Here is a 56,148-nt window from a genome sequence, read left to right as displayed (position 1 = left end):
TCCCGGGCCGCGCCGCCCACCGCCCTCGTCACCGCCAACAACGCGATGACCATCGGCGCGCTGCGCGCCCTGCGCGACCGCGGCCTGCGTGTGCCCGAGGACATCGCGCTGTGCTGTTTCGACGACTTCGCCTGGGCGGACGTGTTCTCCCCGCGGCTCACCGCGATCGCCCAGCCCAGCCGGGACCTCGGCGCCCTGGCCGTCCGGGTGCTCCTCGAACGCCTCGCCGCGCCCGACCGCCCGGCCCTGACCGTGCGGCTCCCCTGCACGTTCGTCCACCGCCTGTCGTGCGGCTGTCCGGACGGCACAAACACCGTCGGCTCGCCTAGCTCCCACGACTCCCATGACTCCGATAGCTCCGATAGCTCCGATAGCTCCGATAGCTCCGATAGCTCCGATAGCTCCGAGGAAGGATCCGCCCTGTGATCGTCGTTGCCGGTGAGGCCCTGATCGACCTGGTCCCGCAGGGCACGAGTGCCCTCGCGGTGCTGCAGCCGGCCCTCGGCGGCGGCCCGTACAACACGGCGGTCGCGCTCGGCCGCCTCGGCTCCCCCACGGCCTTCTGCTCGCGCACCTCCCTGGACGCCTTCGGCGAGGCGCTGCTCACCAGGCTGCGGGAATCGGGCGTGGACGTGTCCGCCGTGCAGCGCGGCGCCGAGCCGACCACCCTCGCGGTCGCCACCGTCGACGGCGACGGTTCGGCCGCGTACTCCTTCTACGTCGACGGCACCGCCGACCGGCTGTTCACGGCCCCGGCCACGCTGCCCGCCGGGACGCGCGCGGTGTCCTTCGGTACCTGCTCACTCGTCCTGGAGCCGGGTGCGAGCGCGTACGAGGAGCTGATGCGGGCCTCCGCCGCGCAGGGCCTGTTCACCGCGCTCGACCCGAACATCCGGCCCGGGCTGATCCCGGACGCCGACGCGTACCGGGCCCGCTTCAAGAGCTGGCTGCCCTCGGTGTCCCTGCTCAAGCTCTCCGAGGAGGACGCCAGGTGGCTGGGCGGCACCCCGCAGGAGTGGCTGTCCGCCGGGCCCTCGGCCGTGGTGGTCACGCACGGCGGCGCCGGACTGAGCGTCTTCACCCGCGACGGCTCGATCCACCCCGTGCCCGGCGACGAGGTCGAGGTCGTGGACACCATCGGCGCCGGGGACACGGTGAACGCGGCGCTGCTGCACGGCCTCGCGCTGCGCGACGCCCTGTCCCCCACCGCCGTCGAGTCCCTCGGCGCCGACGACTGGACGCGGTTGCTGCGGTTCGCCGCGCGCGCGGCGGCGATCACGTGTTCCCGGGCCGGTGCGGAACCGCCGTACGCCTCCGAGGTGGGCGAGCCGTAGGAAGAACGGACGGCGCCCCGCGGGGAGTTCCCGCGGGACGCCGTCCTTTCGCGTGCTTCCGCGCGCCTTCGCGCGTGGTGTCAGGCCTTGGCCGCCCGCGTCGACTTCGTCGCCTTCTTCGCGGGCGTCGCCTTCGTCGTCGCCCCGGCGGCCTTCTTCGTCGCCGTGCTGTTCGCGGCGGCGGACTTGGCCGCGGTGGTCTTGGCGGTCGCCGTCTTGGCAGTGGCCGTCTTGGCGGTCGCCGTCTTGCGGGCCGTCGCAGTCCTTGCCGCGACCGTCTTCTTCGCCGCCGCCTTGCGCGGGGCCTTCACCGCGGTCGCGTCGCTGATGCGCTCGGCGCCGAGGACCTCCCGGAGGAACTTGCCGGTGTGGCTGGTCGACACCGCGGCCACCTCCTCCGGCGTGCCCTCGGCGACGACTAGGCCGCCGCCGGCGCCGCCCTCGGGGCCCATGTCCACGACCCAGTCGGCGGTCTTGATCACGTCGAGGTTGTGCTCGATGACGATGACCGTGTTGCCCTTGTCGACCAGGCCGGCGAGGACCGTCAGGAGCTTGCTGATGTCCTCGAAGTGCAGGCCCGTCGTCGGCTCGTCCAGGACGTAGACCGTGCGGCCGGTGGAGCGGCGCTGCAGCTCGCTGGCGAGCTTGACGCGCTGGGCCTCACCGCCGGACAGGGTGGTCGCGGACTGGCCGAGCCGGACGTAGCCGAGGCCGACGTCCTTCAGGGTGTTGAGGTGGCGGGCGATCGAGGGGACGGCCTCGAAGAACTCCGTCGCCTCCTCGATCGGCATGTTCAGGACGTCGGCGATGGACTTGCCCTTGTAGTGGACCTCCAGGGTCTCCCGGTTGTACCGGGCGCCGTGGCAGACCTCGCACGGGACGTAGACGTCCGGGAGGAAGTTCATCTCGATCTTGATCGTGCCGTCGCCCGCGCAGTTCTCGCAGCGGCCGCCCTTGACGTTGAAGGAGAAGCGGCCGGGCAGATAGCCGCGGACCTTCGCCTCGGTCGTCTCCGCGAACAGCTTGCGGACGTGGTCGAAGACGCCGGTGTACGTGGCCGGGTTGGAGCGCGGGGTGCGGCCGATGGGCGACTGGTCGACGTGCACGACCTTGTCGACGAGGTCGTCGCCGTCCACGCGTGTGTGGCGCCCGGGAACGTTCCGGGCGCCGTTCAGCTCGCGGGCCAGGTGTGTGTACAGGATGTCGTTGACCAGCGTCGACTTGCCGGAGCCGGACACCCCGGTGACCGCCGTGAACACGCCCAGCGGGAAGGACACGTCGATGTCCTGAAGGTTGTTCTCGCGGGCGCCGTGCACGGTGAGCCGGCGGGACGGGTCCTGCGGGCGGCGGATCTCGGGCAGCGGGATCGCCTTCTTGCCGGACAGGTACTGCCCGGTCTGCGACTCGGCGTTGTCGAGCAGCTCCTTGTAGGAACCGCTGTGCACGACCTTGCCGCCGTGCTCGCCGGCGCCGGGGCCGATGTCCACGATCCAGTCGGCGACCTTGATGGTGTCCTCGTCGTGCTCGACGACGATGAGCGTGTTGCCCATGTCCCGCAGCCGGACGAGGGTCTCGATCAGCCGGTGGTTGTCGCGCTGGTGCAGACCGATGGACGGCTCGTCGAGCACGTACAGGACGCCGACGAGACCGGAGCCGATCTGGGTGGCCAGGCGGATGCGCTGGGCCTCGCCGCCGGAGAGCGTGCCGGCCGCGCGGTTGAGCGAGAGGTAGTCCAGGCCGACGTCGACCAGGAACCGCAGCCGCTCGTTGACCTCCTTCAGGACCCGCTCGGCGATCTTCTTGTCGCGGGCGTTGAGCTTCAGCTCGCCCAGGAAGTCCGCGCAGTCGCTGATGGACATGCCGGAGACCTCGGCGATGGACTTGCCCATGACCGTGACCGCGAGGACGAGCGGCTTCAGGCGCGTGCCCTGACAGGTGGGGCAGGGCACCTCGCGCATATAGCCCTCGAAGCGCTCACGGCTGGCGTCGCTCTCGGACTCGCTGTGCCGGCGCTTCACGAACGGGACGGCGCCCTCGAAGGGCGTCGTGTAGACGCGCTCGCGGCCGTACCGGTTGCGGTAGCGGACCTCGATCTGCGTCTTGTGGCCGTACAGCAGGGCCTTCCTGGCCCGCTGCGGCAGGCCCGCGAAGGGGATGTCGGTGCGGAAGCCGAGCGCGTCGGCCAGGGCGCCGATCAGCCGGCCGAAGTAGTCCTTGGTGTGCCCGTGCGACCAGGGGTGGATGGCGCCCTCGTCGAGGGACTTGTCCTCGTCCGGGACGATCAGCTCGGGGTCGACCTCCATGCGCGTGCCGATGCCGGTGCACTCGGGGCAGGCGCCGAAGGGCGAGTTGAAGGAGAACGAGCGGGGCTCGAGCTCCTCGAAGGACAGGTCGTCGTACGGGCAGTACAGGTGCTCCGAGTACATCCGCTCGCGCTCGGGGTCGTCCTCGGGGAGGTCGACGAAGTCGAGCACGACCATCCCGCCGGACAGCCCGAGGGCGGTCTCCACCGAGTCGGTGAGCCGGCGCTTGGCGGACTCCTTCACCGTGAGGCGGTCGATGACCACCTCGATGGTGTGCTTCTCCTGCTTCTTCAGGGTGGGCGGGGTGGAGAGCTGGATCGTCTCGCCGTCCACCCGCGCGCGGCTGTAGCCCTTGGTCTGGAGATCGGCGAACAGGTCGACGAACTCGCCCTTGCGCTCGCGCACCAGCGGCGACAGGACCTGGAAGCGGCTGCCCTCCGGCAGCTCCAGCACCTTGTCGACGATGGCCTGGGGCGACTGGCGCGAGATCGGCCGGGCGCATTCGGGGCAGTGCGGCTTGCCGATGCGCGCGAAGAGCAGCCGCAGGTAGTCGTAGACCTCGGTGATGGTGCCGACCGTGGAGCGCGGGTTGCGCGAGGTCGACTTCTGGTCGATGGAGACGGCCGGGGAGAGGCCCTCGATGAAGTCGACGTCCGGCTTGTCCATCTGGCCGAGGAACTGGCGGGCGTAGGAGGACAGGGACTCGACGTAGCGCCGCTGTCCCTCGGCGAAGATGGTGTCGAAGGCCAGCGAGGACTTGCCCGACCCCGACAGGCCCGTGAAGACGATGAGCGAGTCGCGTGGCAGATCGAGCGAGACATTCTTGAGGTTGTGCTCGCGCGCGCCACGGACGATGAGACGGTCGGCCACGCCGGTCCGCACCTTTCTTGAGAGAAGTGACAGGGGCGGGGCCCCCGTCTTCCTCAGACTAGGGGGAGCCACTGACAACGCCGGTCGGGAGTCACCGGTTCACAACAATCCCCGGCCTTCCAGCATGCCCGACGCCGCCACCGACCATATAGCACGTGCATTCGATTTGCGGGCCTGGGCGACCACCTTCACCCGAAGGGGTGGCGGGGCTAGGGTCAGCAGCATGATTGATCACGCTCATGACCTGGAGTCTGTACGTGCCGCGACCGAGCGACTGCTCACCGAAGTCGGCGCACTGGACAACGCGTCTGTGGCCGAGCCGTCACGACTGCCCGGCTGGAGCCGTGGCCATGTGCTCGCCCACCTCGCCCGCAACGCGGACGCCCTCGTGAACGTCCTCGAAGGCCGCCCCATGTACGCCGACGCACACGTGCGTGACGCCGACATCGAGCGGGACGCCCCGCGCCCCCTGGACGTCCAGCTCGCCGACGTGCGGGAGAGCGGGGTCCGCCTCCAGGAGGCGGCAGCGGCGCCCGCGGACCGGTCGCGCACGGTGCAGCTGCGCAACGGGGTGGTCGACACGGCGGCCCGCGTGCCCTTCCGCCGGTGGGTGGAGGTCGAGCTGCACCACGTGGACCTCGGCATCGGCTACGAGCTGGAGGACCTGCCGGAGGAATTCGTCGTCCGGGAGATCGACTTCCTCGCGGAACGCTTCGCCGGACACAAGGACGTGCCGTCCACGGGCCTGCGGAGCGACGACGGCAGGACCTGGACCACGGGCGGCGGCGCTCCCGGCGGCCCCGTCGGCGTCAGGGGCCCGGCCCCGGACCTCCTGGGCTGGCTGGCCGGACGCCGGGACGGCTCGGGCCTGACGGCGGACGGCGGGCCGCTCCCGGCCCTTCCCCCGCTATAGGCTGCCGCCATGACGTACAGCGGAGAGGTGACGGTCGGCGGCCCGGCCGACGTGCACGAGCTCAAGGACCTCATGATCACCAAGATCGCGGTCGGCCCGATGAACAACAACGCCTATCTGCTGCGCTGTCGGGCCACGGACGAGCAGTTGCTGATCGACGCGGCCAACGACGCGGAGGCCCTGCTCGGCATGATCGGTGACGACGGCATCGCGTCCGTCGTCACCACGCATCAGCACGGCGACCACTGGCAGGCGCTCGCCGAGGTGGTGGCCGGCACGCGCGCGCGTACCTACGCCGGCCGCGAGGACGCCGAGGGCATCCCGGTGCCCACCGACGTCCCGTTGGACGACGGCGACGTCATCCGGGTGGGGAACGTGAGCCTGACCGCACGCCACCTGGTCGGGCACACGCCCGGCTCGATCGCCCTGGTCTACGACGACCCGCACGGCCACCCGCACGTCTTCACCGGCGACTGCCTCTTCCCCGGGGGCGTGGGCAACACCCGTAAGGACCCGGAGGCGTTCGCCAGCCTGATCCACGACGTCGAGACGAAGATCTTCGGCCCGCTGCCGGACGAGACCTGGGTCTATCCGGGGCACGGCAACGACACCACGCTGGGCGCGGAGCGGCCGCACCTTCCGGAGTGGCACGCGCGCGGGTGGTGAGCTGAGTCATCCGCACAGGGGCGCGCGTTACCGAACGCGCGCCCCGTGTGAATCACGCGCACGCGCCGACCCGCCGCACGCGCTCCCCCGTATGCGTGGTTGCGCGGTCAACTGGTGGCAGCCCCGCGCGGGATGACGGCTCCGGCGCGGATCGGGCCGCCGGTCTACGATCCCCGCCCTCGGCCGGCGGCCCAGGCTTCCAGCGCCTGCCGGGCGACCTGTTCACGAGACTGCAACACCCGTTCCCACCATGCGAACAGCTGATGGTGTGACCTCGACAAGCAGGGATTTGGCTGCCACTCTCCGGCCATGCCTCTCGCCCCTCGTGTTCTGCGCCGCGCCGTGGCCGGCGCCACCGTAGCCCTCCTCACGACCGCCGTCGGCTGCGCTCCGCAGCCGGAGGACAAGGCGGCCACCAAGCCTTCCGGTTCGAGCACGAGCACCTGTGCCCAGGGCAAGCTGGCCACCGAGACCTCCGGCAAGCTGACCGTCGCCACCGACGAGCCCGCGTACGAGCCCTGGTTCAAGGACGACGAGCCGGCCAACGGCGAGGGCTTCGAGTCCGCGGTGGCGTACGCCGTCGCGGAGCGGCTCGGCTACGACAAGAGCGCGGTGGTCTGGCAGAGCGTGCCGTTCAACAAGGCGTTCGCGCCGGGTGTGAAGACCTTCGACTTCGACATCAACCAGGTGTCGATCAGCGACGAGCGCAAGAAGGCCGTCGACTTCTCGTCCGGCTACTACGACGTGCGTCAGGCCGTCGTCGCCCTCAAGGGCACCAAGGCCGCGAGCGCGACGACCGTCGCCGGCCTCAAGGGCCTCAAGCTGGGCGCCCAGGTCGGCACGACCAGCCTCGACTACATCGACGACGTGGTGCGGCCGTCCCGCCAGGCCGCCGTCTACGCCAAGAACGACCAGGCCAAGTCCGCGCTGAAGAACGGCCAGGTCGACGCCATCGTCGTCGATCTGCCGACCGCCTTCTACATCACCGGCGCGGAGGTGACGAACGCCGAGATCGTCGGCCAGTTCGAGAACCAGGGCGCCGCGCCGGAGCAGTTCGGGCTGGTGCTCGACAAGGGCAGTGCGCTCACGTCCTGCGTGACCGCCGCCGTGGACGCCCTCCGCGAGGACGGCAGCCTGGCGAAAATGGAGCAGCAGTGGCTCGCCGACGCCGTCGACGCCCCGGTGCTCAAGTGACGCTCACCAAGGACGAGTCCGGCCGGGAGGGCGCGGACGACGAGGGCGCCATGTCCGGGGGCGCTGACGGCCCCGACGGCGGCACCGGTGACGGCTCCGGTGGCAGCCCCGGTGACGGGTACGCCCCGTCGCGGCGGCGGCTGGAGCGTGAGCGCTACCGACGCGCGCGTGCCCGCCGCGCCACGGCGATCGCGGCCCTCTCGACCCTGGTCACGGGTGTCGCCCTCTACTTCGTCGTCGTGGGCGCGCCCGGCTGGCCGCGTACCAAGGAGACCTTCTTCAACGGGCAGTACGCGCGCGAGGCGCTGCCCAAGGTCCTCGACGGGCTGTGGCTGAACGTCCGGCTGCTGCTGGTCTGCGGCGCCGCGGTGCTGGTGCTCGGCATGCTCATCGCCGTGGCCCGCACGCTGCGCGGCCCGGTGTTCTTCCCGCTGCGGGTACTGGCGGCGGCGTACACGGACTTCTTCCGCGGTCTGCCGCTGATCATCAACCTGATGATCGTGGTCCTGGGCGTCCCGGCGCTGCGGCTGCAGGGCGTGACCGTGGACCCCGTGCTGCTGGGCGGTACGGCGCTGACGCTGACGTACTCGGCGTACGTCGCCGAGGTGTTCCGGGCCGGCATCGAGTCCGTGCACCCCTCGCAGCGCGCCGCGGCCCGCTCGCTGGGCCTGTCCAACCGGCAGGCGCTGCGGTACGTCGTGCTTCCGCAGGCGGTGCGCCGGCAGGTGCCGCCGCTGCTGAACGACCTGGTGTCGCTGCAGAAGGACACGGGGCTCGTCTCGATCGGTGGCGCGGTCGACGCGGTGCGCGCGGCGGACATCATCGTGGGCCGGAGCCTGAACTACACGCCGTACATCGTCGCGGGGCTGGTCTTCGTGGCCCTGACCATCCCGATGACCCGCTTCACGGACTGGGTGACGGCCCGGATGGACCGGCAGCGGGCGCAAGGAGGAACGACATGAGCGACGCTCCGGTGCTGCGGATGGAGTCCGTCCGCAAGGCCTTCGGCGACTCCGTCGTCCTGCGGGACGTGGACCTGGAGGTCGCCCCGCACACGGTGACCGCGCTGATCGGGGCGTCCGGCTCCGGCAAGTCCACGCTGCTGCGCTGCGCCAACCTGCTGGAGGACGTCGGCGACGGCGCGATCTGGCTGGACGGCGAGGAGATCACCGACCCGCGCGTCGACCAGGACGCGGTACGGCGCCGGATCGGCGTGGTCTTCCAGGCGTACAACCTGTTCCCGCACATGACGGTGCTGGAGAACATCACGCTCGCCCCGCGCCGTGTGCACGGCGTCGCCCGCGCGCGGGCCGAGGAGTACGCCGGGGAGCTCCTGGAGCGGCTCGGTCTGGCCGGCAAGGCGGGCGAGTATCCCGACCGGCTCAGCGGCGGCCAGCAGCAGCGGGTCGCGATCGTGCGCGCCCTGGCCGTGCGTCCCCGGCTGCTGCTGCTCGACGAGATCACGGCGGCGCTGGACCCGGAGCTGGTGGGCGAGGTCCTCGACGTCGTCCGCGACCTCAAGGGCGACGGCATGACGATGGTGCTGGCCACCCACGAGATGGGCTTCGCGCGCGAAGTGGCCGACCAGGTCTGCTTCCTGGACGGCGGGGTCGTGCTGGAACGCGGCACCGCCGAGCAGGTCTTCGCCGACCCGCAGCAGGAGCGCACGCGACAGTTCCTGCGGCGGATCGTCGAAGCCGGCCGCCTATAAGGCGATGCGAGTAGGGCGCGGCGAGGCTCCTATAGGGGCCGCGGTAGGGGGCGTGCGCCTGGAGGCCGGTCGTTACGCGTCGGTCTTCCCGGCGCCCGCGAGTGCGGCGACGCGCTCCACGCCGAACACATATCCCTGCACCCCGCAGCCGGCGATGACGCCGTCGGCGCGCAGCGAGACGTACGAGTGGTGACGGAAGGCCTCCCGCCGGTGGATGTTGGAGATGTGGACCTCCAGCACCGGCAGTCCGTCGCAGGTGTTGAGGGCGTCCAGGATCGCGACCGAGGTGTGCGAGTAGGCCCCTGGGTTGATCACGATGCCGCAGTGGTGCAGCCGCGCCTCGTGGATCCAGTCGACCAGTTCGCCCTCGTGGTTGGACTGGCGGAAGTCCACCGTGCCGCCGTGCGCGGCCGCGGCCTTGACGCACAACGCCTCGACGTCGGCGAGCGTCTCGGAACCGTAGATCTCCGGCTGACGCTGGCCCAGGAGGTTCAGGTTGGGGCCGTTCAGGATCATGATCGGCGCGTTGGCCAGGGTGCGGGGCACGGTTCCTCCGGTCCGTTCGGGAGCGATCCGTCGGGGACCGCCGCTCGGACCGGTTTATCACGGTGAAACCGCAGCGCAGCAGGCCGTACCCTCCCGGCATGACGACGCCCTCGTATCCCCCCAAGCCCTCGCCCGGCGACCGTGTAGCCGTCGTCTCGCCCTCCGCGGGCCTGCCGCAGCTCTTTCCGCGCCCCTTCGAACTGGGCCTGGAGCGGCTGCGTGCGGAGTTCGGCCTGGAGCCGGTCGAGTACCCGACGACGCGCAGCATGGGGGCTACGCCGCAGGAGCGCGCCGACGACATCCACGCCGCGTTCGCGGACCCGGACGTCAGGGCGGTCGTCGCGTCGATCGGCGGCGAGGACCAGATCACCGTCCTGCCGCTGCTGGACCGGGAGTTGCTGCGGGCGAACCCGAAGCCGTTCTTCGGGACGAGCGACAACACCAACCTGCTGGCGTTCCTGTACAACGCCGGTGTCGTCGGCTACCACGGCGGGAGCGTGATGTGCGAGTTCGGACGGCCCGGGGCCCTGCACCCGCGGACCGCCGACTCGCTGCGGGCCGCGCTGTTCACCCCGGGCCCCTACGAGCTGCGGCCCGCCGAGCGCTGGAACGACGTCGACCGCGACTGGGCCGACCCGGCCACCTTCGAGGCGGAGCCGGGAAGCCGGCCGGGCGCGGGTTGGAGCTGGGTCAACGCCGATCGCGTGGTGGAGGGCCGCAGTTGGGGCGGCAACCTGGAGATCCTGTCCTGGCTGCTGATGGCCGACCGCGAGATCGCGCGCGACCCGTCGGCGTACGAAGGCGGCGTGCTGTTCCTGGAGACCTCGGAGGAGCTGCCGAGCGCCACGGAGGTCTTCCGGATCCTGCGCAACATGGGCGAGCGCGGCCTGCTGCGGCGCTTCCCGGCGCTGCTGATGGGCCGCGCCAAGACATGGTCCTTCGAGCATCCCAACAGCCCGCAGGAGGGCGCTCGTTATGCCGCCGAGCAGCGCGAGGCGGTGGAGCGGGCGCTGAAGGCGTACGCCCCGGACACCCTGGTCGTCTTCGACGTGGACTTCGGGCACACCGACCCGCAACTCGTCATCCCCTATGGGGGCACGGTCCGTGTCGACTGTCCCGCGCGGCGCGTCACCGTCGTCTACTGAGGCCCCCGGAGGCGGGCCGCGCTCCCGCGCGCCCCCGTAACCCGTGGTCACCGTGGGTAGTTGACGCGGCATGCATGACGTACACACCGTGAAGACGCCCTCCATGCCGCGGCTCGCGGCCGCCTCGCTCGCCGGGACCGCCATCGAGTTCTACGACTTCTTCGTCTACGGGACGGCGGCCGCGCTGGTCCTGGGTCCGCTGTTCTTCCCGACGTTCTCGCCGCTCGCGGGGACGCTGGCCGCGTTCGCGACGTTCGGCGTGGGGTTCGTGGCACGGCCGCTGGGGTCGGTGCTGTTCGGTCATGTCGGGGACCGGCACGGACGCCGGCCGGTGCTCGTCGTCTCCCTGCTGCTGACCGGCGCGTCGACGGTCGCGGTCGGCTGCGTGCCGACGTACGACACGATCGGGGTGGCCGCTCCTCTGCTGCTGCTCGTCCTGCGCTTTCTGCAGGGGCTGGGGCTCGGCGGGGAGTGGGGCGGCGCGGTGCTGCTGACCGCCGAGCACGCGCCCGCCGAGCGGCGCGCCCTGTGGTCGAGCTTCCCGCAGGTCGGGCCCGCGGTGGGCTTCGTGCTCGCCAACGGGGTCGTGCTGGCCCTGTCGGCGACGCTGACGGAGGCGCAGTTCACGCAGTGGGGCTGGCGGGTGCCGTTCTGGGCGGCCGGGGCGCTGGCGGTGCTCGGGCTGTGGCTCAGGTCGTCGTTGCCCGAGAGCCCTCGGTTCCTGGAGATCGACGACCACGCGCGCGTGCCGCTCGTCGAGGTCGTGCGCGACCACTGGCGGCTCGTTCTGCTGACCGCCGGCGCGCTGTCCGTCGGGTACGCGATCTTCTATGCCGTGACGACCTGGTCGCTGGCGTACGCGACGGAGCGGCTCGGGGTGAGCCGTACGGTCATGCTGGCCTGCATCCTGGCCGCGGTGGTGGTGAAGGGGGCGCTGACGCCCGCGATGGCGTTGCTCGGCGACCGCTACGGCCGCCGGCCGCTGTGCCTGGCCGGATGCGCGGCCGCCGCGCTGTGGATGTTCCCGATGGTCGCGCTGCTCTCGACCGGCGAGCCGCTGCCGATGTTCCTCGGCATCCTGGGGGCGCTGATCGCGTTCGTCACGATGTTCTCGGTGATCGCGGCGTATCTGCCGGAGCTGTACGCGCCGCGCGTCCGCTGCACCGGTGCGGCGGTCGGCTACAACCTCGGCGGCGTCCTCGGGGGCGCGCTCACACCGATCGTGGCGACGGCCCTCGCGGAGCACTCGGGACGGGTCCCATGGGGCGTGGGCGCGTATCTGACGGCGGTCGCACTGCTCAGCCTGGGCTGCTTCGCACTGCTGCCGGAGACCCGGCCGGTGCCGAGGGAGGTGACGGAATCGGTGTCAGGCGAGGTGGCAGGACCGGTGCCGGGCCAGGCGGCGGGGCCGGGACCGGCCGCGGGGCCTGGGCAGGTGGCGGCGAGCGAGTCGGCTGCCGGGGACTGCGCGTAAACGCTTGCGCAAGCGCCTACGCAAAGGCTTGCGCAAGCGTTTACGCAAACGACTGCGCAAGCGTTTACGCGCCGCTACGGGTTGATCGCCAGTTCCAGGTACGCGGCGAACACCACGAGATGGACGCCGCCCTGCAACGGCGTGGCCCGTCCCGGGACCACGGTCAGCGAGCTGACCACGATGGTCAGCGCGAGCAGCACCAGATGGGTGGGGCCGAGGCCGAGGATGAGCGGCCCGGAGAGCCAGACGGAGGCCAGGGCGACCGCGGGGATCGTCAGGCCGATGCTGGCCATCGCGGAGCCGAGCGCGAGGTTGAGGCTGGTCTGCACCCGGTCGCGGCGGGCGGAGCGCAGCGCGGCGATGGTCTCGGGGAGCAGCACGAGCAGCGCGATGATCACTCCGACGACCGCTTGGTGGAGACCGGCGGCCTCGACCGCGGACTCGATGGTGGGCGAGACGCCCTTGGCGAGGCCGACGACGCCGATCAGGGCCAGGCCGAGCAGTCCGAGGCTGATCAGGGCGGTCCGGGCGCTCGGGACGCCCGCGTGGTCGTCGACGCTGATGACGTCTCCCTGCCGGGTGACGGGCAGGAAGTAGTCGCGGTGCCGGACGGTCTGGGTCGCCACGAACAGGCCGTACAGGATCAGCGAGGACAGTGCGGCGAAGGTGAGCTGGACGCTGGAGAACTCCGGGCCCGGCTTACTGGTGGTGAAGGTCGGCAGGACGAGGCTGAGCGTGGCCAGGGTCGCGACGGTCGCCAGGGCGGCGCCGGTGCCCTCCGGGTTGAAGATCGCCGTGCCGTGGCGCAGGGAGGCGACCAGGAGGCACAGGCCGACGATGCCGTTGCAGGTGATCATCACGGCCGCGAAGACCGTGTCCCTGGCCAGCGTCGCACTCTTGTCGCCGCCGTCCGCCATCAGCGTGACGATCAGGGCGACCTCGATGATCGTCACGGCGACCGCGAGGACGAGGGAGCCGAAGGGTTCGCCGACCCGGTGGGCGACGACCTCCGCATGATGCACGGCGGCCAGGACGGCTCCGGCGAGGACCAGGGTGACCAGTGCGACGACCGCGCCGGCCAGGTCGCGCCCCCAGGTCAGGGCCAGCAGGACGACCGCGAGCGCCGGCACGAGGGACGTCCACCGGGTCGTGACCGGCCTGAGCCGAGCGATCATGCAGCGATCGTCGCAGAGCCGTACGGGCTTCGCATTCCGGCCCGTACGGCCCCTGTGGCTGCTACAGCCCCTGCGGCGACCGTCGTTGCGTGAACTCGGCTATCACCTGGATTCGGCCATCACCTGGGTTCGGCCGTCACCGGAACTCGGTCGTGTCCTCGACGTCGCAGTCGGTGAAGGACGGGGGCCTGGTGCACAGTGCGGCCATCCGCTCCGCGAACTTGTCCGTCTCCGGGTCGTCGCTGTTGCGCATGGCCTCGTCGTAGGAGTCGAACTCGATCACCACGAGGTAGCGGTCGGGACGGCTGCGGTCCTTGAGGACGAGCCGTCGGGTCGGGCCGTCGGCCCGGCCGGTGAGGCGTTGCTCCCCTTCCTCGGCCAGCGCCCGCATCTCGTCGATGCTGTCGGTCTCGAACTCGACGATCTGCACGAACCGCTGCGATGTGCTCATGGTGCCTCCACCCGTATCCGGCGTCTTCGCATGAAAACGCCCAGCTCCCAACGAAGCACCGGAAACGGTGCTCGGCAATGCGCCGCGCACCGCTCCCGGGGGTGGTTGTTCCTACGTCGTCCGTGGTCAGGCCTGGATGCTGTCCTTCGGAGCGCCTTCGTCCTCCGTCTGCGCCGCCTCGGCCGCCGCCTGCTTCTTCGAGGCTCGCAGGCTGGTGAGCGTGGTGACGATCAGGACGGAGCAGATGACGCCGAGCGAGACCGGGATGCTGATCTCGGGCACGTGCACCCCGGACTCGTGCAGGGCGTGCAGCACCAGCTTCACGCCGATGAAGCCCAGGATGACCGAGAGGCCGTAGCTGAGGTGGACCAGCTTCCTCAGCAGGCCGCCGATGAGGAAGTACAGCTGCCTGAGGCCCATCAGGGCGAAGGCGTTGGCCGTGAAGACGATGTACGGGTCCTGCGTCAGGCCGAAGATCGCCGGGATGGAGTCGAGGGCGAAGAGCACGTCGGTGGAGCCGATCGCGAGCATGACGACCAGCATCGGGGTCATGACCCGCTTGCCGTTCTCCTCGATCCACAGCTTGGTGCCGTGGTAGCGGTCGGCGACGCCGAAGCGCTTCTCCACCGACTTGAGCAGCTTGTTCTCCTCGAACTCCTCTTCCTCCTCGTCGGACCGGGCTTCCTGGATGAGCTTCCAGGCGGTCCAGATCAGGAAGGCGCCGAAGAGGTAGAACACCCAGGCGAAGCTGGCGAGGATCGCGGCGCCGGCGGCGATGAAGATCGCCCGCAGGACCAGGGCTATGAGGACGCCGACGAGCAGGACCCGCTGCTGGTACTGCGAGGGGACCGCGAACTTCGCCATGATCAGGACGAAGACGAAGAGGTTGTCGACGCTGAGCGACTTCTCGGTGATGAAGCCCGCGAAGAACTCGCCGGCGGGCTCACCGCCGCCGAAGATCAGCAGACCGAGTCCGAAGAGCCCGGCCAGGGCGATCCAGACGACCGTCCAGATCCCGGCTTCCTTGATGGACACGTCGTGCGGCTTGCGGCCGATGAAGAAATCGACCGCGATGAGGGCGGCAAGGCCCGCGATGGTCAGGACCCATAGGGCCAGGGAAACATCCACTGCGCCTCCGGCAGTACGTAACGGCAGGTAATCAGCGTCGTTGCGCTGCCGGAGGTCTCTTCCACCCGGTCCATCCAAGGACGGGCCGACGCCCCGGGATCGACTCTGATCCGTATTGACGGGTACGCCGCAGCAGGGAGTACTCCCCTCCGTGAGGAAAACAGTACCCCAACCACCAAGAAAAGGTAAAGCGATTGGCAAAAGAAAGACCAAGTCCCCAGGTCAGGGGCCTTTACGTGTTCTTGGGGTGAGCCCTCGCCAGCTGGGTGAGGACCTGCTGGAGCACCCGGCTGCCGGGCGGCACCAGGGCCGGTTCGTACGTCCAGGCGTGTCCCACCCAGGGGTCCGCGAGATGATCGTCGGGTACCGGCGTCAGCCGTAGCAGCCCGCGCCACAGCGGGTCCAGCAACGGACCGTAACCGTCGGCGTCCTCCCGGTCGGCGACCATCATCAGGTGCACGCCGACCGCCGGGCCCTCGTCCGCCAGGTAGCGCAGCTGGGTCACGGCGCGGTCGTCGAAGCCGTGCGGGAAGTCGTTGACGACCAGGAGCTGCTGAGAGGTGTCGAAGCCGGGCGGCAGCGAGTCGGCCGCACCGCCGCGCACCGCCATCTGCACGAGGTCGACGCGCTCGGTGAGCCGGCCCAGGACCGCGGCGACGCCTGCCGCGCCGACCGCGGGCGGACCCGCGAGCACCCCGTGCTGCACCAGCGGCGCGAGTTCCCGGGCGCCCGAGCCGGCCGGGTCGATGACGTGCACGGTGAACTCGCCCGCCGGATGCACGGCCAGCAGCCGGGCCGTGTGCGCCACCGCCGACTCCATGGCGAGGCGCCGCAGATCGTGGGAGTCGGCGAACGAGCCGTCGGACGCCGACATGCGCCCGCTGTCGATCCACAGGCCGCGCTCCAGCGGGAGCCGGATCAGCATCGGGACGCGCAGCGGTTCGCTCTCGGGCAGGTGAAGATCGCCCAGGCGCACGGCCATGGGCATCTCCATGGGGACGCGGTAGGCGTGCCAGACGGGGCTGTCCCAGCGCGCGAACGCCGCGGGCAGCGCCGGTTCGACGACCTCGGACTCGGCGGCGAGCTGGGCGAGATCCCGGTCCAGCGCCTCCCGGGCCTGGTCGACGAGCCGACTGTGCTTCGCCTGCGCGGCCTCGCGGGCGGCGTCGCCCTGGCCGCCGATCCTGCTGCGCGGGTCGGACAGGACCTCGTCGAGCTCCCTCTCCATCCGCGTGTCCGCGAAGTCGACCGCGCTGCGGAACGCGGCGGCGGCGCGGGCCAGGTCCTCGAACATGCCCCAGGCTTGGTTGTAGAGCCGCTCTTCCATGGACCAGCCGGTCGCGTCGCCCGCCACGGGCCGGGCGGGCTGTCCGGGCTGGGCCGGGGGCGCGGTGGGCGGCGGGGGCGGAGCCGTGTTCCGCCGACGGGGGTGGCTGTAGTCGATGGGACCGCCGGTGGCGGGGGTCGGCGTCGGCTGGGTGGCCGCCGGGTCCGCCGGGCCGCCCGGCGCGGAGCCCTGCGGGTAGGCCGGTCCCGAGGGCACCTGCGGGTTCTGGGCGGCCCCGTACGGACCGGCGCCGCCCTGGGTGTTCTGGGCGCCTTGAGCGCCCTGTGTCCCGTACGGTGAGCCGCTCTGGTCCGGGCCGAGCGCCGACGCGGCCGCCTGCCGGGAGCGGTCGGCGTCCGCCGGACGCGGCAGCGGAGCCGGCACCGAGCGGGCCAGTCCCTGGGCCACGGCGTCGTTGATACCGGCCGCGAGCTGGTGCGCCTGCGACAGGCCCTGGTCGGTGAGGAGTTCGGCGAGACCGCCCGCGTAGCCCTGGCCGACGGCGCGCACCTTCCACGCGCCCTGCCGCCGGTACAGCTCCAGCGCGACGACCGCCGACTCCGCCTCCAGGCCGGTGATGGTGTAGGTGGCGATCTCGGCGCCGTCGAGGCCGGTGACCGCGACGAACGGGGAGGCGAGGGAGCCGAAACTGGCCGGTCCCCCGACCCCCGTGGGCAGCGCGAGCAGGATGTTGACGCGATGCACGGCCGGCGGCATGGCGTCCAGGTCCACCGCGAGCCGGTGGTCGGCTGCCGCCTGCCGGGAGACCTCCAGCCCCGGCAGTGCGGGCACGCCCGGGTGCACCACCCACTCGACGCCGTGGACCTTGCCGGTCTCGTCGCCGAGTGTGGCCACCGCCGCGACGGGCTTGCCGGCCGAGACCCGGATCTCGAGCCGGACCTGGGAGAGCGGGTGGTTCTGCCCCCGCGCCAGCTCGGCCGTCATCGCCTGTCGTCCCCCTGCGTCGCGTGTGTCGGTGTCGTCGTGTGCCGCTGGTGCGCCTTACAGTGCCGGCAGGATGGCGGGCATCAGGTCCTGGAAGGTGCGGCCGTTGGCCGGGGCGCCGAGGGCCGTCATGTTCCAGCCGCTGCCCACCCGGTGCACCTTCGCCATGATCTGGGCCGTGTAGGCGCCGCCGCCCGCGAGCGTGTAGCGCGCGAGCTCCTGGCCGTTGGTCTCGTCGACCAGACGGCAGAAGGCGTTCTGCACCTCCTGGAACGTCTGGCCCGTGAAGGAGTTCACGGTGAAGATGATCTGGTCGATGTGGACCGGCACGCGCGAGAGGTCGACGAGGATCGCCTCGTCGTCGCCGCCCTGGCCGACACCGCCGACGAGGTTGTCACCGGTGTGACGGACCGAGCCGTCGTCGCTCACCAGGTGACGGAAGAAGACGACGTCGACCGGCTGCTTGTCCGCGAACAGAACGGCGGAGGCGTCGAGGTCGATCTCCCGGGTCCGGGAGCCGAACAGGCCGCGCCGCGGGGCCGCCTGCCAGCCGAGACCCATGCGCACCGCAGTCAGGCTGCCCCCGTCGTTCTTCTGCAGACTGATGGCCTGACCCTTGGTCATGTTGACGGTCACGCGCTGATTCCCCTCTCGAACTGTCCCCTGTTGCCGCGGCGCCCGCGGTTGACGGAAACCCTACGCAAAAGCACTGACAGTGCCGTACCCAGGCCCGCACTTTGTGTCGGTCTTGCAACACAGCGCGAGCGTGGCCCGGGCACAGCAATCGCACGAGCCCGTCAGGCCAGACCCGCCTCTCTCATCTGCCGCAGTTCCTTCTTCATTTCGGAGACTTCGTCGCGGATCCGGGCGGCGACCTCGAACTGGAGGTCCGCGGCGGCGGCCCGCATCCGCGCGGTCATCTCCTCGATCTGCTCGGCGAGTTCGGCCGCGGGGCGGTCGGTCGGCACCGTCGCCTTGTCCTTGGCCGCCTTGGACTTGGCGCCCTTGGCCGCCTTGTCGCCGAGGGAGGGCACCGGGGCCTTGGTGCCCCGTCCGTCCTTCTTCGCGCGGTAGCCGGAGCCGAGCAGCTGCTCCGTGTCGACCTCCTCGCGGGAGATCTGCGCGACGATGTCGTTGATCTTCTTGCGGAGCGGTTGCGGGTCGATGCCGTTCGCCGTGTTGTAGGCGACCTGCTTCTCCCGGCGGCGGTTGGTCTCCTCGATGGCCCGCTCCATGCCCGGGGTGATCTTGTCGGCGTACATATGGACCTGGCCGGAGACATTGCGGGCCGCGCGGCCGATGGTCTGGATCAGCGAGGTGCCGGAGCGCAGGAAGCCCTCCTTGTCGGCGTCCAGGATCGCCACCAGGGACACCTCGGGCAGGTCGAGGCCCTCGCGCAGCAGGTTGATGCCGACCAGGACGTCGAACTCGCCGGCCCGCAGCTCGCGCAGCAGCTCGATCCGGCGCAGCGTGTCGACGTCGCTGTGCAGATAGCGCACCTGGATGCCGAGTTCCAGGAAGTAGTCCGTGAGGTCCTCGGCCATCTTCTTGGTGAGCGTGGTGACCAGGACGCGTTCGTCCTTCTCCACGCGCGTGCGGATCTCGTGCACCAGGTCGTCGATCTGGCCCTCGGTGGGCTTGACGACGACCTCCGGGTCGATGAGGCCGGTGGGGCGGATGATCTGCTCGACGACGCCGTCCCCGCGCGAGAGCTCGTACTTGCCGGGGGTCGCCGACAGATAGACGGTCTGCCCGATGCGCTCCTGGAACTCCTCCCACTTCAGCGGGCGGTTGTCGAGGGCGGAGGGCAGCCGGAAGCCGTGGTCGACGAGGGTGCGCTTGCGGGAGGCGTCTCCCTCGTACATGGCGCCGATCTGCGGGACGGTGACATGGGACTCGTCGATGACGAGCAGGAAGTCGTCCGGGAAGTAGTCCAGCAGGGTGTTCGGCGGGGAGCCGGGCAGACGGCCGTCGAAGTGCATCGAGTAGTTCTCCACGCCGGAGCAGGAGCCGATCTGGCGGAGCATCTCGAGGTCGTAGGTGGTGCGCATCCGCAGGCGCTGGGCCTCCAGGAGCTTGCCCTGCTTCTCCAGTTCGGCGAGGCGCTCGCCCAGTTCCTTCTCGATGTCGTTGGCGGCCCGTTCGAGGCGCTCGGGTCCGGCGACGTAGTGGGTGGCCGGGAAGACGTACAGCTGGTCGTCGTCGCTGATGATCTCGCCGGTGAGCGGGTGCAGGGTGGACAGGGCCTCGATCTCGTCGCCGAACATCTCGATGCGGACGGCGAGCTCCTCGTAGACCGGGAAGATCTCGATGGTGTCGCCGCGCACCCGGAAGGTGCCGCGCGTGAACGCCAGGTCGTTGCGGGTGTACTGGATGTCGACGAAGCGGCGCAGCAGCTGGTCCCGGTCGAGTTCGTCACCCACCTTGAGGGGGACCATCCGGTCCACGTACTCCTGCGGGGTGCCGAGGCCGTAGATGCAGGAGACGGAGGCGACCACCACGACGTCCCGCCGGGTGAGCAGGGAGTTGGTCGCGGAGTGGCGCAGCCGCTCGACCTCCTCGTTGATCGAGGAGTCCTTCTCGATGTAGGTGTCCGACTGCGGGACGTACGCCTCGGGCTGGTAGTAGTCGTAGTACGAGACGAAGTATTCGACCGCGTTGTTCGGCAGCAGTTCGCGGAATTCGTTCGCCAGCTGGGCGGCCAGGGTCTTGTTCGGGGCCATCACCAGGGTGGGGCGCTGGAGCTTCTCGATCATCCACGCGGTAGTAGCGGACTTTCCGGTGCCGGTCGCGCCGAGCAGGACGACGTCCTTCTCACCTGCCTCGACGCGCTTGGCCAGCTCGGCGATGGCCGCCGGCTGGTCACCGCTGGGCTGGTAGGAACTGACGACCTCGAAGGGCGCCACCGTGCGTTCGATCTGAGAAACAGGCCGCATGACATCCACCGTACGGCCCCCCACTGACAACAGGGCCCGATCAGGCGTTCCACGGCCCCGGCCCCGGGGTTTGCGCGCGTCGGCCGGGGGCTGTGGGGGTCAGCGGTTCTGGGGGGTCCGGGAGTCTCGCTGGGTGACCTTGCGGCGGCTGTGGAGCTGGGAGCGGCCGGACGGGTCCGTGGCCGGCGGGTGCGCCGGGACGCCGGGCTTGTGCTCGGCGGGGGTCCAGTCGGGCTTGCCCATGACCATCAGCGGGTCGAACATCACGACGACGCCCGCGAGGCAGAGGAAGGCGAGGGGGCCGATCAGCATCGGTGCGAGGAGCTCGGCGGGCGAGTCGCCCGCGGTCGGGGCCTCGGCGGTGTGCAGATGGACGCTGAGGGCGGCCATGCCGGTGTAGTGCATGCCGGTGACGGCCAGCCCCATGACCAGACTGGCGCCCACGCTCCACAGGAAGCCCCTGACCTGCCCCGCGGCCCAGAGGGCGGCGGTGGCGGCGGCCATGGCTATGGCGACCGAGGCGGCGACGGTGAGTGTGTTGTATTCGAACTTGCCGTCGAATCGCATTCCGGCCATGCCCAGATAGTGCATCGACGCGATGCCCAGGCCGGTGATGGTGCCTCCGGTGAAGAGCGCGGATCCGGTCGCGCCCTTGTAGCCGACGATGAAGATCCCGATGCCCACCATCAGCATGGCGACGCCCAGACTCGCGAAGGTCAGGGGCTTGTCGTAATGGATCGGGGCGCCTTCGACGGTGAAGCCGATCATCGCCACGAAGTGCATGGTCCAGATGCCGGAGCCGATGGCCGCCGAGCCGAGGGCGAGCCACCCGGGGCGCCAGGTATGGGCGACGAGCAAGGCTCTGGTGGTGCAGCGCAGACCAAGAGCACCGCCGAGGCAGGCCATGAGGTAGGCCACCAGCGGTGTGACGAGTCCGTAGCTGAAACCGTCGACCGTGCCTTGCATGCGCGGTTGCCCTTCGCCTGTTGCTCGATTTCCCTGAAACGCGCCCTCCCAGGACCGCTGAGCGCGGTCAAGGCTGAGAGAGAGTATGACTCCCACCGGAATGGTCGAACGATTTTCCGGCAAAGAAACACGCCCTTACCCCACATGTGCGGCACCGGTGAGCGGCGTCGGGCGTCCCCTTCCATTCTGTGGTCATCCTGCACTCCGCCGTCGCCGACCCTCTGCTGCCACAGTTGAGCTGTATGTGATCGCCCCGACGCGAGGAGTACGCATGCACGCACGCGTGGCCGCCGCCCTGGCCACCGCCGTCACCGCCGGCCTCGGCACCGTCGCCCTCCTGCTGCCCGTCCTCGACGCGCGGGCGGGCAGCGCCGTGCGGCCCTCGGTGGTCGCCCACCGGGGCGCTTCCGCGCTGGCTCCCGAGAACACCCTGGAGGCCGTCGACGAGGCCGCCGCGCTGGGCATCCGGTGGGTGGAGAACGACGTCCAGCGCACCAAGGACGGCGAGCTCGTGGTGATCCACGACGACAGCCTCCGCCGGACGACCGACGCCGAGGAGGTGTTTCCCGGCCGTGCGCCCTGGAAGGTGAGGGACTTCACTGCGGCCGAGATCGCACGGCTCGACGCGGGAAGCTGGTTCGGCGCCGCGTACGCGGGCGCGCGCGTGCCGACGCTCGAGGAGTACGTCGACCGGGTGGAGCGCAACCACCAGAAGCTGCTCCTGGAGATCAAGAACCCCGAGCTGTATCCGGGGATCGAGCAGCAGACGCTGAAGCTGCTCGGCAACGAGGGCTGGCTGGACGGAAGGCACCTCGCCGACCGGCTGATCGTGCAGAGCTTCAGCGCCGACTGTCTGCGGATCGTGCACGAGTGGAAGCCGGGGGTGCGGACCGGGCTGCTCGGTGTGCCGGCCGTCGCGGACCTGCCCCGGTACACGGACTTCGCCGACATGATCAATCCGTCGTACGCCTCCTTGTCCGAGGCGTACGTGTCGGCCGTGCACGCGTTGCCGGGACCGCACGGCAGGCCGATGGAGGTCTTCGCCTGGACCGTCGACGACGCCACGACCGCACGGGCCGTCGCCGGGTACGGCGTCGACGGCATCATCACCAACAGGCCCGACGTGGTGCGGCGGGCCCTGTACCGGTACTGACGTCCGGGGCGTGGCGGCGGCCCCGGGGCGTTGTCAGTGGCAGGTCGTACGGTGGGCGCATGGACAGCCATGGGCAGTACGAACAGCAGGTCGTGTGGACCGTCGTCGGCACCGACATCGGTCCGCTGCTGTTGGCGGCGACCCCCGAGGGTCTGCTCAACGTCGTGTTCCACGCCACCGACAGCGTGCGCGACCAGACGCTCGGCCGACTCGCGAGCCGACTGGGCACGGAGCCCGTCGAAGCGCCCGACTCCCCCTTGCTGGCCGAGGCGATACAGCAGGTCAAGGCCTACTTCGCGGGTGAGCGTCGCGACTTCGAGCTGCCGCTGGACTGGTCCCTGAGCTCGGGTTTCAACCGGCAGGTGCTGCGCGAGCTCGCGTCCGGCGTCCCCTACGGGGCGGTCGTCGGCTACGGCGATCTCGCCGGCCGGGTGGGGCAGCCGGGGGCGGCGCAGGCCGTGGGCGTGGCCATGGGTTCCAATCCCCTGCCGGTCGTCGTGCCCTGCCACCGGGTGGTCGAACGCGACGGCGGCATCGGCGGGTTCGGCGGCGGTCTGGAGACCAAGCGCAAGCTGCTGGCCCTCGAAGGGGTCCTGCCCGAGCCGCTGTTCTGAATCCCGGACGACGGTCCTGATCGGCCTGCGCAGGCAGGTCCGGCACGGGGTCTGGGCGGCGTGGACCGCAGGGGGGACACTGCGCCGGTGACCACATTCTCCGCGCCCCGGTTCGGCCGCACAGCGGTCGGGCACGTGCCGTGACCGGCGTCCGGCGCCCCGCCGTGGAGCCCGTCGACGCCGATCGTCTGCCCGCGCTGCGGCGGCGCACCACCGCGGTGCTGGTCGCGAGCCAGATCCTCGGCGGGCTCGGCGTCGCCACCGGCATCGCGCTGTCCACCGTGCTGGCCCGGCAGGTCAGCGGCACCGAGGCGCTGTCCGGGCTCGCGCCCACCGCGACCGTCACCGGCACGGCCGTGCTGTCGATGCCGATGGCCGCGCTGATGACCGCGCGCGGGCGGCGGCCGGGGCTGGTACTCGCCTACCTGATGGGCGCCCTCGGCGCCGGTGTCGTCGTGGTGGCGGCGCGGGTCGGCAGCTTTCCGCTGCTGCTGGGCGGCCTGGCCGCCTTCGGCGCGGCCTCCTCGGCGAACCTCCAGGCCCGGTTCGCCGCCGCCGACCTGGCCGAGCCGCACCGCCGTGCCCGGGCCATCTCGAACGTGGTGTGGGCGACGACCCTGGGCGCGGTCCTGGGCCCGAACATCGCCGCGCCCGCCGGCCGCAGCGTCGCCGGGCTCGGGATACCCGCCACGGCGGGGCCCTTCCTGTGGGCGGCCGGGATCTTCGTGGTGTCGGCGGTCGTGGTGGGCGTGCTGCTGCGCCCTGACCCGCTGCTGACGGCCCGCGCGCTGGCGCCGGAGGAGGAGTGGTCCCCGCAAGCCCGTTCCCTGCGCGCCGGGCTGACGGCCGTCGCCGCGTCGCCCCGCGCGCGGCTGGCGCTCGTGACGGTGACCGTGTCGCACACGGCGATGGTCTCGGTGATGTCGATGACCCCGATCGACCTCGCCCACCACGGCGCGGACATCGAGCTGATCGGGCTGGTCATCAGTGGGCACATCGCGGGCATGTACGCGTTCGCGCCGCTGATGGGCCGGCTGGCGGACCGGGTGGGGCGGCTCTCGGTGACGGGGCTCGCGGCGGGGCTGCTGGCCGTCGCGCTGTTCCTCGCGGGGACCGCCGGCGACAGCCACGGGCAGATCGCGGCCGGGCTGTTCGTGCTCGGCCTGGGCTGGTCGGCCGGGCTGGTGTCCGGTTCCGCGCTGCTCACGGACGCGGTGCCGCAGTCCGCGCGGGCTGCCGCCCAGGGGCTCTCGGACCTGGCCATGAACACCTCGGCGGGCGTCGGCGGAGCGGTCGCCGGGCTCGTGGTCGCGCAGGCGAGCTACGCGTGGCTCAACCTCGCCGCGGCGGGTCTGCTCGTCCCGCTCGCCGCCCTGGCCCTGCTCACCCGCGGCAGCAGCAGCCGGAGCGGAAAGGGGAGCGGGGCAGGGAGCGGGACCGCCGCGGCCGACAGCCCGACCGGCGTGCGTCAGTCGTAGCGGCGACGTACGTCAGTACTAGCGGCGTGCGTCAGTAGTAGCGGGTTGCCTCAGCCGCAATGGTGTACGTCAGTCGTAGTGGCGTGCCTCGACGACGTTGCCGTCCGGGTCACGGAAGTAGAAGCTGCGCTCGGCCTCGCCGCGGGCGCCGAAGGAGCCGTGCGAGATGTCCGAGACCGGCACCGCGCGCTCCTCCAGGCGGGTGCGGAGGGCGTCGAAGTCGCCCTGTGGGAGGGCGAGGCAGACGTGGTTCACGGGGTGTCCGGCGCTCTCTGCGGAGCCGGGGAGCATCTTCATGCGCTCCGCCATCGACAACGGCATGAGGTCGAGCAGGGCTTCCTCGTTGACGCGCACGGAGGGGAAGGGTTCTTCGCCGGCGGCGAACTCCGCGAGTCTCACCGGCTCCAGGCCGACGGCCTTCTCGTAGAAGTCGACGGCGGCGATCGGGTCGCGCACCCAGAGGACGATGTGGTCGAGTCGGGTCGTGCCGGGTGTCGTGTTGTCGGTCATGCCTCCCAGGCTGGTGTCGTCCCCCACAGGTCGCAAGGGTTTGACCGGGTGCGTCGGCTGCCAGAGATGAGAGAAGACCGACGGACAGGAGGCGGGCGCGTGGTGCTGGTGGTGTCGGAAGAGGTGCGGGACGCGGTCGACGCGCGTCGACCCGTGGTGGCCCTGGAGTCCACGATCATCTCGCACGGGCTGCCCCGCCCGCGCAACCTCCAGGTGGCGCTGGAGCTGGAGGCGGTCGTACGCGCGCAGGGCGCCGTGCCGGCGACGATCGCCGTGCTGGACGGACGGCCCCATGTGGGCCTGGACAAGCAGCAGCTGGAGCGGGTCGCCAACGAGGACGGGTTCCGCAAGCTCGGCCATCGCGACCTGCCGCTCGCGGTGGCCTCGGGGGCGAGCGGAGCGACCACGGTGTCGGCGACGGCGCTGCTCGCGGCGCTGGCGGGCATACGCGTCTTCGCGACGGGCGGGCTCGGCGGGGTGCACCGGGAGTGGACGCTCACCCAGGACGAATCGGCCGACCTGGGGCTGCTGGCGAGCACCCGGATCACGGTGGTGTGCGCGGGGGTCAAGTCGATCCTGGACGTGCCGGCGACCCTGCAGCGGCTGGAGACGCTGGGCGTCGCGGTCGCCGGTTACGGCACCGACCGCTTCCCCGGGTTCTATCTGTCCGACTCGGGTCATCCGGTGGACTGGACGCTGCGCACCCCGCAGCAGGTGGCCGAGGTGATGCGGGCTCAGGACGCGCTCGGGGCGCGCGAGTCGGCGCTGATCGTCGCCAACCCGGTTCCCGAGGCGGAGCAGCTGGATCCGGAGCTGCACACGCGTGTGCTCGCCGACGCCTTGCACGCGTGCGCGGAGGCCGGGGTCAGCGGCCAGGGCGTCACCCCGTTCCTGCTCGACCATCTGGTCCGGCACACCGAGGGCGCGTCCCTGAGCGCCAATCTGGCGGCGGTGCGCGGCAACGTACGGCTGGCGGCGGGGATCGCGACGGCGTGGGCCCAGGCATGACCGGGCAGCCCGACGGCGCCGGGCGATCCGACGGCTGGGGCTCGCCGGGCGGTGGGAGCTCGCCGGGCGGTGGGAGCTCGCCGGGCGGCGGGGCGCTGCTGGTCGTCGGGGACGTCGTGACGGACGTCATCGCCCGGCATCGGGGGCCGTTGGCCTCGGGGACGGACACGGCGTCGGTGATCCGGACCCTGCCGGGCGGCGCGGGCGCCAACGTGGCCTGCTGGGCGGCCCACTGGGGCTGTGCGGACGTACGGCTGCTCGGGCGGGTGGGCGCGGACTCCGCGGTCTGGCACGAACGGGAGCTGACCGCCTGCGGGGTGCGGCCCCGTCTCGTCGTCGACCCGCAGGCGGCGACCGGGACGGTGATCTGCCTGGTGGACGCGGATGCCGCGGGCGAGCGGACGTTCCTCACGGACAGCGGCGCGGCCCTGCGGCTCGGACCCGACGACTGGTCGGACGCGCTCCTGGACGGCGTCGGCCGACTGCATCTGTCGGGCTATCTGCTGTTCTCGGAGTCCGGGCGGGCGCTCGTGCGGACGGCGTCGGCGTCGGCACGCGCGCGCGGTGTGCCCGTGAGCCTGGATCCGGCGTCGGCGGGCTTTCTGGTGGAACTGGGCGTCGAGCGTTTCCTGACCCTGGTGGAGGGGGTGGAGGTGCTGCTGCCCAGCCGCGACGAGGCCTGTCTGCTCACCGGGCTGCTCGACGGGGCGGAGGCGGCGGCCGAGTTGAGCCGGCATGTCCCGCTGGTGGTGTCCAAGCAGGGGGCCGACGGCGCCCTGGTGGCCCGCGACGGCGCCGTGCTCGCCCAGGTGCCCGCTGCTCCGGCGGTGCCCCGGGACACCACGGGTGCGGGCGACGCCTTCACGGGAGCGTTCCTCGCCGCGCTGCTCGCGGGCGCCGATGCCCGGGCCGCGGCGGCGCAGGGGTGCCGGGCGGGGGCTCGGGCGGTGGAGCGCGTGGGCGGCAGACCGGCGGCGTCGGGCGACGTCGGCACGGCGTCAAGGGACGTCGGCACAGCGTCGGGGGACGTCGGCACGGCGTCAGGCGACGGCACGGCGTCGACGGCTCACCCTGACCATCACCCTGCTCACACCGGCTGAGGGCGCGGAGTCGGCCCCTCCCACCCCTTCTCCCCCTCCTACCCCTCCTACCCCTTTCGCCCCCACGCCGAGATCAGCGGCGCCGTCGCCAGGTCCATGCCGCCGGAGGCGACGTTCGCGAGGTGGCGGTCGATGTCCTCGTCGGTCGCAAGGCCGGCCCTGACGAGTTCCTCGCGGATCTGACGGATCGTCGCGGACTCCAGAGCGGCGCAGGCGGGCGAGGTGACGGGGAAGTAGGCGTCGGCCTCGACCCGGCGCAGCCCGGCCTCGCGGAGCAGCCGCGGGAGCTTGCGGCCGTAGGAGAGGTCGGCGCCCCGGCCGGCGAGGAGCTTGCGGAAGCCGTGCCGCAGACGGTTCGCCAGCTGCTGTTCGGGGCCGTGCTCGTCGGGGCAGAGCAGGGGCTGCAGGGCGGGGTCGCCGTCCTCGACGAGGAGCCGTCCGCCGGGGCGCAGGGCCTTGACCATGGACCTCAACGCCCGCTCCCGGTCCGGCACATGGACCAGGACGAGTCGGGCGTGGATCAGGTCGAAGCCCTCCAGCGGCGGCTCGTCGGCGCCGAGGTCGTGGACGCGTACGTCGACCGGTGGGCGGGCGACCGAGGTCAGCCGGGAGGTGTCGATGTCGGTCGCGAGGACCTTGCCCGTCGGGCCGACCTTCTTCGCCAGCCAGGACACCACGGAGGTGCCGCCGGCGCCGGCCTCCCAGCAGCGCCAGCCGGGTCCGATCCCGAGCCCTTCGAGGTGGCGGAAGGTCGTGGGGTCGAAGAGAGCGGCGAAGGCGTCGAAGCGTTCCCCCGCCTCCGGCTGCCGGTTGTCGAGGAGGTACCCGTCGGATCGCGTCATGCGGCGATCATCCCAGCAGTCCCGCTTGCCGGACGTGGTCGACGCGGCCGGGATCAGTGCCGTGACAGGCGTGCGGCCGGTCTGACGAGCGGTCCGAAGTCCCGTCGTCCACAGGCGGGAACAAAACGGAATCTCCCGTTTCCACAGGCTTACCCAGGGCATACGCGGGCCTGGCAGACTGGCGCGCCGGGGCGCAAAAATTGCGGCGCGAGGAGATCCACACAAGGAGTCCCAGATGACCATGGCAGGGAATCTGCGGAAGGTCACCGGCCTGGGAAGGGTCGGCGGCCTGCGCAGGGTGGCTCGGTTGTCGCGGCGGCTGCCGCGGGTCGACCTGAGTCATCACGCACGATCCCCGCTGGGGTCCTCGGTCGTGAACTGCGTGACGTACCAGGACGGTGTCCGGGCCCCGCGCGGCGGGGATCTGATCGACACCGTGGAGCGGATGCGCAAGAACAGCCACGGTTTCGTGTGGCTCGGTCTGCACGAGCCGACGAACGACGAGTTCGCGGGCATCGCCGAGCTCTTCGAACTGCATCCGCTGGCGGTGGAGGACGCCGTCGAGGCCCATCAGCGGCCGAAGGTCGAGCGGTACGGCGAGACGTTGTTCGCGGTGTTCAAAACGGTCTGCTACGTGGAGCACGAGGAGCTCACGGCGACGAGCGAGGTGGTCCACACCGGCGAGATCATGGTGTTCGTCGGCCCGGACTTCGTGATCACGGTGCGGCACGGACGGCACGGCTCGCTCGGTCCGTTGCGCGAGGAGCTGGAGTCCGACTCCTCACAGCTGGCGAAGGGCCCGTCGGCGGTCCTGCACGCGATCGCGGACCACGTGGTGGACGACTACCTCAACGTCATCGACTCGGTGCAGGCGGACATCGACCAGGTCGAGACGGATGTGTTCGCGGCGAACGGCGCACGGGCGGACCCCGGGCGCATCTACCAGCTCAAGCGTGAACTCCTGGAGCTGAAGCGGGCGGTGGTGCCGCTCGGCCGTCCGCTGCTGGACCTGGCGGACCGGCCGGTCCGGGTGATCGATCCGGAGATACAGGCCTACTTCCGGGACGTCTCCGACCATCTGCTGCGGGCCACGGAGCAGATCGCCGCGTTCGACGAAATGCTCAACTCGATATTGCAGGCGCATCTGGCGCAGGTCACGGTCGCGCAGAACGAGGACATGCGGAAGATCACGGCCTGGGCCGCGGTGATCGCCGTGCCGACGATGGTCTGCGGGATCTACGGCATGAACTTCGACCACATGCCGGAACTGCGCTGGAGATTCGGCTACCCCCTGGTCCTCGGCGTGATGTGCGTCGCCTGCTCGGTCCTGTACCGCGGCTTCCGGCGCAACGGCTGGCTCTGAGCGGCCCCGCCCGGGTTCAGGTGGTCAGTGGCGGGCCGGGCCGGTCCTGGCGTAGACGTTCTCGGCCCAGGTGGCGATCTGGTCCTCGGTCAGGTGCCGGGCGAGGTCGGCTTCGCTGATCATGCCCACGAGGCGCTTGTCCTCGATGACGGGCAGCCGGCGGATCTGGTGGTCCTGCATCTCCTGGAGCACCTCGCCGACGTCGGCGCCCGCGTCGATCCAGCGTGGTGTGCCCTGGGCCATCTCGCCGGCGGTGACCTTGGCGGGGTCGTGGCCCATGGCCACACAGCCGACGACGATGTCCCGGTCGGTGAGGATGCCGCAGAGCCGCTCGTCCTGGTCGCTGATGGGCAGCGCGCCGACGTTCAGTTCGCGCATCAGCTGGGCGGCTCGGTCGAGGGTCTGGTGAGCGGGGATCCACTGGGCGCCCCGGTGCATGATGTCTCCGGCGGTGGTCATGAAGTACCTCCTGGTGCCGGACGGCCGGCGCGGCGCGGGCGGGCGCTAAGCGCTCCGCTTGGACGTGCCGCGAGGTGCCGTCGTTCCGCCGCGGCGCCATCGTGGCTGGTCGCGCAGTTCCCCGCGCCCCTTCAGGGCGCGCTGCCGAACGGCAGCCGACTTCGCCCGACGCGCCTGGTCTCGGTGTCTACATTCTCGCCGCGCCACCGGACGCCCGCACCCGGAGGTCCCCGCCGGGAGCCGTCTGTCCGGGTCCCGGCCGACATCAGCCGGTCCAGGCCGGGTGGCGAGGGTCGTCCGCGCGGACGACGACATCGGCCGTGCCGGCCGGATCGGTCTCCTGGGCGTAGCGCTCGAAGGCGGGCAGCGTCCAGTGGTCGGCTTCGGGGGTGCGCCGGCGCAGGGCGGCCGGAGAGAGGAGGACATGGACGGTGAGGTCGAACGGGAACCAGTGCCGCAGGAGCAGCGGTCCGTGCAGCAACAGGAAGCCGCCGGGCGGGAGTTGGACGTAGGGGCTGCGGGTGGCGCGGTCGGTGACGGGGTCGCGCAGGTCGGGCAGTATCCGTCCGCCGCCGTCCGGTTCGAGGGGGTTGAACACCTCGCGCCACAGGGCTCCGGTGTCGAACCAGCCGTCGTAGTAGGCCTCGACGTCGTGACGGCCGTACTCCAGGCGGAGGGAGGCGGACCTCAGGAAGCCGTGCGTGTCCACGACACGGGAGGGCCGCCCGCGGGTGCGCAGCGCCTCGGCGACGCGCTCGGCGAGGTCTCCGGGACGGGCCGCCGGGGCGCCGTCGAAGGCGATACGCGGCCAGGGGCTGCCGTCGTCCGGCTTCAGGTCGAGCAGCCGCTGGGCGAGGAGGTCGCCGAGCCGTTCCCAGGTGATCGCTTCGAGTCGCACACCGTTCATCATGCGCCAGGTGGCGAACAGGGCGCAGGACACCGGACGATGGCCAGGTGCCGCCGTGCCCACCAGGGGGAATGAAGCCCGTATGGCAACCGAGGCCCTCCCCACTCCGCCGGCTCCACCGTCCCCGCACGGGCTTCTCGTCGTCCAGCCGCTGCGGCGGACGCACTGCGTCGGATGTCGTCGCGGGCCGCTGTCGATGCTGGTCCTGGAGGACGCCGCGCCGCGCTGCCTCGACTGCGCCGATCTGGGGCACCTGGTGTTCCTGGCGCGCGGTGACACGGCGCTGACCCGCAGGTCGCGGGAGGAGAGCGGGCTGTCCGCGGTGGTGGTCCGGTTCAACCGGCGCAAGGGCCGGTACGAGCGGCAGGGCGTCCTCGTCGAGGAGGCGGGGCTGCGACGGGCCGAGGAGCGGTGCCTGGCGGACGCCGAGGCCCGGCGGCGGCGGCGGGTGCGGGACGCCGGGCGTCGGGCGGCCCAGGACCTGCGGTTCGCGGAGGCGTTCGCCGCGGAGATCCTGCGGCTGTTTCCCCGCTGCCCCGAGGACCGGGCGCACGGGATCGCCGCGCACGCCTCGCTGCGGGGCAGTGGCCGGGTCGGGCGCAGCGCCGCCGGGCGGGCGCTGGCCGAGGGACCGGTCGTCTCCGCGGTCGTGGCGTCCGTACGGCATCTGGACACGCCGTACGACCGGCTGCTGATGAGCGGCGTGCCGCGGCACGAGGCGCGCCGCCGGATCGCGGTGGACGTGGAGGCGCGGCTGCGGATGTGGCGGGACGGGTCCGCGGCATGAGGGCGGCGACGTCCGCGCATGTCGACGCGCGTTTCGGACATGGTCACCGATCATGAAAGGGATTTCACTTGAGGTGACGGACCGTACCGGGCAAGATCTCCGCTCGACGGGTGGGAGTTGACGTTGTCATGATCGATGGACCGTATCTGGTGCTCGCCGTCCTGGGCGCTGTGGTGACCGCTCTGATGGCCGGGGTCTTCTGCGCCTTCTCGGTCCTGGTGATGCGAGGGCTCGCCGCGCTGCCGCCGGCGCAGGGCGTCGCGGCGATGAACGCGATCAACTCCGCGGCGATGGCCCCGGCGTTCATGGTGCTGTTCCTCGGCTCGGCGGCGGTGTGCACGGTGATCGCCGTGGTGACCTTCGTGCTGTGGCCGGACCACGGGACGGTTCACCTGCTGCTGGGCAGCGGGCTGTATCTGTGCGGGTCGTTCGGCGTGACCGTGATGGCGAACGTGCCGCGCAACGACGCGCTGATGAAACTGGATCCGGGCACGCCGGAGGCGGTCACGTACTGGCCGGCCTATGTGCGCGAGTGGACGAGGTGGAACCACGTGCGCGCGGTGGCCTGCACGGCCTCGGCGGTCGTGTACATGCTGGCGATGGCCTGACGACGACGTAAGCGGGCACGGCACGCACGGCACGCCGGGGAAAGCGCTGTGGCCCACTCTGCGGGGGTGGCCGACGGGACGTATCGTGGCCGAAAGAGTGCCGCCCGATGACGCTCGGCCTGTTGTACGCGTAGGCGAGGAACACGCCCATGGCCGATCCCAAGGGATTCATGACCACCCCCCGCCAGGACTGGCCCCGCCGGCCGGTCGAGGAGCGGGTCCGGGACTGGGACGAGGTGTACGTCCCCGGGGCGCTGCTGCCCATCGTCAGCAAGCAGGCCGACCGGTGCATGGACTGCGGCATACCGTTCTGCCACGACGCCTGTCCGCTGGGCAACCTGATCCCCGAGTGGAACGACCTGGTGTCGCGGGAGGACTGGCGGGCGGCGAGCGACCGGCTGCACGCGACGAACAACTTCCCCGAGTTCACCGGCCGGTTGTGTCCGGCGCCCTGCGAGGCCGGGTGCGTCCTCGCCATCGACCAGCCCGCCGTCACCATCAAGAACGTCGAGGTGGCCATAGCCGACCGGGCCTGGGCCGACGGTCTCACGCCGCCGCGGCCGCCGGACCGGCTGTCCGGGAAGACGGTGGCGGTGATCGGCTCCGGGCCCACCGGGCTGGCCGCGGCACAGCAGCTGACCCGAGCCGGGCACACGGTCGCCGTCTACGAGAAGGACGACCGGGTCGGCGGGCTGATGCGGTACGGGATCCCCGAGTTCAAGATGGAGAAGCGCCATCTGGAGCGCCGGATCGAGCAGATGCGGGCGGAGGGCACGCGGTTCCGTACGTCGACGACCATCGGGCGGGATGTGATGGCCGCGGATCTGCGGACGCGCTACGACGCCGTGGTGATCGCCACCGGCGCGACCGAGTGGCGGGAACTGCACGTTCCGGGCCGGGAGTTGACCGGTATCCAGCAGGCGATGGAGTATCTGCCGCTGGCCAACCGCGTGTGCGAGGGCGACCTGGCCAGGTCCCCGATGTCCGCCGCCGGAAAGCACGTCGTGATCGTCGGCGGCGGCGACACGGGGGCCGACTGTCTGGGCACGGCGGTGCGCGAGGGCGCCGCGTCGGTGACCCAGTTGGACATCTACGCGCAGCCCGGCGCGGAGCGCGACGAGGACAGCGATCCCTGGCCGACGTATCCGAAGATCTACCGGCTCTCGGCGGCGCACGAGGAGGCGCGCGAGCTTCGGACCGCGCCGGCGGCGGACGCGGACGCCCGCCTCTTCGCCGCGTCCACGCTCCGCTTCACCGGCGACGAGACCGGGCACGTACGGGCGCTGCACCTCGTCGAGGTCGACGCGCGACGGCGGCCCGTGGACGGCACCGCGCGGGCGCTCCCCGCCGACCTCGTGCTGCTCGCCCTCGGCTTCTCCGGGCCCGACCGGGAGGACGGGCTCGTCGAGCAGCTCGGGCTGAGGCTGGAGCCGCGCGGCACGATCGCGCGGGACGCCGACTTCGCGACGAACGTCCCCGGCGTCTTCGCCGCGGGGGACGCGGCGCGCGGGCAGTCGCTGATCGTGTGGGCCATCGCGGAGGGGCGGGCGGTGGCGGCGGCCGTCGACCGCCGCCTGACGGGACATTCGCGGCTGCCGACGCCCATCGGCCCGTACGACCGGCCGATGGGCGTCTGATGTGCGTCTATCTGATGGGCGTCTGGACGAGGGGGCGGCGGACCGGCTCAGCGGCGCTCGTCCGTCCCGGCCGTCTTCGCCGTCGCCAGGGCCACCCGGTTCCAGGTGTTGATCGTGCAGATCAGGGCCAGCACCTGGGCCAGCTCCTGCTCGCCGAACCGGGCGGCGGCCTCGGCGTAGACGTCGTCCGGGACGCCTCCGTCGGCCACCAGGGTGACCGCCTCCGTCAGGGCCAGGGCCGCCTGTTCGCGCTCGGTGAAGAAGTGGCGGGCCTCGCGCCAGACGGCGACCAGGTGCAGCCGGTCCTCGCTTTCGCCGGCCTTGCGGGCGTCGTTCGTGTGCATGTGCAGGCAGTACGCGCAGTGGTTGAGGTGCGAGGCGCGGATCTGGATCAGTTCGACGAGGGCCGGGTCGAGGCCCTGGCGGGCGGCCGCGTCGAAGCCGATCAGGGCGCGGAACGCCTTGGGAGCGGCCTTCCCGAAGTCGAGACGAGGCGTCCGGGCACTCGCGGCGTGGGCGTGGGCCTGAGAGGTGGCGTGAGCGGCGATGTGGGCGGCGGCGGGGGCGGCGGCGTTCGGGTATGTGTTCGTCGTCATGTCCACCAACCTACGAGCCGGAAAGACCCGCTGTAGGGTGCATTTTCATGGTGGATTCGTGGGTCAATTCGGCTGAGCGGATCGGTGCCGACCTGCACCTGGAGCTGACCCGGCCGGGCGGGCGGCGAGCCGCGCTCATCGGGGCGTTGCGCGAGGCCGTGCGCAGCGGGCGGCTCGCGCCGGGGACGCGGCTGCCGCCGTACCGTTCGCTCGCCGCCGACCTCGGCGTCGCCCGCAACACCGTGGCCGACGCCTACGCCGAACTGGTCGCGGAGGGCTGGCTGACCGCCCGGCAGGGCTCGGGCACACGGGTCGCCGACCGCGCCGAGCCGCTGCGCCGCGCCGAGCGGACGCCCGGGAAGGCACCGCTACGCGCGCGTGGCCCCCGGCACGACCTTCGGCAGGGCGCCCCGGACGCGTCGGCGTTCCCCCGCGCGGCCTGGCTGGCCTCCTACCGGCGGGCGTTGCAGCAGGCGCCCAACGAGGTGTTCGGGCCCGGTGATCCCGCCGGGCGCCGGGAGCTGCGCGAGGCGCTGACCGAGTACCTGGCACGCGCGCGTGGCGTGCGCACCGAGCCGGAGCGGATCGTGGTCTGTTCCGGGTTCGCGCACGGGCTGCGGCTGCTGTTCGGCCCGGCCGGCGGCGGGGTGCTGCGCGGTCCGCTGGCCGTGGAGGCGTACGGGCTGGACTTCCACCGGGAGTTGCTGACGGCGGCGGGCGTGCGGACGGTTCCGCTCCCGCTGGACGCGGACGGGGCGCGCGTGGAGCGGTTGGCGCGCGAGCGGGCGGTGCTGCTGACGCCCGCGCACCAGTTCCCGACCGGCGGACCGCTGCACGCGAGCCGGCGGACCGCCGTGATCGACTGGGCACGCGCGCGTGGCGGGGTGATCGTCGAGGACGACTACGACGGGGAGTTCCGCTACGACCGCAAGCCCGTCGGCGCGCTCCAGGGGCTCGATCCCGAGCGGGTGATCTACCTCGGCTCGGTCAGCAAGAGCCTGTCGCCCGCGCTGCGGCTCGGGTGGATGGCGCTGCCCGAGCGGTATGTGGCCGGCGTCCTCGCGGCCAAGGGCGAGCGGGAGGCGTGGGCGAGCGTCCCGGACCAGCTGAGCCTGGCCGAGCTGATCAGGTCCGGGGCGTACGACCGTCATGTACGACGCATGCGGCAGCGTTACCGCCGTCGCCGGGACCGGCTGGTCGAGGCGCTCGCCGCGCAGGCTCCGCACGTCGAGGTCACCGGGGTCGCGGCCGGGCTCCACGCGGTGCTGCGGCTGCCGCCCGGCACGGAGCGGGCCGCGCTCAAGGCGGCCGCCTGGCAAGGCGTCGCCCTGGACGGCCTGGCCGCCTTCCGGCACCCGGCGACGGACAGGGCGACGGACATGGCGACGCAGGACGGCCTCGTCGTCGGTTACGCGACGCCGCCGGAGCACGCGTACGCGGCGGCCCTGGACGCCCTGTGCGAGGTGCTGCCGCCACCGGACACAGGACGGGGCCCCGCGGCCGGATGAGGCTCTCTGGGCCGTCCCCTGCCCGTCCCCTGCCCGAGGAGGGGCCGACCCTGAAGGGTATTGACGACGACGCCCCCCGAACGTCCTGTCCTGGAGACGCCGTCCTCCCCCGACCGCGTGTGGTCCCGGAGGGAGCCGGGCTCAGGGCTTGCGGGCCACCGCCCCGTAGCCCGGGATGACGCCGTCGTCCTGCCCCGGCACGGGTTCGCCGAGTTCGGGATGCCACTCGGGCACCACCGCGACGCCGGGTTCGACCAGGTCGAGCCCGTCGAAGAAGCGGGCGAACTCCTCGCGGGAGCGCAGCGCGAGGGTGACGCCCGCCGCCCTGAGCTTCTCCGTGGCCGCCGCGGACTCCTCCGGGGAGAAGTCCGCGGTGGCGTGGGTCATCATCAGGTAGCTGCCGGAGGGGAGTTCGGCGAGCAGCCGGCCGACCAGCTCGTGCGCGCCGTCGTCGTCGGACACGAAGTGCAGCAGCGCGACCAGCGACAGGGCCACCGGCCGGCTGAGGTCCAGGGTCTTCCTGGCCCCCTCGACGATGGCGGCCGGGTCGCGGACGTCCGCCTGCAGATACTCCGTGACCCCCTCGGGCGTGCTGCGCAGCAGGGCGGCCGCGTGGGCCAGGACGATCGGGTCGTTGTCGCAGTAGACCACCCGGGCGTCGGGCGCGATCTGCTGGGCGACCTGGTGGAGGTTGGGCTCGGTCGGGATGCCCGTGCCTATGTCCAGGAACTGCCGTACGCCGTTCCTGGCCAGCCATCGGGTGGAGCGGTGCATGAAGGCACGGTTGACTCGTGCCATCACCGGCACCCGAGGGTCGAGGGCGAGCATCTGCCGCCCCATCGCCTCGTCGACGGGATAGTTGTCCTTGCCTCCGAGGTACCAGTCGTACATACGTGCGGGATGGGGCTTGCTGGTGTCGATCTCGACGGCGTCCGCGGGGTCCTGCCCGGTCATGAGGCACTCCGTAAGCATGCGCAGCGTTTAGTGATCAAGTCAGTTCCAGAAAAACGTCAGTACCAAAAACAAAGAACAGGTCCGGTCAAGACAGCAGGAAGTCCGCCTCCCCCGCCTTGGCTCCCTCGATGAACGCCGTCATCTCGTCGGTGGTGTAGATCAGCGCCGGTCCGTCGGGGTCGGTGGACTGCCGGACGGCGATCCGGCCGTCGGCGAGCTTCATCGCTTCCAGGCAGTTGCCTCCGTTGCCGCCGCTCCACGGCTTGTGCCAGCCCTCGCTGCCCAGTTCCCGGGCCGGCATGCCGTTGTAGATCCGCTGCGCGCGGACCCGCGGCCTGGACTGGGTCTTGATGCGATTCATTCACAACTCCTTGCGGAGACCCCGGAGGATCTCCTTCGTGCGATGTGCTGTAGCGGCCTGCGCCGCCATGCGGTCCATGACCTCGAGGTGGGTCGCCACCTCGGTGCGGGCGTCGAGGTACACGGCGCCGGTCAGGTACTCGCTGTAGACCATGTCCGGAAGCTCCGGCATGGCGAATCGGAACAGCACGAAGGGCCCGTACGTGCCCGGATGCGGCCCGTTGTCGAACGGGGCGATCTGCAGCGTCACATTGGGCAGCTTCGCGGCCTCGAGCAGTTTGTCGATCTGCGCTCGCATCACCTCCGGGCCGCCCACCGGGCGGCGCAGCACCGTTTCGTCCATGACGACCCACAACCGGGGCGCATCGTGACGAGTGAGCAGATCCTGGCGTTGTATGCGCAGGTCGACGAGGCGCTCGATGTCCTCCGGCCGGGTCTGGCCGATGGCGCCGGACTTCAGCACTCCGCGCGCGTAGTCCACGGTCTGGAGCAGGCCGGGGACGAAGTGCGGCTCGTACTGGCGGATGAGGGCGGCGGCGCCTTCAAGGCTGACGTGCATGGAGAACCAGCCGGGCAGGACGTCGTGGAACCGCTGCCACCAGCCCGGCTTGTTGGCCTCCTCGGCCAGCTGGACGAAGCCCTCGGCCTCCTCGTCGGTGACCCCGTAGGCCTTCAGCAGCAGCTGGAGGTACGGGATCTTGAGGCCGACCTCGGCCATCTCCATACGGCGGACGGTGGCGGGCGCGACGCGCAGGATGCGGGCGGCTTCCTCGCGTTTGAGCCCGGCGCGTTCCCGCAGGTCCAGCAGGCGCCGACCGAGGACGACCTGTCCGACCGTCGGCGCGGACCGCGGTTCGCTCACGCTCCACCTCCACGAAGAGCCGACCGACCGCGCGGGGGCTTTTGCGGGCCCCGACCCGGCCGGTCACGAAAAGAATCCCGACAGCCCTACGGCGCCGCTCGAAGATCGATTCGAAGATCTGTACGGATGCGTACGGATCTTCGGTGATCCCAATTGGCGCCGTCCTACGTGCTGTTGCGAGCAGTGTGCCACGGCCCCCCACCGCGTCACACAGCACTCTGCATTTTTCAGAGTGACACTTGCCAAGTGTTCACGGCGGGGCGATAGTGGCAAGCGTGATTCCGTCCGCGCCCTTAGGAACAGACGCCGCCGCAGGCCGCCCCCAGGGTCTCGGTGCCAGCGCGGGAGCAGGCCCCGACCAGGCCGCTGCCGAGCGCCGGTTCCGATTCGAACTGGCCGCCCATCCGGGTTCCCCCGCCCAGGCCAGACGCCTGACGAGGGCCCGGCTGCTCGGCTGGTCGGTGTGCGAGGACATCTGCGACACCGCCGTCCTGGTCGTCTCCGAGCTGGTCACCAACGCGATCGTGCACACCGCGAGCGACGTCGTCGTCTGCGAGCTGCACGACGGCGGCGACCTGGTCCGCATAGCCGTGCGTGACGAGGGTTGCGCGCCGGGCGAGCCGCACCCCTCCCCGCAGCGTCCCGAGGAGGAGCACGGGAGGGGACTGCTCCTCGTCGAAGCCCTCTGTCAGGCCTGGGGCGCCCAGGAGCACGGGCCCGGCCTGCTGGTCTGGGCCGACCTGCCCCGCCACGCCGACGCCCTGCCCGCCCCCGTCGCACCGCACCACGCCGGCCTCGGCGAGTTCCTCGACCCGCTCGACGAGTGCGACGACGACGAAAGCGCCGGGCCGCACCTCGACCCCGCCGCGCCCCGTGACGACCTCGGCTGGGGCGCCCCGCCGAAGCCGGGACCGTCCGACGGCCCGGCCGACGAGGACGAGCACGCCGAACAGCGCCGGCGCGGACCGGCCGTACCCCGACCGCAGCCCGTCCCCGGGGCCCCCTCCAAATCGACCTCCATACCCGGCGGCCTGTCCCCCCGGGTGGCGCCCCAGTGGCACCGGGCTCCCGACCACGACGGGCCCGACCGGCTCCACGGGCCCGACGGGCGCGAGGGCCGCCACGGATGGACGCCCGGCCAGTCCGCCGCCCCGCTGCCGTTCGAACACGGCCGCGAACGAGGACGCATATGAGCGCCAGGCCCGCTCCCCCACCGGTGCTGACCCTCGACACGCTCGTCCGCCTGAGGCGCGGACCGGGCGGCGACCCCGCCCCCGGACCGCTGCGCCGACTGGCCGTGCCCGACGGCATGACGGCCCCGCTGGGCTGTGACGCCGTCTCCGCCCCCGCCCACCTCGGCCCGCTGCTGATGCCCCGGCTGCCGCGCATGGGCTGCGTCTACGCCGACCAGGCGCACTGGTGGTGGCTGGTGCCGTCCGACTCCGACTACGCGCTGGACTGGCCCGCCCCCGCGCGCTACGCCACGGGCGCGATCCTCCCGGACTCCCCGCACGCCCCCGGCCTCATCCACCGACCGGACGGCACGCTTCCGTACACCCCGCCGATCCCCCTCTACCTGGCGCTCTGCCGCCTCACGGGCACGACGCCCACCTGGTCACGCCCGATCAGCGCCTGACCCCACCCCCCTTCGCCAGACGGCCGCGGCGCCGTCCCGGGCGCACGCCCGCGCGCCCCGGTTCTCCCGTCCTGCGCCCTGCCCGCACGCGTCTCGTCCCGCGATAGTGGCCGTCGTCCACGATCGCGACCGGGAGGCTGACTGTGGGGCAGGCACGGCGGACGGACAAGGCGGACGGGGCGGACGGGGCGAGCGGGGCGGACAAGGCGGGGACGGCACGCAAACCACAGAGCCCCGACGAACGTGACGTGTCGGAGTCGGAACGGCTGCTCTTCGGCGGCCCGCTCCGCTACGACATGGGCTGGAACCAGCACCGGGACGCCTTCCTGGAGCTGAACTTCCGCGCCATGGTGACCCGGCTGCCGTCCCTGCTCGCCGCCAGCCTCCGCCTCGCCCGGCAGGCCGACCCGAAAGCCGCTCGCGTGGTGTTGTCCGCCGAGATCGCCCGGGGCGTGGCCCAGGCGGTCGGGCTGCTCGCCATGAACACCGTGCTGGGCCGGCTGATCGACGACGGCACGATCGAGGACCGGCTGCGCGACGCCGCCCCCGCCCTGGCCGTGATGGCCGCCGTCCTGCTCATCGGGGCGCTGCTGCGGGCCGCGTCCACGTACGCCACCGGGCGGCTCGAGCCCAAGGTGGAGCGGGTGGCCACCGAGCTGTACCTGGAGCGGGCGGCCGCGGTCGAGCTCGCGGCGATCGAGGACCACGCCTTCCACAAGCTGCTGGACACCGCGCAGTACGGGGCGTCGTCCGCCCGCCGGATGATCAGCTACGGCGCACGCGTGGTGAACGCGATGATCTCGCTGATCGCGGCGGCCGGCGTGCTGACGGTCCTGCATCCGCTGCTGCTGCCGCTGCTGGTGACGATGACGCTGCCGTCCGCCTGGAGCGCCCTGACGAACGCCCGGCGCCGCTACGAGTCGTTCCACACCTGGGTGCAGCACGCGCGCGCGGGACACCTGATCGCCGGCCTTCTCACCGAGCCGGAGGCGGCGCCCGAGATCCGCGTCCACGGGGTCGGCCCCTTCCTGCTGCGGCACTTCCGCGCGATGTCGGAGACGGCGGAGGCGGAACAGGCCCGGCTGGCCCGGCTCGCGGCCCGCACCGGACTGTTCGCGGCGACCTGGACGGGCCTGGCGACGCTGGCGACGTACACCACGCTCGGCGGGCTGCTGCTCAGCGGGACGATGGCGCTGGCGGTGGCGGGCACGGCCGTCATCGCGATCCGCAGCGGTTCCGCGAGCCTGAACACCCTTGTCCTGGAGGTCAACCAGCTGCACGAGGAGGCCCTGTTCGTGGGCGACCTGCAGCGGCTGTACGTCGAGGCGGCCGAACGGGCGATCCCGGTGGGCGGTGCGGCGCTGCCGGAGGATCCGCGCGAGATCCGCTTCGAGAACGTCACGTTCGGCTATCCGGGCGAGTCGACGCGGCCGGCCCTCGAAGACGTCACTCTCACGCTCCCGCTCGGCCGGATCATCGCGCTCGTCGGCGAGAACGGGTCCGGCAAGACGACCCTGGTGAAGCTGCTGGCCGGGCTGTACAAGCCGCAGCGGGGGCGGATCCTGTGGGACGACGTGGACGCGGCGGACGCGGACCGGCGGCAACTGGCCGAGCGCGTCGCGATGGTGGCGCAGGACTTCAAGCGGTGGCCGTTCACGGCCCGGGTCAACATCGCCATCGGCCGGTCCGCCGCGCCGCTCACCGAGGAACGGCTGGCCGCCTCGATCGCCGAGGCGGGCGCCGAGGAGGTGGTCGCGGACCTGCCGCGCGGTCTGGACACCCTGCTCGCCCGGCACTTCAGCGGCGGTCACGAGCTGTCCGGCGGCCAGTGGCAGCGCCTCGGCATCGCCCGCGCGGCCTACCGGCGCGGGCGGATCCTGATCGTGGACGAGCCGACGGCGGCGCTGGACGCCCGGGCCGAGCTGGAGGTCTTCGAGAAGATCCGCGCGCTGGCGGACAGCGGCCAGACGGTGGTGCTGATCACGCATCGGCTGGCGTCGGTCCGGCACGCGGACCTGGTGCACGTCCTGGACCAGGGCCGGCTGGTGGAGTCCGGGACCCCGGACGAGCTGTTGGCGGGCGGTGGCGTCTACGCCGAGCTGTACGCGCTGCAGGCGGAGCAGTTCACCGCGCAGGCGCCGGTCCCCGTGCCGGTACCGGTGGTGTCCGTGCCCGCCCCGTCACAGGCGGGCTGACGGTTCACCGCATCGCCTCACTGCATCGCCTCACCGCGTGGCGTCGCCGCCGCGGACGACCACCAGGAACGTGTCCGTGGCCAGGTCCATGACGACCTCGGCGGGCAGCCCCTCCATGCGCCGCGCGTGAGCGAATTCCTCCGCGGGCCACGAACCACGCGGCCCGCCCGCGGGAAAGCGCTGGAGCACGGTTCGCCCGTTCACCATCTCGCACCTCCGATAAGCGTCGTACTTGTAGGAGTGAACGCTCTTCGGGGGCCTTACACCTCGCCCAGTTGCGGGACTGAGACGTAGTTGACACGGGTTCAGCGCAGAGTGTGAGAATCCGGTCACCTTACGAACATCCCGGACACTCTCCGTGTCAGAACTCGCACTCGTCGCGATATCGAGGGGTGACCGGCGGCCTCGGCGGAACTCATCGCCGCGGCCGAACGTTTGTCACGTGCACCACCTCGTCCGCGCCTCCGGCTATGTGTCGTACTCCTGGATGCGGCGGCCGTGGCTGCGGTCGAGGAGCGCGGGCATCCGCCGCCCGAGCGCCTCGACGGCCTCCGGCACGTCGATCGTCAGCAGCTCGCGGTCGCGCATCAGGATCCGTCCGTCCACGATCGTGGTACGCACGTCGCCGGCGCGGGCGCTGTGCACCAGGGTCGCGGCGAGGTCGTGGACGGGCTGGGTGTGCGGTCCGGTGAGGTCCACGAGGACGATGTCGGCGCGTCGCCCGGGGGCGAGGGAGCCCACCCGGCCGGCGAGTCCGACGGCCTCAGCGCTCTGGAGCGTGGCGTGGTGCAGGGCCTGCCGGGAGGTCAGCCAGCGCGGGTCGCCGGTGGTCGACTTCTGGATCAGGGCGGTGAGCGCCATCGCCTCCCACACGTCGAGGGAGTTGTTGGAGGCGGCCCCGTCGGTGGCGAGTCCGACGGGCACGCCGATCTCGCGCAGGGCGCGGACGGGGGTGGTGGTGGGCCAGCCGAACTTGAGGTAGCCGCGCGGCGCGCTCGCCACGGCCGTACGGCCACGCGCGCGTGCGAGGACGGGCAGGTCGCGCTCCAGGATGCCGGTGCCGTGCGCGATGAGGACGTCCCCGTCGAGGACGCCGGTGCGCTCCAGCACCTCGATGGGGGTGACGCCGTGCCGGGCGAGGCTGGTGTCGCTCTGGTCGCGGTTCTCGGCGGCGTGCAGGTGCACGGGCAGGCCGTGGGCGCGGGCGAGTTCGGCGGTGGCGGCGAGGTCGGCGTCGGTCACGGTGTAGGGGGCGTGCGGGGCGAGGGCGTTGGTGATGCGGCCGCCGGCGCCGCCGCGGTGCCGCAGCGCGAACTCCAGCGACTCCTCGCGGCCCCGGTCGCCCTGGGAGGAGAAGTAGGCCTGCCCGAGGTGCGCGCGCATCCCGCACTCGGCGACGACCGCGGCGACCGCGTCCATGGCGAAGTAGTGGTCGGCGAAGCAGGTGACGCCGCCGCGGATCATCTCCGCGCACGCCAGCCGCGCGCCCGACACGACGTCCTGCTCGGTCAGGTTGGACTCCACGGGCCAGACGACGTCGTTGAACCACTCCTCGGTGGGCAGGTCCTCGGCGAGACCGCGCAGGGCCACCATCGGGGCGTGCGTATGGCAGTTGACCAGCCCGGGCATCGCGACCTGCCCGCGCGCGTCGATGCGCTCACCGGCGGCGAGCCCGGCCGCATCGGCGGTGCTCGTGACGTCGTCCACGACACCGTCCCGGACGACGATCGCGGCGTCCTCGCGGAACGCGACGCGTTCGTCCTGGTCGTGGGTGAGGACGGTGCAGCCGGTGATGACGAGGTCCGCGCCACGGGCCGGCCCCGGGGCGGGCGCAGGAGAAGGCGTCATGGCGTCAACGTACGCGCCGGTGCGCTTGCGCGTGCGGTTCCGTCAACGGGCCCGGCGTACGGCGTGGGCGTGGACGGCGACCGACAGGGTGGGGACGGGGAGTGCCGCCCGCAGCCCCACCCGTTCGCGGCCTGCGGCGAGTTCGTCGAGGAGTTCGGCGAGCCGCTGCCGGTGCCGGGAGGTGAGCCGGCCGGTGTCGTCGAGGTGGACGGCGCACGCGGTGGTCGTGTCGACGAGCCGCTCCAGGACGGCGGCGACCTCGTCCGTGCCCTCCGTGTGCCGGGCGAGGGCGGGCAGTTCGTGGGCGGCGCGGGCGCTGGCGGCGCGGGCCTCGGCGAGCGTGCGGTAGGCCTCGCGGCGCAGGGTCCAGCGGACGGCGCGGTCGTCGGGGCCGTCGAGGACATGGGTGAGGTAGGCGTGCGCGGCGTCCGCGGCGGCGGCGAGCCGGGCACGGACGTGTCCGCCCCGCTCCCCCGGCATCGGCAGATGTCCGACGATCAGGACGATCGCGCAGGCCAGCAGGGTCTCCACGATCCGGCTGCCGGAGGCCTGGGGCTCGCCGCCGACCATCACCAGGGACAGCACGAGCACGGTGACGACGGCGGTCTGGGCGGCGAAGTGCCGGGTGGAGACCGGTATCAGCGCACCGCAGAGGGCGACCAGCGCCACGAGCCCCTCCGGCCGGGGCAGCACGGCGGCGAAGCCGGCGAAGAGCAGCGCCCCGAGCACGGTCCCCGCGGCCCGGCACAGCACCCGGGACACCAGCGGCCCCAGGTCGGGCTTGACCAGGAACACGGCGGTGGCGGGCAGCCAGTACCAGTGCGTGTGCTGCCCGTACCAGTGCGCGTGGTGCAGGGCCTGGGCGATGGCGGCGGCGGCCCCGAAGGAGAGGGCGACCCGGAGCCCGTACTCGCGGCCGCCCGGCCCGAACGCGGTGCGCAGCAGATCCCGGGCGCTGCGCCGACGGGTGTGCAGGTCGCCCCCGCCGCCCTGGTCGAAGGCGTCGGCGGCGTGCAGCAGGGCGTCGTCCAGGGCGCGCAGCGCGGGAGCGGACCGGGAGGGCGCGGGCAGCGGACCGCTGTGCGTGTTCTCCCGGACGGCGACGGCGAGCCGGCGAGGCCCGGCGCAGGCCCGTTCGGCGACGCGCTCCCCGGCCCAGGCGAGCGCGGTCGCGGCCTCCGCGAGGGGCAGCGCGGCGGCGTACTGGGCGTGCAGCCGCCGTTCGGCCGCGGAGCTGGCGTAGCGCCGCAGCCGGGGCCCGGCGAGGGCGTCCTGGGCGTGGTCGAGGGCGGCGGTGAGCGCGGCGCGGCGGGCCGTGGCGGCCTGGGTTCCGGAGGCGTCGAGCAGCTCAGCGACCGCGTCGTACACGCCGGCGACCGCGTCTCGTTCCCCGTCGAAGCGGAAGTCGCCGGTCATCGCGCCGGGCGTGGGCAGCGCGAGCCGCAGCACGACCAGCCACCCGGCCCCGGCGAGGAAGGCGAGGGCGCGGGCCCAGCCCGGTTCCGGCACCGGCATCCCGGCCCCGATCGCCGCGCCGACCAGCAACTGCGTGCCCGCGCCGGAGGCCACGGGCCCGAGGGCGCTCATCCCGCCGGCGAGAAGCCCGAGGCCGGTGAGGACGGCCGTCAGCGCGACGGGCCCGACCTGGTCCCCGGCGTACGTCCCGACGAGCAGTCCGCCCGCTCCCACGAGCGCGGGCGCGCCGAGCCGCCGGACGGAGGTCCGTCGGCTGCCGGGCCGGTCGTTGATCCCGGCGAGCATGGCGGCGATGGCCGCGACCACGCCGAGGCCGGTCCGATCGGCGAGGACGGCGGCCAGCAGAAGGGGTCCGGCCGCCAGCGCGCCGCGGGTGACCGCGCTCCAGGGGACGGGCCCGCGCTGGGCGCGCAGGGCGTGGGCGAGCCAGGGCGGCAGGGCGGTGAGTGCGCGGGCGGGAATGTGCGGGCGCGGGGACACGGGGCTCCTGTCGTGACGAGGGCGGGAGGTGCCTTCGGGCGACGACGGCCGGGGCGGTCAGCGGTGAGCTGCGGTCTCCACCGTAGAGCGCGATCTTGGAGAGAATGGGACGCTCGCGTTTCCGCGAGGTGACGCTTCGCCCGAAACCCGCGTTCTTTATGAACGCAATTCCACCGGTCACCCGCACAGCCCGCCTGCACCCGAGCCCCCCGAACCCGCTCGGCGAAGAACGCCTCGGCCTCCCCCTCCCCTTCCCCCCGCCCTGGCGTCTACTCCGCCACCGGCACTGCTCTCACCCAGATCCGGTCCTCCGTCAGGTATCGGTCCACGCGTAGGTCTGCCTCCGCCAGGGCCTCCTCGAACTGTTCTCTGGTCAGGGGGCGGGTCCGGAAGGTCTGGGTCCACACCGCGTCCGGGAACTCGTACTCCGCGCGCACGGAGTGGACGCCGTCCTCGATCGGCCCGGCCGAGCTGATGCGTAAGGTGAAGCCGCTCGGGTCGACGCGCTCCCGCGGCAGCGCGGTGTGGTAGTCCTCTCCCTCCCGTTGGATCAGTACGCACCCGCCCTTCGCGAGATGACGTGCGCAGGCGCGCAGCATCCTTCGCCGCACCTTCACGTCGCCGTTGTGCACGAGGAACGACGCGAGCATGACCACGTCGAACGTCTCTTCCAGGTCGAGGTCCTCGACCGGGCTGCATATCGTGCGCGCCCCGCGGACCCGCTCCAGCATCTCGGCGGACTCGTCCACCGCCGTGACCGTGAACCCGCGTTCCAGCAGGGCGTGGGTCACGCGCCCGGCGCCGCTGCCCAGCTCCAGGATGTGCGCGCCCGCGGGCACCGCCGCCGAGATGACGTCCGGCTCGTTCCCCACGGGCAGGCGCGCGTAGAACTCCACCGCGCAGCCGTCCGGCGTGATCGCGCCAGGACCGGTTCCTTCATATCCCTCTCGCATTTTTCGCTTCATGCCAGTCCAACGGCCCGGCCTCGTAGGGCCGTTCCCGACACACGGCAGTTCACTCGTTCGAGGGAAGCCACCGCGTTCGAGCTCCGCAGGGGGCGAGAACTCCGGGCCTCTCTGGAGAACGGCCGGAGCGGGGAGTACGTTGCAGAGTGGGAGCGGTGACCGGGATGCGTACGGGCAGTGAGCCGGTGACAGCGCGCAGTGCGCTGCGGATGCGTCTGTGGCTGACCCTGTGGGGACTGGCCTGGGCGATCTTCGGGACGGCCGCGTTCGCCCTCGCCGGGCGCCCGGGATGGGCGGCCGCCTGCGGGCTGCTGTGGGTGGTGATCACCGTCGATCTGACGCTGGTCCTGCGCCACATCCGGCAGGGCCCGCACTATCAGCCGGGCCGCGACATCCCGCCGTACCGGCCGCCGGAGCAGCGTCACCCCTGACCGTCGGTCCTGACCGTCGGTCGGGGCCGGGTCGGGCTCAGGTCTCGAAGCGGGCGGCCTTCAGGTACTGCGGGTTCGGGTCCAGTGCCGCGGCCAGCCGGAAGTGGCGCTTGGCCTGGTCGCCGCGGCCCTGCCGCTCGTAGGTGCGGGCGAGCGCGAAGTGCGCGAACGCGTTGTCCGGCTCCCGCTCCAGGACGATGGTGAACTCCAGCTCGGCGGGCCGCAGTTGAGCGGCGGCGAAGAAGGCACGCGCGCGTAGCAGCCGGGCGGCGGTGTTCTCGGGGTGTGCGGCGATGACTCGGTCGAGCAACTTCACCGCGCCCCGCGGGTCCCGTGCGGCGAGCAGTTGCTCGGCGGCACGGAAATCGATGACGTGCGTCTCCGGAGTACGTCCGGTCGAACCTGCGGTATCGGGCACGGAAAAATCCTTCCCTGGCTCGGTGGGTTCAACGCGCGGAGCGAGGACCGCTATTCCGGGGAGGTCTCGTGTGACGCGTGCGCCCTGCGCACGAGGTCGGACCACACGTCCTTCACACGCCGCTCCAGTTCGGACAGCGGCACGTCGTTGTCGATCACGATGTCGGCGATCTCCCGGCGCTTCTCGCGCGGCGCCTGTGCGGCCATGCGCGCGCGTGCGTCGTCCTCCGTCATTCCGCGCAGCCGGACGAGCCGGTCGAGCTGAGTGCTGGTGTCGACGTCCACGACGATCACGAGGTCGTACAGCGCGGCGAGGCCGTTCTCGGCGAGGAGGGGGACGTCGTGCACGACGACGGAGTCCTCGGGGGCGGCCGTCTCCAACTCGTGGGAGCGGGCGCCGACGAGGGGGTGGACGATCGAGTTGAGGAGCGCCAGCTTCTCGGGGTCGGCGAAGACGATCGAGCCGAGCCGGGGGCGGTCGAGGCTGCCGTCCGGGGCGAGTACGTCCTCGCCGAAGTTCTCGACGACGGCCGCGAGACCCGGGGTCCCCGGCGCGACGACCTCGCGTGCGATCCGGTCCGCGTCGATCAGTACGGCCCCGCACTCGACGAGCAGCCGTGACACTGCGCTCTTGCCGGCGCCGATCCCGCCGGTCAGGCCCACCTTCAGCATGACGGGAAGCTTAGGGCCTGCCGGTGACATCGGACCCGGCAAGGCCCGCAGGGACCCGGAGAACCCCGCAGAGACCGGTGCGGCCCGCCGCCCCTCCCGCCCCTCCCGCCCCTTCTGCGCCGTTTGCGGCCTTTGCAGCCGGGCGGGCGGTCAGCCCTCGCCTTCTCGCTCCGCGAGGAAGCGTTCGAACTCCAGCCCGATCTCGTCCGCCGACGGGATGTCGACCGGTTCGGCGAGCATGTTGCCACGGGTCTCGGCGCCGGCGGCGGCGTCGTACTGGTGTTCCAGGCCCTGGACGAGGGAGGTGAGCTCTTCGTCGCCCTCCTGGATCTGGCGGTCGATCTCCGTCTGGGTGCGGTGCGCGTCCGTGCGCAGCGCGTGCGCGATGCTCGGCAGGACCAGGCCGGTGGCCGCCGTGACCGCTTCCAGCACCGTCAGGGCCGCGTCCGGGTACGTGGAGCGGGCGATGTAGTGCGGGACGTGCGCGGCGACGCCCAGGACGTCGTGGCCGGCCTCCATGAGCCGGTACTCGACGAGCGCCTCGGCGCTGCCGGGGACCTGGGCCTCGTCGAAGGGGCTCCGGTGGCCGGGCACGAGGTCCGTACGGTTGCCGTGCGGGGTGAGGCCGACGGGGCGCGTGTGGGGGACGCCCATGGGGATGCCGTGGAAGGTGACCGACAGGCGGACGCCGAGCCGCTCCACGATCTGCCCCACGGCGAGGGCGAAGCGCTCCCACTCGACGTCCGGCTCGGGACCGGACAGCAGCAGGAAGGGCGCGCCGGTGGTGTCCTGCACGAGCCGCACCTCGATGGCCGGCTCTTCGTACTCGGTCCACCGGTCACGCTTGAAGGTGAGCAGCGGGCGGCGGGCGCGGTAGTCGACGAGCCGGTCGTGGTCGAAGCGGGCGACGACCTGGTGGGGCAGCGAGTCGAGCAGCCGGTCGACGATCTGGTCGCCGGTCTCGCCCGCGTCGATGTATCCGTCGAAGTGGTAGAGCATGACAAGTCCGGCCGACTCCTGTGCGAGCGCCATGTCGACGACTGCCAGGCCTTTCGGCTCCCATGCGTACAAATCCTGCGGATCTAGCACTTGGACCGCTCCTCCTCGTGTTCCTCCTGCACAACGCGCGTGGAGGCGTGGGCATTCCCGCCCGACGCCCTTGATCGGCCGAGCCTCACGGCCTTTTCATGACGCGGGGCCGAGCCCAACTCCCTTGAGGGGCGCGGGGAACCGCTCGACCGGCCCCGGCCGGCCCCCACGGGTCACCGGCCCGTCGACGAGCCCGTGCCGGGCCGTTCCAGGGCAAAGCTGAAGGCCCGCACCTCGAAAGGTACGGGCCCTCAGTCAGCTACTGGAGCTCAGCGGCGAGCGATCAGCTCTGGCCGCCGGCCAGCTTCTCGCGGAGCGCTGCCAGCGCCTCGTCCGAGGCCAGCGCGCCGGAGGTGTCGGCGCCCTCGGAGGAGTACGAACCGCCGCCGCCACCGGCAGCAGCCGGAGCAGCAGCCTCGCCGCCCTCGGCCGCAGCGGCCTCGTCGGCCTCGCGGGACTTGATGACCTGAGCCTGGTGCTGCTCGAAGCGCGTCTGCGCCTCGGCGTACTGGTGCTCCCAGGCCTCGCGCTGGGTCTCGTAGCCCTCGAGCCAGTCGTTGGTCTCGGGGTCGAAGCCCTCGGGGTAGATGTAGTTCCCCTGGTCGTCGTACGACGCGGCCATGCCGTACAGGGTCGGGTCGAACTCGACCGAGGCCGGGTCGGCACCGAAGGACTCGTTGGCCTGCTTCAGCGAGAGGCTGATGCGACGGCGCTCGAGGTCGATGTCGATGACCTTGACGAAGATCTCGTCGTTGACCTGGACGACCTGCTCCGGGATCTCCACGTGGCGCTCGGCCAGCTCGGAGATGTGGACCAGACCCTCGATGCCCTCGTCCACGCGGACGAACGCACCGAACGGAACCAGCTTCGTGACCTTGCCGGGCACGACCTGGCCGATCTGGTGGGTGCGGGCGAACTGCTGCCACGGGTCTTCCTGCGTCGCCTTCAGCGACAGGGAGACACGCTCGCGGTCCATGTCGACGTCGAGAACCTCGACGGTGACTTCCTGGCCGACCTCGACAACCTCGGACGGGTGGTCGATGTGCTTCCAGGAGAGCTCGGAGACGTGGACGAGACCGTCGACGCCACCGAGGTCCACGAACGCACCGAAGTTGACGATCGAGGAGACGACGCCGGAGCGGACCTGGCCCTTCTGCAGGGTCGTGAGGAAGGTCTGGCGAACCTCGCTCTGGGTCTGCTCCAGCCAGGCACGGCGGGACAGGACCACGTTGTTGCGGTTCTTGTCCAGCTCGATGATCTTCGCCTCGAGCTCCTTGCCCACGTAGGGCTGGAGGTCGCGGACGCGGCGCATCTCGACGAGGGAAGCCGGCAGGAAGCCACGGAGGCCGATGTCGAGGATGAGTCCACCCTTGACGACCTCGATGACGGTACCGGTGACGATGCCGTCCTCTTCCTTGATCTTCTCGATGGTGCCCCAGGCGCGCTCGTACTGGGCGCGCTTCTTCGAGAGGATCAGGCGGCCTTCCTTGTCCTCCTTCTGGAGAACAAGGGCTTCGATCTCGTCACCGACGGCGACGACCTCATTGGGGTCGACGTCGTGCTTGATCGAGAGCTCGCGGCTCGGGATGACACCTTCGGTCTTGTAACCGATGTCGAGGAGAACCTCGTCCCGGTCAACCTTGACGATGACGCCGTCGACGATGTCACCATCGTTGAAGTACTTGATCGTCTCGTCGATAGCGGCGAGGAATGCTTCCTCGTTACCGATGTCGTTGACCGCAACCTGCGGGGTGGTGGCGGTGGTCTCGGTGCTGCTCGTCATGTGGGAAAGGGCTCCGGTACGGACATTGAAGTCGTAGGTACTGCTACGCCGGGAGCCCGTGTCGCTCTGAAGAAGCCGGACAGCCAAGGAAGCGTCACACCGGTGAACCGGTGGTGATGCCTCGACAACCGAGGGGACATGCAACAGATGCGAGCGCAGCCTGCTAGGTCTGAGGTGCGCAGGCCCGCAGCGCAACTTGTAGCATACGGGGGCAGCCGGACAGGGTCAATGCGCGAAGGCGCACACCCGGGGCGGATCGCCGCAAACCCGGCACAAAACCTTTCTCCTGAGGCCACGCAGGCCGCAGGAAGCCCCTTCGGTGACACCTGAGCGGCACCGTCGGGCGGGTTGCACGGAAGAGTACGACGAGGGAGCCGATCATCCAAGAGCCCAGATCGTCCGAGCCGGCCGTCGAGCCGGAAGCCACCCGACGTGACGCAGACGTCGCCGAGAGTTCCCGGGCCAACCGGGGCTGGTGGGACCGCAACGCGGACGAATACCAGATCGAGCACGGCACTTTCCTCGGCGACGACCGCTTCGTGTGGGGTCCCGAGGGCCTGGACGAGGTGGAGGCCGAGCTGCTCGGCCCGCCGGAGGAACTGAAGGGGAAGTCGGTCCTGGAGATCGGCGCCGGCGCGGCCCAGTGCGCGCGCTGGCTCACCGCGCAGGGCGCCCGGCCGGTCGCCCTGGACCTCTCCCACCGCCAGCTCCAGCACGCACTGCGCATCGGCGGGGCGTTCCCGCTGGTGTGCGCCGACGCGGGCGCGCTGCCCTTCGCGGACGCCTCCTTCGACCTGGCCTGCTCGGCGTACGGGGCGCTGCCCTTCGTCGCCGATCCGGTGCTGGTCCTGAAGGAGGTGCGGCGGGTGCTGCGGCCGGGCGGCCGTTTCGTGTTCTCGGTGACCCATCCGATCCGCTGGGCGTTCCCGGACGAGCCCGGGCCCGAGGGCCTGTCGGTGTCCTCCTCCTACTTCGACCGCACTCCTTATGTCGAGCAGGACGACCAGGGCCGCGCGGTGTATGTGGAGCACCACCGCACGCTCGGCGACCGGGTCCGCGACATCGTGGCGGGCGGCTTCCGGCTGGTGGACCTGGTCGAGCCGGAGTGGCCGGCCTGGAACTCGTCGGAGTGGGGCGGCTGGTCCCCGCTGCGCGGGAATCTGATCCCGGGGACGGCCGTGTTCGTCTGCGAGCGCGAATAAGCGCTCTGCTGGATGTGCCGCGACGGGCCGTCGTTGCGCTGCGGCGCCGTCATGGCCGGTCGCTCCCCCACGCTCGGCTGCGCTCGAGCGGGGGGACCCCCCACCGCGGCGGAGCCGCATCCGGCAGCGCCCCGCGCCCCTTGAGGGCGCTGCCGGACCGCGGTCGACTTCGCCCGACCCGCTCGGACCCGGGCGGCCCCAGGGGGCCTCGTACGACACTGGGGGCGTGATTCGCCGTGACGACGCCCTGGACGCGCTGCCCGTGCGCGCTGTGCTGCCCGCCCTGACCGACGCTCTGGAGGGGCGCGGCACCGCCGTCCTCGCCGCGCCGCCCGGCACCGGCAAGACGACGCTGGTGCCGCTGGCGCTGGCCGGGCTGCTGGGCGAGGGGTCCGCGCGGCGGGTGGTGGTGGCCGAGCCGCGGCGGATCGCGGCGCGGGCGGCCGCCCGGCGGATGGCGTGGCTGCTGGGCGAGCAGGCCGGGGAGAGCGTCGGGTACACCGTGCGCGGGGAGCGGGTCGTGGGACGGCACACGCGTGTGGAGGTCGTCACGACCGGTGTGCTGTTGCAGCGGCTGCAGCGTGATCAGGAGCTGCCGGGCGTCGACGTGGTGATGCTGGACGAGTGCCATGAGCGGCATCTCGACGCGGACACGTCGGCCGCGTTCCTGTGGGACGTGCGCGAGACGCTGCGGCCGGAGCTGTGGCTGGTGGCCGCTTCGGCGACGACCGACACGGCCGGGTGGGCGCGGCTGCTGGGCGGGGCGCCGGTGGTGGAGGCCCGCGCGGCCGCTTTCGACGTCGAGGTGGTGCATGCGCCCCCGGCCCGTCCGGTGCGGCCGCCGCACGGGATGCGGGTGGATCCCGCGCTGTTGACGCATGTGGCGTCGGTGGTGCGGCGGGCGCTGGCCGAGCGGTCGGGGGACGTGCTGTGCTTTCTGCCGGGCGTCGGGGAGATCGCGCGGGTCGCGGGTCAGCTGGGTGCGCCGGCCGGCGTGGACGTGCTTCAGGTGCACGGGCGGGCGCCGGCGGCCGTGCAGGACGCGGTGCTGTCACCCGGTGCGCGGCGCCGGGTGGTGCTGGCGACCTCGGTGGCGGAGTCCTCGCTGACGGTTCCCGGGGTGCGGGTGGTCGTCGACTCGGGGCTGGCGCGGGAGCCGCGGGTGGACCACGCGCGCGGGCTGAGCGCGCTGACGACGGTTCGGGCGTCGCAGGCGGCGGGACGGCAGCGGGCCGGGCGGGCCGGGCGGGAGGCGCCGGGTGTGGTGTACCGGTGCTGGGCGGAGGCCGAGGGGGTCCGTCTGCAGCCGTTCCCGTCCCCGGAGATCAAAGTGGCCGACCTGACGACGTTCGCCCTTCAGGCGGCCTGCTGGGGCGATCCGGAGGCGTCCGGGCTGGCGTTGCTGGATCCGCCGCCGGGCGGGGCGATGGCTGCGGCGCGGTCGGTGCTGACGGCGATCGGCGCGGTGGACTCCGACGGCAGGGCCACTGACCGGGGGTTGCGGCTGGCCGGGCTCGGGTTGCACCCGCGGCTGGGGCGGGCGCTGCTGGACGGGGCCGCCGCCGTCGGGACGGAGCGGGCGGCGGAGGTGATCGCGCTGCTGAGCGAGGAGGCCCCTCGGGAGTACGGGGACGATCTTGCGGCCGCCTTGCGCACCGCGCGGCGCGGGGGTGACGCCTACTGCGGGCGGTGGCGTGCGGAGGTTCGGCGGCTGCGGGCCGTCGTCGGCGCGGACGGCGCCCGCCCGCCGGTCCGTGGCTCTCTTCCGGGGGAGGGCACGGTCGAGGGCTCGACGGGTCTCGTCGCCGCCCTCGCTTTTCCCGAGCGTCTCGCCAAGGCCGACGGCGGTTCGTACCTGATGGTGTCCGGCACCCGGGCCGAGCTCCGCGAGGGCACCGATCTGCGGGGCGCTTCCTGGCTCGCCGTCGCCGTCGCCGACCGGCCTGTCGGCAAGGGGCACGCGCGGGTGCAGCTCGCGGCGGTCGTGGACGAGGGGGCGGCCCGGCTCGCGGCCGGGGTGCTGCTCGACGAGCGGGACGAGGTCCGCTGGGCCGACGGGGACGTCGTGGCGCGGCGGGTCGAGCGGCTCGGGGCAGTGGAGCTGGCGGTGCGTCCGCTGCGGGACGCCGACGCGGCGCTCGTGCGCGGGGCGCTGCTCGACGGGCTGGAGAAGGAGGGGCTGAGGCTGCTGCGGTGGTCGCCCGAGGCGGTCCTGCTGCGGCAGCGGCTCGCGTTTCTGCGGCGTCGGCTCGGGGAGCCGTGGCCGGACGTCTCGGACGGGTCGCTGCACGCGCGTGTGGAGGAATGGCTGGAACCCGAGCTGAGCCGGGCCCGGCGGCGCGGCGATCTGGCGCGGATCGATGCGGGGGCGGCGCTCGGCAGGCTGCTGCCGTGGGCCTCCGGCGAGGCGGCCCGGCTGGACGAGCTGGCGCCCGAGCGGATCGCCGTTCCCAGCGGGTCCAGAATCCGGGTCGACTACGCCGACCCCGAGCGGCCGGTGCTGGCGGTGAAGCTGCAGGAGATGTTCGGGCTGGCCGAGACTCCGCACGTCGCGGGTGTGCCGGTGACGGTGCATCTCCTCTCCCCCGCCGGGCGGCCCGCGGCGGTCACCGCCGATCTGGCCTCGTTCTGGAAGGGCGGCTACAAGGGGGTGCGGGCGGAGTTGCGCGGCCGGTATCCGAAGCATCCCTGGCCCGAGGATCCGGCCGGCGCCGAGCCGACCCGGTTCACCAACGCGCGGCTCAGGCGGTGACGGGCTGCGGCGCGGCGGGTGCGGCGCGGGTGGGCTGCCGTGGGCGGCGGGCGCGCGCCTCCAGGTAGAGGGAGAGGGCCAGCAGCAGGAAGCCGAGCGTCAGGAAGCCCCAGGGCAGGTAGGACGTCAGCAGCAGGACGAGGTCGCGGTTGGACTTGACGATGGACACGGTGTGTTCGATGTAGTCCTCACGCATCTTGACGTGGCCGGCGAACGCCGTGACCTTCTCGCGGCCTGCGAGCAGGGTGCCGCCGCGCAGTTCCTCCTGGTGGATCTCCTCGCCGTAGACGGGCGCTCCGGTGACCGGTTCGACCCAGAACTTGCGGACCGTGGTGTACCAGCGGGTGGTGCCGGTCTTGGCGACGGTCTCCGGGGTGATGCCCGCGACGGGCATGGTCTTGGGCATCGAGACCTTGGTCCAGGGGACGGTCTGCTCGAAGTAGTAGACCTCCAGGCCGCGGAAGGTCTGGGTGCCCTTGTAGTGGATGGGGGCCGTGGTGCGGGTCTGGGCGTCGAAGTACTGGTAGTCCCGCTTCTCCGTCAGGAACGGCCACTTGAACTCGATGCCCTCGCGGCGGACCGGGTCGCCGTCGACGGACTCGCCGGTGGCGTGCACGGGCTCCTGTGTGTGGGCGTCGAAGATATAGCGCTCGGGGACCTTGGAGACCATCTTGCCGTCGGGTCCCTGGACGTAGGACAGGCCGTCCCAGACGACGACGTCGCGGCCCGCCGTCTTCTCGATCTTCTCCGAGGCCTCCACGTTCCCCTTGAGGGTCTGCACGATGGTGACCTTGGGGACGGTGCGGGCGGTCATGCTGCCGTAGTCGAGCAGGGTGGCGTTCTTGGCCTCCAGGACCATCGTCTGGTACTCGTTCGCCGGGATCTTGGCCAGGCGCGGGAAGGCGTACCAGCGCAGCAGTGGGGACAGCGCCGCGAAGAACACGGCGAGGGCGAGCAGGATCAGCGCGGCCTTGCGGCGCATCTCGGCCTCCTTCGCGAGCGGACCGGGCGGGCGGTGGGGCGATCGGTCGTCCTACGGGCAGGCGTCCTACGGCGGTCGTCCTACGGGTGGGCGGGCACCGTCGTGAGCATGGGTTTCGGGGAGGTCTCGGCGGTCGGCGTGCCCAGTGCGGTGAGGGTGAGGACCAGGGCGAACGCGACGGCGAGGCCGGTCGCGGCGGCGATCAGGGCACGCATTCGGGCCTCCCGACGGAACTGACAGGTCGTCAGGTCCGGCACGGTAGCAACGCGCGCGCGAGATGAGAACAGCTCGCGCACGACGACGGCGGCGACCCGGCCGGGGTGGCCCGGATCGGCAGATGGACCAGCGACCGGGCGGACCGGGCGGCCAGCGCCCACAGGGCGACGAGCC

At 72.0% G+C, this 56,148-nt stretch carries 51 protein-coding genes and 1 pseudogene (1 of these 52 only partly in view); 25 read left to right on the top strand and 27 right to left on the bottom strand.

Annotated elements, in window-relative coordinates:
- Together ACWCPF_RS39445 and ACWCPF_RS39440 are read left to right on the top strand one after the other, a co-directional pair.
- A protein-coding gene (locus ACWCPF_RS39445) for a LacI family DNA-binding transcriptional regulator (protein WP_451049958.1) crosses the window boundary here: on the top strand, positions 1-426 show its final stretch. Its footprint begins 711 nt before the window's first position; 426 of the gene's 1,137 nt are visible here — the last part of the coding sequence; its start codon lies off the left edge, out of view; it ends in the stop codon at positions 424-426.
- Complete coding sequence (locus ACWCPF_RS39440; protein ID WP_451049957.1) at positions 423-1,334, top strand: carbohydrate kinase family protein; 912 nt, start codon at positions 423-425, stop codon at positions 1,332-1,334. Before ACWCPF_RS39445 ends, ACWCPF_RS39440 begins: the two co-directional genes overlap by 4 nt.
- A gap of 80 nt (positions 1,335-1,414) precedes the next feature.
- On the opposite strand, the gene uvrA is transcribed toward ACWCPF_RS39440, so the two are convergent.
- Positions 1,415-4,507, bottom strand: coding sequence for an excinuclease ABC subunit UvrA (gene uvrA / locus ACWCPF_RS39435; RefSeq protein ID WP_451049956.1), 3,093 nt, complete (start codon positions 4,505-4,507; stop codon positions 1,415-1,417).
- Between the two features lie 223 nt (positions 4,508-4,730).
- Between uvrA and ACWCPF_RS39430 the strand changes: the two genes are divergently transcribed.
- From ACWCPF_RS39430 to ACWCPF_RS39410, 5 genes are all read left to right on the top strand, one after another.
- Entirely contained in the window at positions 4,731-5,420 is a 690-nt protein-coding gene (locus ACWCPF_RS39430; RefSeq protein ID WP_451049955.1) for a maleylpyruvate isomerase family mycothiol-dependent enzyme, read from the top strand.
- Positions 5,421-5,429: 9 nt separating this feature from the next.
- Positions 5,430-6,086: an MBL fold metallo-hydrolase gene (locus ACWCPF_RS39425; protein WP_451049954.1), complete on the top strand. Its 657-nt coding sequence runs from the start codon at positions 5,430-5,432 to the stop codon at positions 6,084-6,086.
- Between the two features lie 309 nt (positions 6,087-6,395).
- Positions 6,396-7,280: an ABC transporter substrate-binding protein gene (locus tag ACWCPF_RS39420; protein WP_451049953.1), complete on the top strand. Its 885-nt coding sequence runs from the start codon at positions 6,396-6,398 to the stop codon at positions 7,278-7,280.
- A complete protein-coding gene (locus ACWCPF_RS39415; RefSeq protein WP_451049952.1) occupies positions 7,277-8,242 on the top strand; it encodes an amino acid ABC transporter permease in 966 nt (321 codons plus the stop codon). Before ACWCPF_RS39420 ends, ACWCPF_RS39415 begins: the two co-directional genes overlap by 4 nt.
- On the top strand, positions 8,239-8,991 hold the full coding sequence (locus ACWCPF_RS39410; protein WP_451049951.1) for an amino acid ABC transporter ATP-binding protein: 753 nt from the start codon (positions 8,239-8,241) through the stop codon (positions 8,989-8,991). The genes ACWCPF_RS39415 and ACWCPF_RS39410 overlap by 4 nt, the downstream gene beginning before the upstream one ends.
- Before the next feature lie 72 nt (positions 8,992-9,063).
- On the opposite strand, the gene aroQ is transcribed toward ACWCPF_RS39410, so the two are convergent.
- Positions 9,064-9,537 (bottom strand): type II 3-dehydroquinate dehydratase, encoded by a 474-nt coding sequence (aroQ, locus tag ACWCPF_RS39405; protein WP_451049950.1) that lies wholly within the window; start codon positions 9,535-9,537, stop codon positions 9,064-9,066.
- A gap of 98 nt (positions 9,538-9,635) precedes the next feature.
- On the opposite strand from aroQ, the gene ACWCPF_RS39400 reads away from it, so the two are divergent.
- Together ACWCPF_RS39400 and ACWCPF_RS39395 are read left to right on the top strand one after the other, a co-directional pair.
- Complete coding sequence (locus tag ACWCPF_RS39400; protein ID WP_451049949.1) at positions 9,636-10,682, top strand: S66 family peptidase; 1,047 nt, start codon at positions 9,636-9,638, stop codon at positions 10,680-10,682.
- A 103-nt stretch (positions 10,683-10,785) separates the two neighbouring features.
- Complete coding sequence (locus tag ACWCPF_RS39395) at positions 10,786-12,156, top strand: MFS transporter (RefSeq protein WP_451049969.1); 1,371 nt, start codon at positions 10,786-10,788, stop codon at positions 12,154-12,156.
- Positions 12,157-12,230: 74 nt separating this feature from the next.
- On the opposite strand, the gene ACWCPF_RS39390 is transcribed toward ACWCPF_RS39395, so the two are convergent.
- From ACWCPF_RS39390 to ACWCPF_RS39360, 7 genes are all read right to left on the bottom strand, one after another.
- Positions 12,231-13,331 (bottom strand): calcium:proton antiporter, encoded by a 1,101-nt coding sequence (locus ACWCPF_RS39390; RefSeq protein WP_451049948.1) that lies wholly within the window; start codon positions 13,329-13,331, stop codon positions 12,231-12,233.
- Positions 13,332-13,467: 136 nt separating this feature from the next.
- Positions 13,468-13,782 carry a hypothetical protein gene (locus ACWCPF_RS39385; protein ID WP_451049947.1) on the bottom strand — a complete coding sequence of 105 codons (315 nt, stop codon included), beginning with the start codon at positions 13,780-13,782 and terminating at the stop codon, positions 13,468-13,470.
- A 126-nt stretch (positions 13,783-13,908) separates the two neighbouring features.
- Entirely contained in the window at positions 13,909-14,910 is a 1,002-nt protein-coding gene (locus ACWCPF_RS39380) for a TerC/Alx family metal homeostasis membrane protein (RefSeq protein WP_451049946.1), read from the bottom strand.
- Between the two features lie 232 nt (positions 14,911-15,142).
- Positions 15,143-17,182 carry a TerD family protein gene (locus tag ACWCPF_RS39375; protein ID WP_451049945.1) on the bottom strand — a complete coding sequence of 680 codons (2,040 nt, stop codon included), beginning with the start codon at positions 17,180-17,182 and terminating at the stop codon, positions 15,143-15,145.
- Positions 17,183-17,239: 57 nt separating this feature from the next.
- Positions 17,240-17,818, bottom strand: a complete 579-nt coding sequence (locus ACWCPF_RS39370) for a TerD family protein (RefSeq protein ID WP_451049944.1) — start codon at positions 17,816-17,818, stop codon at positions 17,240-17,242.
- Between the two features lie 161 nt (positions 17,819-17,979).
- Positions 17,980-20,118 (bottom strand): excinuclease ABC subunit UvrB, encoded by a 2,139-nt coding sequence (gene uvrB, locus ACWCPF_RS39365; protein ID WP_451049943.1) that lies wholly within the window; start codon positions 20,116-20,118, stop codon positions 17,980-17,982.
- Positions 20,119-20,217: 99 nt separating this feature from the next.
- On the bottom strand, positions 20,218-21,084 hold the full coding sequence (locus tag ACWCPF_RS39360) for an MHYT domain-containing protein (RefSeq protein ID WP_451049942.1): 867 nt from the start codon (positions 21,082-21,084) through the stop codon (positions 20,218-20,220).
- Positions 21,085-21,355: 271 nt separating this feature from the next.
- Here ACWCPF_RS39360 and ACWCPF_RS39355 point away from each other — a divergent pair, with 271 nt between their 5' ends.
- The 3 genes from ACWCPF_RS39355 (at position 21,356) to ACWCPF_RS39345 (ending at position 24,329) form a co-directional block, all read left to right on the top strand.
- On the top strand, positions 21,356-22,237 hold the full coding sequence (locus tag ACWCPF_RS39355) for a glycerophosphodiester phosphodiesterase (RefSeq protein ID WP_451049941.1): 882 nt from the start codon (positions 21,356-21,358) through the stop codon (positions 22,235-22,237).
- A 59-nt stretch (positions 22,238-22,296) separates the two neighbouring features.
- On the top strand, positions 22,297-22,851 hold the full coding sequence (locus ACWCPF_RS39350; RefSeq protein ID WP_451049940.1) for a methylated-DNA--[protein]-cysteine S-methyltransferase: 555 nt from the start codon (positions 22,297-22,299) through the stop codon (positions 22,849-22,851).
- A gap of 140 nt (positions 22,852-22,991) precedes the next feature.
- A complete protein-coding gene (locus tag ACWCPF_RS39345; protein ID WP_451049939.1) occupies positions 22,992-24,329 on the top strand; it encodes an MFS transporter in 1,338 nt (445 codons plus the stop codon).
- Positions 24,330-24,398: 69 nt separating this feature from the next.
- On the opposite strand, the gene ACWCPF_RS39340 is transcribed toward ACWCPF_RS39345, so the two are convergent.
- A complete protein-coding gene (locus ACWCPF_RS39340) occupies positions 24,399-24,839 on the bottom strand; it encodes a VOC family protein (RefSeq protein WP_451049938.1) in 441 nt (146 codons plus the stop codon).
- A gap of 99 nt (positions 24,840-24,938) precedes the next feature.
- Here ACWCPF_RS39340 and ACWCPF_RS39335 point away from each other — a divergent pair, with 99 nt between their 5' ends.
- A complete protein-coding gene (locus ACWCPF_RS39335) occupies positions 24,939-25,847 on the top strand; it encodes a pseudouridine-5'-phosphate glycosidase (protein ID WP_451049937.1) in 909 nt (302 codons plus the stop codon).
- Positions 25,844-26,947 carry a carbohydrate kinase family protein gene (locus ACWCPF_RS39330; RefSeq protein WP_451049936.1) on the top strand — a complete coding sequence of 368 codons (1,104 nt, stop codon included), beginning with the start codon at positions 25,844-25,846 and terminating at the stop codon, positions 26,945-26,947. Before ACWCPF_RS39335 ends, ACWCPF_RS39330 begins: the two co-directional genes overlap by 4 nt.
- A 47-nt stretch (positions 26,948-26,994) precedes the next feature.
- On the opposite strand, the gene ACWCPF_RS39325 is transcribed toward ACWCPF_RS39330, so the two are convergent.
- Positions 26,995-27,789 carry a class I SAM-dependent methyltransferase gene (locus ACWCPF_RS39325; RefSeq protein ID WP_451049935.1) on the bottom strand — a complete coding sequence of 265 codons (795 nt, stop codon included), beginning with the start codon at positions 27,787-27,789 and terminating at the stop codon, positions 26,995-26,997.
- 235 nt (positions 27,790-28,024) lie between these two features.
- Between ACWCPF_RS39325 and corA the strand changes: the two genes are divergently transcribed.
- Positions 28,025-29,152 (top strand): magnesium/cobalt transporter CorA, encoded by a 1,128-nt coding sequence (gene corA / locus ACWCPF_RS39320; RefSeq protein WP_451049934.1) that lies wholly within the window; start codon positions 28,025-28,027, stop codon positions 29,150-29,152.
- 24 nt (positions 29,153-29,176) lie between these two features.
- On the opposite strand, the gene ACWCPF_RS39315 is transcribed toward corA, so the two are convergent.
- Positions 29,177-29,611, bottom strand: a complete 435-nt coding sequence (locus tag ACWCPF_RS39315; RefSeq protein WP_451049933.1) for a CBS domain-containing protein — start codon at positions 29,609-29,611, stop codon at positions 29,177-29,179.
- Positions 29,612-29,876: 265 nt separating this feature from the next.
- Positions 29,877-30,518 carry a uridine kinase gene (locus tag ACWCPF_RS39310; protein ID WP_451049968.1) on the bottom strand — a complete coding sequence of 214 codons (642 nt, stop codon included), beginning with the start codon at positions 30,516-30,518 and terminating at the stop codon, positions 29,877-29,879.
- An 82-nt stretch (positions 30,519-30,600) separates the two neighbouring features.
- Here ACWCPF_RS39310 and ACWCPF_RS39305 point away from each other — a divergent pair, with 82 nt between their 5' ends.
- The 3 genes from ACWCPF_RS39305 to ACWCPF_RS39295 all read left to right on the top strand — a co-directional run bounded on the left by ACWCPF_RS39305 (position 30,601) and on the right by ACWCPF_RS39295 (position 33,550).
- Entirely contained in the window at positions 30,601-31,305 is a 705-nt protein-coding gene (locus tag ACWCPF_RS39305; RefSeq protein ID WP_451049932.1) for a DUF2293 domain-containing protein, read from the top strand.
- Between the two features lie 128 nt (positions 31,306-31,433).
- Complete coding sequence (locus ACWCPF_RS39300) at positions 31,434-31,913, top strand: anthrone oxygenase family protein (protein ID WP_451049931.1); 480 nt, start codon at positions 31,434-31,436, stop codon at positions 31,911-31,913.
- A gap of 149 nt (positions 31,914-32,062) precedes the next feature.
- A complete protein-coding gene (locus ACWCPF_RS39295) occupies positions 32,063-33,550 on the top strand; it encodes a glutamate synthase subunit beta (RefSeq protein WP_451049930.1) in 1,488 nt (495 codons plus the stop codon).
- Between the two features lie 47 nt (positions 33,551-33,597).
- Here ACWCPF_RS39295 and ACWCPF_RS39290 read toward each other — a convergent pair whose 3' ends face one another.
- Complete coding sequence (locus tag ACWCPF_RS39290) at positions 33,598-34,146, bottom strand: carboxymuconolactone decarboxylase family protein (protein ID WP_451049929.1); 549 nt, start codon at positions 34,144-34,146, stop codon at positions 33,598-33,600.
- A 47-nt stretch (positions 34,147-34,193) separates the two neighbouring features.
- Here ACWCPF_RS39290 and pdxR point away from each other — a divergent pair, with 47 nt between their 5' ends.
- Positions 34,194-35,654: a MocR-like pyridoxine biosynthesis transcription factor PdxR gene (gene pdxR, locus ACWCPF_RS39285; RefSeq protein WP_451049928.1), complete on the top strand. Its 1,461-nt coding sequence runs from the start codon at positions 34,194-34,196 to the stop codon at positions 35,652-35,654.
- 141 nt (positions 35,655-35,795) lie between these two features.
- On the opposite strand, the gene ACWCPF_RS39280 is transcribed toward pdxR, so the two are convergent.
- From ACWCPF_RS39280 to ACWCPF_RS39270, 3 genes are all read right to left on the bottom strand, one after another.
- A complete protein-coding gene (locus tag ACWCPF_RS39280; protein WP_451049927.1) occupies positions 35,796-36,608 on the bottom strand; it encodes an SAM-dependent methyltransferase in 813 nt (270 codons plus the stop codon).
- A gap of 85 nt (positions 36,609-36,693) precedes the next feature.
- Complete coding sequence (locus ACWCPF_RS39275; RefSeq protein WP_451049926.1) at positions 36,694-36,969, bottom strand: DUF397 domain-containing protein; 276 nt, start codon at positions 36,967-36,969, stop codon at positions 36,694-36,696.
- Positions 36,970-37,830 carry a helix-turn-helix domain-containing protein gene (locus ACWCPF_RS39270; protein ID WP_451049925.1) on the bottom strand — a complete coding sequence of 287 codons (861 nt, stop codon included), beginning with the start codon at positions 37,828-37,830 and terminating at the stop codon, positions 36,970-36,972.
- 266 nt (positions 37,831-38,096) lie between these two features.
- Between ACWCPF_RS39270 and ACWCPF_RS39265 the strand changes: the two are divergent.
- The 3 genes and pseudogenes from ACWCPF_RS39265 to ACWCPF_RS39255 form a co-directional block, all read left to right on the top strand.
- A pseudogene (locus ACWCPF_RS39265) lies at positions 38,097-38,795 on the top strand (ATP-binding protein); the annotation flags it as partial.
- Positions 38,796-39,019: 224 nt separating this feature from the next.
- The gene (locus tag ACWCPF_RS39260; RefSeq protein WP_451049924.1) at positions 39,020-39,466 is read left to right on the top strand and encodes a hypothetical protein; all 447 of its coding nucleotides are present in this window, start codon (positions 39,020-39,022) and stop codon (positions 39,464-39,466) included.
- A 296-nt stretch (positions 39,467-39,762) separates the two neighbouring features.
- Complete coding sequence (locus ACWCPF_RS39255) at positions 39,763-41,661, top strand: ABC transporter ATP-binding protein (RefSeq protein WP_451049967.1); 1,899 nt, start codon at positions 39,763-39,765, stop codon at positions 41,659-41,661.
- Between the two features lie 30 nt (positions 41,662-41,691).
- On the opposite strand, the gene ACWCPF_RS39250 is transcribed toward ACWCPF_RS39255, so the two are convergent.
- The 4 genes from ACWCPF_RS39250 to ACWCPF_RS39235 all read right to left on the bottom strand — a co-directional run bounded on the left by ACWCPF_RS39250 (position 41,692) and on the right by ACWCPF_RS39235 (position 46,418).
- Positions 41,692-41,868 carry a hypothetical protein gene (locus ACWCPF_RS39250; RefSeq protein ID WP_451049923.1) on the bottom strand — a complete coding sequence of 59 codons (177 nt, stop codon included), beginning with the start codon at positions 41,866-41,868 and terminating at the stop codon, positions 41,692-41,694.
- Positions 41,869-42,129: 261 nt separating this feature from the next.
- On the bottom strand, positions 42,130-43,509 hold the full coding sequence (locus tag ACWCPF_RS39245) for an amidohydrolase (protein ID WP_451049922.1): 1,380 nt from the start codon (positions 43,507-43,509) through the stop codon (positions 42,130-42,132).
- Between the two features lie 42 nt (positions 43,510-43,551).
- The gene (locus tag ACWCPF_RS39240) at positions 43,552-45,465 is read right to left on the bottom strand and encodes an FUSC family protein (RefSeq protein ID WP_451049921.1); all 1,914 of its coding nucleotides are present in this window, start codon (positions 45,463-45,465) and stop codon (positions 43,552-43,554) included.
- A 269-nt stretch (positions 45,466-45,734) separates the two neighbouring features.
- The gene (locus tag ACWCPF_RS39235) at positions 45,735-46,418 is read right to left on the bottom strand and encodes a class I SAM-dependent methyltransferase (protein ID WP_451049920.1); all 684 of its coding nucleotides are present in this window, start codon (positions 46,416-46,418) and stop codon (positions 45,735-45,737) included.
- 176 nt (positions 46,419-46,594) lie between these two features.
- On the opposite strand from ACWCPF_RS39235, the gene ACWCPF_RS39230 reads away from it, so the two are divergent.
- Positions 46,595-46,861: a DUF6343 family protein gene (locus ACWCPF_RS39230; RefSeq protein ID WP_451049966.1), complete on the top strand. Its 267-nt coding sequence runs from the start codon at positions 46,595-46,597 to the stop codon at positions 46,859-46,861.
- A gap of 37 nt (positions 46,862-46,898) precedes the next feature.
- Here ACWCPF_RS39230 and ACWCPF_RS39225 read toward each other — a convergent pair whose 3' ends face one another.
- The 4 genes from ACWCPF_RS39225 to rpsA all read right to left on the bottom strand — a co-directional run bounded on the left by ACWCPF_RS39225 (position 46,899) and on the right by rpsA (position 50,822).
- Complete coding sequence (locus ACWCPF_RS39225; RefSeq protein ID WP_451049919.1) at positions 46,899-47,279, bottom strand: tetratricopeptide repeat protein; 381 nt, start codon at positions 47,277-47,279, stop codon at positions 46,899-46,901.
- 50 nt (positions 47,280-47,329) lie between these two features.
- Positions 47,330-47,950, bottom strand: coding sequence for a dephospho-CoA kinase (coaE, locus tag ACWCPF_RS39220; protein WP_451049918.1), 621 nt, complete (start codon positions 47,948-47,950; stop codon positions 47,330-47,332).
- 150 nt (positions 47,951-48,100) lie between these two features.
- Complete coding sequence (locus ACWCPF_RS39215; protein WP_451049917.1) at positions 48,101-49,039, bottom strand: PAC2 family protein; 939 nt, start codon at positions 49,037-49,039, stop codon at positions 48,101-48,103.
- Between the two features lie 283 nt (positions 49,040-49,322).
- Positions 49,323-50,822, bottom strand: a complete 1,500-nt coding sequence (gene rpsA / locus ACWCPF_RS39210; RefSeq protein WP_451049916.1) for a 30S ribosomal protein S1 — start codon at positions 50,820-50,822, stop codon at positions 49,323-49,325.
- A gap of 377 nt (positions 50,823-51,199) precedes the next feature.
- Between rpsA and ACWCPF_RS39205 the strand changes: the two genes are divergently transcribed.
- Together ACWCPF_RS39205 and hrpB are read left to right on the top strand one after the other, a co-directional pair.
- Complete coding sequence (locus tag ACWCPF_RS39205; protein WP_451049965.1) at positions 51,200-52,024, top strand: class I SAM-dependent methyltransferase; 825 nt, start codon at positions 51,200-51,202, stop codon at positions 52,022-52,024.
- A 229-nt stretch (positions 52,025-52,253) separates the two neighbouring features.
- A complete protein-coding gene (hrpB, locus tag ACWCPF_RS39200) occupies positions 52,254-54,776 on the top strand; it encodes an ATP-dependent helicase HrpB (RefSeq protein ID WP_451049964.1) in 2,523 nt (840 codons plus the stop codon).
- Here hrpB and ACWCPF_RS39195 read toward each other — a convergent pair.
- Positions 54,766-55,758: a DUF3068 domain-containing protein gene (locus ACWCPF_RS39195; RefSeq protein ID WP_451049915.1), complete on the bottom strand. Its 993-nt coding sequence runs from the start codon at positions 55,756-55,758 to the stop codon at positions 54,766-54,768. The genes hrpB and ACWCPF_RS39195 overlap by 11 nt on opposite strands.
- Before the next feature lie 80 nt (positions 55,759-55,838).
- Positions 55,839-55,973 carry an SPW_0924 family protein gene (locus tag ACWCPF_RS39190; protein ID WP_451049914.1) on the bottom strand — a complete coding sequence of 45 codons (135 nt, stop codon included), beginning with the start codon at positions 55,971-55,973 and terminating at the stop codon, positions 55,839-55,841.
- Positions 55,974-56,148 lie beyond the last annotated feature (175 nt).

This window comes from Streptomyces sp. NPDC001858, from assembly GCF_053594615.1.
Note: the sequence above shows the minus strand (reverse complement) of the source record. Positions and strands in the feature narration are given on the sequence as shown.

Bases quoted from the DNA above. Each gene is read 5' to 3' on its own strand.
- rpsA (WP_451049916.1), bottom strand. From the start codon at position 50,822: ATGACGAGCAGCACCGAGACCACCGCCACCACCCCGCAGGTTGCGGTC.
- ACWCPF_RS39430 (WP_451049955.1), top strand. From the start codon at position 4,731: ATGATTGATCACGCTCATGACCTGGAGTCTGTACGTGCCGCGACCGAG.
- ACWCPF_RS39425 (WP_451049954.1), top strand. From the start codon at position 5,430: ATGACGTACAGCGGAGAGGTGACGGTCGGCGGCCCGGCCGACGTGCAC.
- ACWCPF_RS39230 (WP_451049966.1), top strand. From the start codon at position 46,595: ATGCGTACGGGCAGTGAGCCGGTGACAGCGCGCAGTGCGCTGCGGATG.
- ACWCPF_RS39330 (WP_451049936.1), top strand. From the start codon at position 25,844: ATGACCGGGCAGCCCGACGGCGCCGGGCGATCCGACGGCTGGGGCTCG.
- ACWCPF_RS39390 (WP_451049948.1), bottom strand. From the start codon at position 13,331: ATGATCGCTCGGCTCAGGCCGGTCACGACCCGGTGGACGTCCCTCGTG.
- ACWCPF_RS39235 (WP_451049920.1), bottom strand. From the start codon at position 46,418: ATGCGAGAGGGATATGAAGGAACCGGTCCTGGCGCGATCACGCCGGAC.
- ACWCPF_RS39310 (WP_451049968.1), bottom strand. From the start codon at position 30,518: ATGAACGGTGTGCGACTCGAAGCGATCACCTGGGAACGGCTCGGCGAC.
- ACWCPF_RS39255 (WP_451049967.1), top strand. From the start codon at position 39,763: ATGGGCTGGAACCAGCACCGGGACGCCTTCCTGGAGCTGAACTTCCGC.
- ACWCPF_RS39410 (WP_451049951.1), top strand. From the start codon at position 8,239: ATGAGCGACGCTCCGGTGCTGCGGATGGAGTCCGTCCGCAAGGCCTTC.
- ACWCPF_RS39395 (WP_451049969.1), top strand. From the start codon at position 10,786: ATGCCGCGGCTCGCGGCCGCCTCGCTCGCCGGGACCGCCATCGAGTTC.
- ACWCPF_RS39315 (WP_451049933.1), bottom strand. From the start codon at position 29,611: ATGACCACCGCCGGAGACATCATGCACCGGGGCGCCCAGTGGATCCCC.
- ACWCPF_RS39290 (WP_451049929.1), bottom strand. From the start codon at position 34,146: ATGACGACGAACACATACCCGAACGCCGCCGCCCCCGCCGCCGCCCAC.
- ACWCPF_RS39340 (WP_451049938.1), bottom strand. From the start codon at position 24,839: ATGACCGACAACACGACACCCGGCACGACCCGACTCGACCACATCGTC.
- ACWCPF_RS39350 (WP_451049940.1), top strand. From the start codon at position 22,297: ATGGACAGCCATGGGCAGTACGAACAGCAGGTCGTGTGGACCGTCGTC.
- ACWCPF_RS39300 (WP_451049931.1), top strand. From the start codon at position 31,434: ATGATCGATGGACCGTATCTGGTGCTCGCCGTCCTGGGCGCTGTGGTG.
- coaE (WP_451049918.1), bottom strand. From the start codon at position 47,950: ATGCTGAAGGTGGGCCTGACCGGCGGGATCGGCGCCGGCAAGAGCGCA.
- ACWCPF_RS39325 (WP_451049935.1), bottom strand. From the start codon at position 27,789: ATGACGCGATCCGACGGGTACCTCCTCGACAACCGGCAGCCGGAGGCG.
- ACWCPF_RS39190 (WP_451049914.1), bottom strand. From the start codon at position 55,973: ATGCGTGCCCTGATCGCCGCCGCGACCGGCCTCGCCGTCGCGTTCGCC.
- ACWCPF_RS39250 (WP_451049923.1), bottom strand. From the start codon at position 41,868: ATGGTGAACGGGCGAACCGTGCTCCAGCGCTTTCCCGCGGGCGGGCCG.
- ACWCPF_RS39400 (WP_451049949.1), top strand. From the start codon at position 9,636: ATGACGACGCCCTCGTATCCCCCCAAGCCCTCGCCCGGCGACCGTGTA.
- ACWCPF_RS39295 (WP_451049930.1), top strand. From the start codon at position 32,063: ATGGCCGATCCCAAGGGATTCATGACCACCCCCCGCCAGGACTGGCCC.
- ACWCPF_RS39280 (WP_451049927.1), bottom strand. From the start codon at position 36,608: ATGACCGGGCAGGACCCCGCGGACGCCGTCGAGATCGACACCAGCAAG.
- ACWCPF_RS39360 (WP_451049942.1), bottom strand. From the start codon at position 21,084: ATGCAAGGCACGGTCGACGGTTTCAGCTACGGACTCGTCACACCGCTG.
- pdxR (WP_451049928.1), top strand. From the start codon at position 34,194: ATGGTGGATTCGTGGGTCAATTCGGCTGAGCGGATCGGTGCCGACCTG.
- ACWCPF_RS39260 (WP_451049924.1), top strand. From the start codon at position 39,020: ATGAGCGCCAGGCCCGCTCCCCCACCGGTGCTGACCCTCGACACGCTC.
- ACWCPF_RS39375 (WP_451049945.1), bottom strand. From the start codon at position 17,182: ATGACGGCCGAGCTGGCGCGGGGGCAGAACCACCCGCTCTCCCAGGTC.
- ACWCPF_RS39385 (WP_451049947.1), bottom strand. From the start codon at position 13,782: ATGAGCACATCGCAGCGGTTCGTGCAGATCGTCGAGTTCGAGACCGAC.
- uvrB (WP_451049943.1), bottom strand. From the start codon at position 20,118: ATGCGGCCTGTTTCTCAGATCGAACGCACGGTGGCGCCCTTCGAGGTC.
- ACWCPF_RS39420 (WP_451049953.1), top strand. From the start codon at position 6,396: ATGCCTCTCGCCCCTCGTGTTCTGCGCCGCGCCGTGGCCGGCGCCACC.
- ACWCPF_RS39305 (WP_451049932.1), top strand. From the start codon at position 30,601: ATGGCAACCGAGGCCCTCCCCACTCCGCCGGCTCCACCGTCCCCGCAC.
- ACWCPF_RS39245 (WP_451049922.1), bottom strand. From the start codon at position 43,509: ATGACGCCTTCTCCTGCGCCCGCCCCGGGGCCGGCCCGTGGCGCGGAC.
- ACWCPF_RS39195 (WP_451049915.1), bottom strand. From the start codon at position 55,758: ATGCGCCGCAAGGCCGCGCTGATCCTGCTCGCCCTCGCCGTGTTCTTC.
- corA (WP_451049934.1), top strand. From the start codon at position 28,025: ATGACCATGGCAGGGAATCTGCGGAAGGTCACCGGCCTGGGAAGGGTC.
- ACWCPF_RS39275 (WP_451049926.1), bottom strand. From the start codon at position 36,969: ATGAATCGCATCAAGACCCAGTCCAGGCCGCGGGTCCGCGCGCAGCGG.
- ACWCPF_RS39355 (WP_451049941.1), top strand. From the start codon at position 21,356: ATGCACGCACGCGTGGCCGCCGCCCTGGCCACCGCCGTCACCGCCGGC.